Raw genomic sequence first — 57,671 nt, 5'->3', positions numbered from 1 at the left:
CGCCCCAGTCACAGATCAATCAGGTGCGGCGCAACGTCGGCATGGTGTTTCAGCAGTTCAACCTGTGGCCGCACATGACGGCGCTCGGCAACGTCTGCGAAGCGTTGCGCCGGGTGCGCAAACTGTCGGCCGACGAGGCGAACAAGCGCAGCATGGCAATGCTCGACAAGGTCGGGCTGGCGCACAAGGCCGACGCCTATCCGGCGCAGTTGTCCGGTGGGCAACAGCAACGGGTGGCGATTGCCCGGGCGCTGGCGATGGAGCCGCACATCATGCTGTTCGACGAACCGACTTCGGCGCTGGACCCGGAACTGGTGGGCGAAGTGTTGCAAGTGATGAAGACCCTCGCCAAAGAAGGCATGACCATGGTCGTAGTGACCCACGAAATGGGCTTTGCCGCGCAGGTGGCCGATTCGGTGATCTTCCTCGATCAGGGTGAAGTGGTGGCGCGCGGCACACCGCAGCAGATTTTCCACAACGCCCAACAGCCGCGCTTGCAGCAGTTTTTGCAGAATTATCTGGACCGCAATGCGTTCTGGCAGGACGGCAAGCAGTCAGCGCCGGTCTTGTAGGAGGTCATCAATGGACAAGACCGCTCCACAAGCGTTGTATCGCAAAGCCAAGGACTTCGTGCACGGCAAGTTGGTGTCCGGTGAATGGAAACCCGGTGACCTGATTCCGTCGGAAAACCGGCTGGTGCTGGAGCTGGGCATGTCGCGCATGACGGTCAATCGGGCGCTGCGTGAACTCACCGAAGAGGGCCGTCTGCTGCGGGTATCCGGCGTCGGGACGTTTGTCGCCGAGAGCAAGCCGCAATCGAACCTGCTGCACATTACCAATATCGCCGACGAGATCCTCGCTCGCGGCCATCGCTATCGTTGTCAGGTGCTGCACCTTGCCCGCGAAGCGGCGTCGATGCCCATTGCTTCCGCCCTTTCGTTGCCCACCGGCGCCTCGGTGTTCCATCTGCTGTGTGTGCATTACGAGGAAGAGGTGGCCGTGCAACTGGAAGACCGCTACGTCAATCCGCAGACTGCGCCGGAGTTTCTTCAACAACCCTTTGGCGATGACTTGCAATCGGCGCGTTACCTGCTGCAGATCATTCAGCCGGACGAAATGGAACACATCGTGGAAGCCAGCCACCCTTCCACCGACGAACTCAAGTACCTGCAGATCGAGGCAGGCGAGCCCTGCCTGGTGCTGATGCGCCGCACCTGGAACAGCGGCCGGGTGGTGACTTACGTGCGCCTGGTCCACCCCTCCTCGCGGTATCGCCTGGGCAGTCGTCTACCCGTCAGCGGGACGTATCGCGACAGCTGACAACCGGTCAGCAGATTCATCGAACGCCTGCCTTGCGTTGCCCTCGATATCTGTAAGTCCTGCCCACAGGACATGACAGAAGAGGTGCATATGGCTACCCAGGACAATCAGCAAACCACCGACCGCAACGACCCCGCCATCGACCCAGACACCCCGGACAACGGCATGGGTCATGACAAGGCCCCTGCGCAGAGCCAGGGCGACACCCAAAGCCAGGGCGGCTCACAAAGTCAGGGCGACGCCCAAGGCCAGAGCGGCTCTCAAAGTGAGGGCAATAACGGCGCCCAAAGCCAGGAAAACAACGGCAACCAATCGGGGGAGAACAGCTTCACGCCGGACTTCGAGCCTGAAGAACACACCTCACCGGACAAGACCAAGGAAGAAGGCCAGACCGGTGAGACCGACCGGGATATCGACACACCCGGGGGTTAGCGACTGACAGGCGGTTCTAAACCCCGACCAAAGTTGACTGCTTGACTGAACGGCGAATGTCCTTGTGGGCGCCGGCTTGCTGGCCCCCACAGGATTGCGCCAAGCAGGCTCCCCACAGGAGGTGCAAGGAACTGCCATCCCAAGCCCATTAAATATCGCCGCCGACCCACTCCATCCGCTCCGAATCAAGCCTTTGCCCATTGCATAGCCCCCTAACAAACCGGCACCATCACGCTTTCGTCTGCCCACGCAGACCTGCCTGCAGATTCCCCCCGGAGCGTTGTCGATAATGGTCCAGCCCGCCACTCAGGATTCCCCGCGCCTCAACGATAAGCTCACCCCTCGCGAATTCCGCGGCATGGTAGCGATTCTGCTGTCCATAGCCCTGGCGACACTCGACACGGCCATCGCCAATACTGCGCTGCCGACCATAGCCGCCGACCTCAACGCATCTCCCGCTGCGTCGGTATGGATTATCAACGCCTACCAGCTCGCCGCTGTCGCCACACTCTTGCCCCTCGCGGCGCTGGGCGGTGTGCTTGGTCAGCGCAAGGTTTACCTCGGCGGGCTGATGCTGTTCGTCCTGTCCTCAGCGCTGTGCACCTTCGCCTGGTCGCTGCCGACCCTGACCATCGCCCGCGTGCTCCAGGGCCTGGGCGCCAGCGCGATCATGAGCGTCAACGCCGGGCTGATCAGCTCGATCTTCCCCCGGGAACGGCTTGGCCGGGGTCTGGGCATGAACGCGCTGGTAGTCGGCGTCTCGTTCTCGGTCGGCCCCACCATCGCCTCGCTGGTGCTGTCGGTGGCGAACTGGCCGTGGCTGTTTGCGATCAACCTGCCCATCGGCGTCTTCGCGCTGGTCTTCGCCTGGAACTCATTACCGGTCACCCAACCCGGCAGCCTGACTTTTGACCGGGTGACGGCGGTCCTAAACGTCATCACCTTCGGCGCATTGATCTTCGCGCTGAGCCAGGCCTCGCAACTGGGTTCGATGAGCAGCGTGTTGATTGCGCTGGCGGTGTTTCTTGTCGGCGGCGCGGCGATGCTCAGGCGCGAGGCCGGGCACCCGGCGCCGATGTTCCCGCTGGACCTGCTCAAACGCCCGATGTTCGCGTTGTCGGCACTGACCGCATTCTGCTCGTTCGCCACTCAGGGGCTGGCGTTCGTGTCGCTGCCGTTCTTCTTCGAAACCACGCTGGGTCGCGACCCGGTGCAGACCGGCTTTCTGATGACGCCGTGGTCGGTGGTGGTGGCGATGATCGCGCCCCTTGCCGGGCGCATGTCCGACCGTTACGCGCCGGGCCTGCTCGGCGGTATCGGGTTGGCGATTCTCTGCGCGGGGATGATTTCGCTGGCGACAATGCCGGCCGACGCCAGCGTCATTTCCATCGGCGCGCGGATGATTCTGTGTGGCATCGGCTTCGGTTTTTTCCAGGCGCCGAACCAGAAAGCCCTGATGACCAGCGCCCCGAAAGAGCGCTCCAGCGGCGCCAGTGGCACCATTGCCACAGCCCGTTTGATCGGTCAGGCGACCGGCGCGGCGCTGGTGGCCTTGAGCTTCGGGATTTCCAGCGAGCATGGGCCGGTGCTGGCGTTGAGCATCGGTGCAGGGTTTGCGGCGGTGGGCAGCGTGGCGAGTGGATTGCGCCTGGTGACCCAGAACACGGCCAACCCCCGCGCCTGACGCTCAGTCCCGGCTCCTGTAGCAGTCCGGCCGGGCGGCTACAGGGGCCGTGTGGTCATGAAGGCTACGAAGCAGAATCAGGCAATCATTCCGGAGAACTGGTACAGCGTTCTTCGGCCCAAGGTTCCTAACATGGCGTGATCAAGCATCGACACCTGCCCCGTGAGGAAAACCCCATGAGTACGACAAAAACCCTGTTCATCACCGGCGTCAGCAGTGGCTTCGGCAAAGCGCTCGCCGCCCAGGCCCTGGCCGCCGGGCACACCGTCATCGGCACCCTGCGCACCCAGCAAGCGCTGGCCGAGTTCGAAGCTCAGGCCCAGGGCCGTGCCCATGGCGTGCTGCTGGACGTGACCGAGTTCGACGCCATCGACAGCGTGATCAATGACGTTGACACCGCCTTCGGCCCGGTGGATGTGCTGGTCAATAACGCAGGCTACGGCCACGAAGGCATTCTCGAAGAGTCGTCAATGGACGAACTGCGCCGTCAGTTCGACGTCAACGTGTTCGGCGCGGTGGCGGTCACCAAGGCGTTCGTACCGCTGTTCCGGCAGCGCCGCAAGGGCCACATTCTCAACATCACCTCCATGGGCGGCTTTATCACCATGCCGGGCATCGCCTACTACAACGGCAGCAAGTTCGCGCTGGAAGGCATTTCCGAAGCGTTGGGCAAGGAATTGAAGCCGTTCAACGTGCACGTCACAGCGGTGGCGCCGGGCGGATTTCGTACTGATTGGGCAGGACGCTCGATGCAACGCACAGCGCGGCAGATCGCCGATTACGACGAAAGCTTCAACCCGATTCGCAAGGCCCGCGAAGAGCGCAGCGGCAAGCAGATCGGCGATCCGGTGAAAGCCGCGAACGCGATGCTGAAGCTGATCGACAGCGAAAACCCGCCTGCGCATTTGTTGCTCGGGTCTGATGCGTTGAAGCTGGTGCGGGATAAACTGGCGCTGCTGGAGTCCGAGATTGCGGCGTGGGAAGAGGTGACGCGGTCTACGGATGGCTGATTTACCCTGTCTCGCGACGATCATCTGTAGCAGCACGGCTTGCCGGCGGTAGCGATCCCAAGCACGCCGCAGGCAAGCCGTGCTACAGGTTTCAGGCAGAAAGAACTCTCCATCACACCCCGCCCCGACTGAATATCCGGATCACTTCATCCAGGTGATCCGCCATCGCTTGCCGCGCCGCTTCGGGGTCGCGGCTTTCCAGCGCTTGCAGGATCAACCGATGCTCATGCTCCGAGCGAAACGGCATGTCATCCGACGTGTAGTGCGCTTGAAGACGCTGGAACATGCTGCCGTACTGATGCCCGAGCAAGTGCTGGATCATCAGCGCGTAGGCGGGATTGCCCGAGGCCTGGGCGATGCGAATGTGGAACAGCCGGTCACCAGGGTGGGTGTGGGAATGCTCGCGGTTGTCGTGGGTGTTGCGCTCGAACGCGGCGCGGATCGATTCGAGTTCATCCTCGCTGGCGTTCTGCGCGGCCAGCGCGGCGGTCTCCGGTTCGATCAGACGGCGCGCCTGCAACAGGGCAAACGGCGGAATTTCAGCGTTGAAATCCACGTCGATGCCCAGCTCGGGATCGAGGTCTTTCCACTGATCGCGAGTCGCCTGTTTCATCACCGGTTCATCGGACAGCAACTGCAGCGCAGGCTCGCAGACCAGCACCCCGTTGCCCACCCGCACATCCACAAGCCCGATCACTTCCAGCGCAATCATCGCCTCGCGCACCGAGGCGCGGCTCACGCCCAGCATCTTGGCCAGTTCACGCTCGGCTGGCAGACGGCTGCCGGGGGGAAATTCCCCGCTGTCGATCAAGGCTCGCAGCTGATCGGCGATCTGGCGGTAAAGCCTCTGGTTATCAATAGCTTGGATTGGCATCGGAACTCAGCTCGAAAATGAAAATTGCGGTCCTGCAGGAAAATGACCTTGTTGCGGTCGCAGACAAGTGCTAAAAACAGGACCAATGGCCTGACCATTGGATCGCTGCAATGAACGGATGATAGCAAACCTCTCGGGGTTGAGCGTGTGCCAAAACATCCCTCACTGCGCCTGCAATGGCCTGACCATTGGACCTGACACGCCCGTTTCTCACTATAAAAACAAGGGATTCATCATGGACCTCACCGGTAAGCGAGTGCTCATCACCGCCGCCGCCCAGGGCATCGGTCAAGCCAGTGTCGAGGCTTACCTGAATGCGGGCGCGGAAGTCTTCGCCGTCGATATCAACGGCGCCGCGCTGGACAGCCTGCAAGGCGTACACAAACACGTTCTGGACGTCACCGACCACGCCGCCATCGAGCGCCTGGCTGCCGAGATCGGCGCGCTGGACGTGCTGTTCAACTGCGCGGGTGTGGTGCACAGCGGCAACATTCTCGAATGCTCCGACAAGGACTGGAGCTCCGCCTTCGACCTCAACGTCACGGCCATGTACAAGATGATCCGCGCCTTCTTGCCGGCGATGCTCGCCAATGGCGGCGGCTCGATCATCAACATGTCGTCGGTGGCCTCGGCGATCAAGGGCGTCCCCAATCGTTTTGCCTACTGCGCCAGCAAGGCTGCGGTGATCGGCATCACCCGCTCGGTGGCTGCCGATTTCGTCGGGCAGAACATCCGCTGCAACTGCATCTGCCCCGGCACCGTGGAATCCCCGTCGCTGCGTCAGCGCGTGGCCGAACAGGCAGCCCGCGAACATCGCGATGAGGCGCAAGTCTATGCGGCGTTCGAGGCGCGTCAGCCCATGGGGCGTCTGGGAACGCCTGAAGAGATCGCGCAACTGGCGCTGTATCTCGGCTCGTCGGCCAGCGGCTTCACCACGGGTACGGCGCAGATCATCGACGGTGGGTGGAGTAACTGAATTCCCCCGCGCCGGCCTGCCCCCTGTAGGCGTGAGCTTGCTCGCGATGCGATATGCCTGTTTCGCAAGCAATGGCTGATACGACGCCATCGCGAGCAAGCACGCCTACACGGGCTGACACTCCATTCTGATTAATCATTCAAACGAGGACACCCCATGAAACTGCTGCGCTACGGTCAACCCGGCAAAGAACTCCCGGGCCTGCTGGACAAGGACGGTGGCATTCGCGACCTGTCGGAATTCATCGACGACGTTTCAGGCGCCGCGCTCAGCCCTGAAAGCATCGCAAAACTCAAAGCGCTCGACCCTGCGAGCCTGCCGCTGGTCAAGGGCAATCCACGCATTGGTGCCTGCGTCGGTCAGGTCGGCAAGTTCATCTGCATCGGCCTCAACTACGCCGACCACGCCGCGGAAACCGGCGCCGACATTCCCAAAGAGCCGATCATTTTCAACAAGTGGACCAGCGCCATTGTCGGCCCCAACGACAACGTGGAAATCCCGCGCAACTCGAAGAAAACCGACTGGGAAGTCGAACTCGGCGTGGTCATCGGCAAAGGCGGACGCTACATCGACGAAGCCAGCGCCATGGAGCACGTGGCGGGCTATTGCGTGATCAACGATGTGTCCGAGCGTGAATTCCAGATCGAGCGCGGCGGCACCTGGGACAAGGGTAAGGGTTGCGACACCTTCGGACCGATGGGGCCATGGCTGGTGACCCGGGACGAGATCGCCGACCCGCACCAGCTCAGTCTGTGGCTGGAAGTGGACGGCAAGCGTTACCAGAACGGCAGCACCCGCACCATGATTTTCCAGATCCCGAAACTGGTCAGCTACCTCAGCCAGTTCATGAGCCTGCAACCGGGCGACGTGATTTCCACCGGCACCCCGCCGGGCGTGGGTCTGGGCATCAAGCCGGAGCCGGTGTTCCTGCGCGCTGGTCAGCGCATGCGCCTGGGTATCGAAGGGTTGGGCGAGCAGGAACAACTGACTGTCGATGCTTGACCCGGCAGAAGACCTGCGGCGATCCGCAGGTCTTTCCCTGCCCCACAACCATTCCAAAGGGACCCGCCATGACCATCATCACCGCCCTGCGCGTTGAAGACATTCGCTTTCCCACCTCGGATTCGCTGGACGGCTCCGACGCAATGAACCCCGACCCGGATTACTCGGCGGCGTACGTCATTCTGGAAACCGATCACCCTACTCTCCAGGGCCACGGCCTGACCTTCACCATCGGGCGCGGCAACGAGATCTGCTGCGCGGCGATCAAGGCGCTGTCCGGGGTGATGGTCGGCCTGAAGCTGGAGTGGATCGCCGAAGACATGGGCCGTTTCTGGCGCCACGTCACCAGCGACAGCCAGTTGCGCTGGATCGGTCCGGACAAGGGCGCGATTCACTTGGCCACCGGTGCCGTGGTCAATGCTGCGTGGGACTTGTGGGCCAAGTCCGAAGGCAAACCGGTATGGCAACTGGTGGCCGACATGAGCCCCGAACAACTGGTGCGTTGCATCGATTTCCGCTACATCACCGACTGCATCACCCCGGACGAAGCACTGGCCCTGCTGCGTGATCGCGCCAAGGGCAAGGCCGAGCGTCTTCAGTCACTGAAAGCTGAGGGCTACCCCTGCTACACCACGTCCGCAGGCTGGCTTGGCTACCCCGACGACAAACTGCGTCGGCTGTGTCAGGAAGCGGTCGACGGCGGTTTCTCCCACATCAAACTCAAGGTCGGTCGCGACCTGCAAGACGACATCCGCCGCGTACGGATCGCCCGCGAAGTGCTGGGCCCGGACCGGCATCTGATGATCGATGCCAATCAGGTCTGGGAAGTCGATGCCGCCATCGACTGGGTGCGCGAGCTGTCGTTCGCCAAGCCGTGGTTCATCGAAGAACCCACCAGCCCTGACGACGTCGAGGGTCATCGCAAGATTCGCCTGGGCGTCTCGCCGGTGAAAGTGGCGACCGGCGAAATGTGCCAGAACCGCATCGTTTTCAAACAACTGATCATGCGCGAGGCCATCGATGTGGTGCAGATCGACGCCTGCCGCCTGGGCGGGGTCAACGAGGTGCTGGCGGTGATGCTGATGGCTGCCAAATACCATCTTCCGGTGTGCCCTCATGCCGGTGGCGTCGGGCTGTGCGAGTACGTGCAACACCTGTCGATGATCGATTACCTGTGCCTGGCCGGCACCCATGAGGGCCGGGTGGTGGAGTTCGTCGATCACCTGCACGAGCACTTCGAAGACCCATGCGTGATTCGCGATGCGGCGTACATGCCCCCAACCGCGCCGGGGTTTTCGATTCAGATGAAAGAGGCGTCGCGCAAGGCGTATGCGTATCGGGGCTGATCTGCTTTCCACCTGATCAACGCCGATCCCTTGTAGGAGTGAGCTTGCTCGCGATGACGGCGTATCAGGGGACCGGTTTGTCACAGGCGAATCGCATTCGCGGGCAAGCGCGCTCCTACAGAACGTCGCTCGTTGCAACGGACGGAGTACAACAACAATGTCGTCCCACAAAACTCGTCATTCAGCACCCGCATTGCGCGTGGATGCCCATCAGCATTTCTGGCGTTACCGCGCGCAGGACTACCCGTGGATCGATGATCGTCACGGCGCACTGCGGCGCGATTTTCTGCCCGAAGACCTCAAGCCGCTGCTCGATCAGCACGGCCTCGCGGGCTGTGTTGCAGTGCAGGCACGGCACAGTCCGCACGAGACCGAGACCCTGCTCGCGCTGGCCGATCAGCACCCGTGGATACTCGGCGTGGTCGGCTGGGTCGATCTGCGCGCACCCGATCTTGAACGGCAACTGGCACAGTCGAGCGAGTCGGGAAAGCTGGTGGGCCTGCGCCATCAGATCCAGGACGAACCCTCGCCTTCGCTGTTCATGCAAGACCCGGTATTCGCCCGAGGCATGCGTCTGCTGCAAGCCCGTGAACTGAGCTACGACCTGCTGATCAAGGACGCCGATCTGCATGCCGCTGCCGACTTCTGCAAACGCCACGACGAACATCACATCATCCTTGATCACCTCGGCAAACCTGACCTCTCTCAGGAAGACCCCATCGCCTGGGCCGACCGCATCACGCCGCTGGCCGCCCTGCCCCATGTCAGTTGCAAGCTCTCCGGTCTGATCACCGAGGCCGACTGGCAGCAGTGGCGTCCCGCGCAATTGCTGCCGTATTTCTACCTCGCGCTGGAGCTGTTCGGTCCGCAACGACTGATGTTCGGCTCCGACTGGCCGGTGTGCCAAGTGGCCGGCAGCTACAGCGAGGTTCATCAGCTGTTCGAAAGCGCCCTTCACGAACTGTCTGCCGATGAACAGGCGGCCATTCGCGGGGGCACCGCCATTGGCCTTTATGGCCTGCAAGGAAACTGCCCATGAATCTGCATCTGCAAGACAAAGTCATCATCGTCACTGGCGGCGGCTCCGGCATCGGCGCTGCCATCTCGCTGGGCCTGGCCGAGGAAGGCGCGATCCCGGTGATCTTCGCCAACCAGCCCTTGCCCGCCGAACTTGCCGCCGAGCTGGACAGGCGCCAGCCGCAAAGCCTGTTCGTACAGGTGGAGCTGCGTGACGAAGCCGGCTGTGCCGCAGCGGTCAGGAAGGTGATCGAGCGCTTCGGGCATCTCGACGGCCTGGTCAATAACGCCGGGGTCAACGACAACGTGGGGCTTGAGGCCGGGCGCAGCGCCTTCATCGAGTCGCTGGAAAAGAACCTGATCCACTATTACCTGATGACCCATTTGTGCGTCGATGCGTTGAAGGCGAGCAAGGGCGCCATCGTCAATATCGGTTCGAAAACCGCCCTCACCGGGCAAGGCGGCACCAGCGGCTACACCGCCTCCAAAGGCGCCCAGCTGTCGCTGACCCGCGAGTGGGCGGCGTCGTTGCTGGGCGACGGTGTTCGGGTCAACGCGGTGATTCCGGCAGAGGTGATGACGCCTTTGTATGAGCGCTGGATTGCGAGCTTTGACGAACCCGCGGCGAAGCTGGCGAAGATCGTCGAAAAGATCCCTTTAGGCCAGCGCATGACCACCCCCCAGGAGATCGCCGACAGCGTGCTGTTTCTGCTGTCGTCGCGGGCCTCGCACACCACCGGGCAATGGCTGGTGGTGGACGGTGGCTACACCCATCTGGACCGGGCGCTGACATGAGCACGCAACGGTTCTGCCTGGCGCTGGATCTGGTCGAAGACCCGGCGTTGATCGCCGAGTACCAGCGCCTGCACCAACGCATCTGGCCCGAGATCGCCCATCACCTGCGTCATGAGGGGGTGCTCGACATGCAGATCTGGCAGTTGGGTACGCGGCTGTTCATGGTCATGGAAACCGCGCCCGGTTTCAGTGCCGAGAAGATGGATAAAGCCAGCGCCGAACACCCCAAAGTGCAGGAATGGGAAGACCTGATGTGGGCGTTCCAGAAGCCGACGCCGTGGACCGAGCCGGGCAACAAATGGCAGCCGATGGAACGGATTTTCAGTTTGGCGGAACAGCCGCCTTGACCGGTTCAGCCCGGTCGGCACAGTTGCCCTTGATTCTGGCCGGAGGCCGTGGGAGTCAAGCTTGCTGACGATCTGCCGGGTACCGGCAGCAGAACCTGACCGCACCGTGCTCCTGACAGATCGAGGATACAGGATTTGCTGCCGGTACCCGGCAGATCGCTCGCAAGCAGAGCTCCCACGCCCTCCGGGCAGAATCAGATTCAACCGTCATTACGACAATGCCACCACTCTATAACGCGTCACGCCCCAACAAAAACAATAGGAGAGCGTCATGTTGACCAAAGACACGAAAGTCGAAACCCAGGTGTACCGTCACGCAGAGCCGTCGGTTCGCATGGCGCTGATGTTGGTGACCAGTCTGTTTTTCCTCTGGGGCCTGTCGTATGGCCTGCTGGATGTACTGAACAAACACTTCCAGGAAACCCTGCACGTCAGCAAGGCGCAGTCCGGGTTGTTGCAGGCCGCGTATTTCGGCGCGTATTTCATCATCGCGCTGCCCGCAGGCCTGCTGATGGATCGCTTCGGCTACAAGGCCGGGATTCTGCTGGGGCTGTGCCTGTATGCGGCGGGCGCGCTGCTGTTCATGCCTGCCGCCAATGCCGCGAGCTTCCCGTTCTTCCTCTTCGCGCTGTTCGTCATCGCGCTGGGCCTTGGCTGTCTGGAGACCGCAGCTAACCCCTACGCTACGGTGCTGGGCGACCCGAAAGGCGCCGAACGCCGCCTGAACCTGGCGCAGTCGTTCAACGGTCTCGGCCAGTTCGTCGGACCGTTGCTCGGCGGCGCGCTGTTCTTCGGTGGCGCGAATGCCGGAACCGATAACAGCTCATTGCAGACCACCTACGTGGTCATCGCGGTGATCGTGTTGCTGGTCGCTGCCCTCTTCGCCCGCACGCCAATGCCCGACCTGCGCGAACAGGAATCGAACATCCAGCGCAGCGACAGCAAGACCCTGTGGCAGCATCGCGAATTCGTCGGCGGCGTGGTGACGCAGTTTTTCTATGTGGCGGCGCAGGTGGGAGTGGGGGCGTTCTTCATCAACTACGTCACCGAACACTGGGCGAGCATGACCAGCCAGACGGCGGCGTATCTGCTGTCGGTGGCGATGATCTGCTTCATGTGCGGGCGCTTCTTCAGCACCTGGCTGATGGGCCGTATCCCCGCGCAGCGGCTGTTGATGGTCTATGCGTGGATTAACGTCGCGCTGTGTGCGGTGGTGGTCAGCGGGGTGGAAAGCGTGTCGGTGGTGGCGTTGATCGCGGTCTTTTTCTTCATGTCGATCATGTTCCCGACCATCTTCGCCATGGGCGTGAAAAACCTCGGTCCTCACACCAAACGCGGCAGTTCGTTTTTGATCATGGCCATCGTCGGCGGCGCACTGATGCCGTACTTCATGGGGTTGGTCGCCGACCACTTCTCGACAGCCGTAGCGTATTTGCTGCCGTTGGGGTGTTTTGTGGTGGTGGCGTTTTACGGGAAGAGCGGGTTGCGCGGTCAGGTGCTGTAGCGAATTGCAGGAGCGCGCTTGCCCGCGATTGGTTGTGTCAGGTTTGCATGTGCTGACTGACACAACACTATCGCGGGCAAGCGCGCTCCTACAGATCAAGCGTCTGACAGCGGCCGTACACCTTACGGCTTGGCAATGTCCGTACGACTCACCGCTGGCGACTCCTTGGGCAAGGTCGCCCGCAGTTTCGTCACTTCCTCGGCGTTCACTGCCGGCGCCTGATTGCCCCAACTGCTGCGAATGAAGGTCAGTAGCTGCGCCACTTCTTCATCCGACAGTCGCCAGGCGAATCCGGGCATGCCCAGCTCCGAAGGCGCGGTCGCGGTCGCCGGCAATTTGCTGCCCGCCAACACCAGCCGAATCATCGATACCGGGTCCTGGGACAGCACCGACGAGTTGCCCGCAATCTTCGGGAACACCCGCTCGTAGCCCTGACCGTTGGTGCGGTGGCAGGCTGCGCAGTTGTCGACGTACAGCTCGGCGCCGCGACTGCCTTCCTGCCCCGCCGCCAGCGCCTTGGCGGTTGCCGGATCGGCCTTGAAGCTGGCGACCTGGTCCTTGGTCGGCGGCAGGCTTTTCAGGTAAGCAGCGACGGCATGCAGGTCAGCGTCGTTGAGGTGCTGGGTGCTGTGAACCACCACATCACCCATCGCACCGCCCAGAACGGCATGAGTGGCACTGCGCGCGCTGCGAAGCGTGGCGACGATGTCGTCGTCGCTCCAGTTGCCCAGGCCATCGGCCGGGTTGCCACGCAGATTCACGGCCAGCCAGCCGTCAATCACCGGACCGCCCGACAGGAACGCCTCACCGGATTCATCCAGCGCCTTCTCTTGCAAGGTCAGCGCCCGCGGCGTGTGACAGCTGCCGCAGTGCCCCAGTCCCTGCACCAGATAGGCGCCGCGTGCGATCTGCGGGTCCTTGTAGCGACTCGCATCGAAAGCCACGGCTTGCGGCGCGGGTGCGAACACCTTGCGCCAGATCGCCAGCGGCCAGCGCATCGACAACGGCCACGGCACGTCATTGGCACGGTTCTGGGCAGAGACCGGCGCCACACCCTGCATGAAGTACGCGTACAGCGCGCGCATGTCGTCATCGCTGGTGCGCGCATAAGCCGGGTATGGCATGGCCGGGTACAGACTGGTGCCGTTGGCCGCGATGCCGTGGCGCACGGCGCGATCGAAGTCTTCCAGCGAGTAATTACCAATGCCGGAAGCCTTGTCGGGCGTGATGTTGCTGCTGTACAGCGTGCCGATAGGCGATGCGATCGGCAGGCCACCGGCGAAGGGTTTGCCACCCTTTGCGGTATGACACGCCGTGCAGTCGCCGGCATCGGCCAGGTAGCGACCCTTCTCGATCAACGCCGCCTGATCCGCGTCCTTGGCAGCCGCGAGCGTAGGCGTCGTGGTCGGCCAGAAGGCGAAGATCAGCAGCGCGACGAGTACCACCACCGCCAGGGAAATCAGGCTCAAGAGAAACTTTTTCATGGTCGTCTCTCCTTATGCCTGAACCAGCGGGCCGGGATTTTTCAGGTACTGCTCGCGAATGGCCTTGGCGGACCAGTACGCCAGCGCACCCACCATCCCGGTCGGGTTGTAGCCGTTGTTCTGCGGGAAGGCGTTGGCACCGATGGCGAACACATTGTGCACGTCCCACGATTGCAGATAACGGTTCAGCGCCGAGGTCTTCGGATCGCTGCCCATGATCGCGCCGCCGCAGGTGTGAGTGCTCTGGTACTTGGTGATGTTGTAGTGCTCGCCCGGCTTCTTGGCGTCACCGGCCAGGGCCGTCGGGTTGAGGATCTTCGACATCTCTACCGCCTTGCCCACCAGGAACTGCGAGGCCTTCACTTCGTTGTCGTGCCAGTCGAAGTTCATGCGCAGCAGCGGCCGACCGAAACCGTCCTTGTAAGTCGGATCGAGGCTCAGGTAATGCTGCTTGTACGACATGCAGGCGCCCTGCACTTCGAAATAGAACGAGTGACGGAACGCATCGCTGGCCGCCTGTTTCCAGGCTGTGCCCCAGTTCGGCGTGCCCGGCGGCACGTTGATTCCGCGCACGGGACCGGCGCCCGGCTGCCGCGCCCAGATGATGCCGCCGCCGACGAAACCGGCCTTGGCGTTGTCCAGCTGGTTGCCGTTGAGGTTGTCCATCGTGGTGCCGGCGCCGCCGATGCCGATGAACTGATTGGCCTGCACGTCCTTGTCGAAAAACAGCACCACACGGTTGAGGTTCTGGTACGAGTAGTTGCGTCCGATCGTGCCTTCACCGGTTTGCGGATCGTAGGGTTTGCCGATGCCGGACAACAGCATCAGGTGCACGTTGTACAGCGAGAACGCACACAGCAATACGAGGTCGGCCTGCTGCTCGACTTCGCGGCCCTGAGCGTCGAGGTACGTCACGCCAGTGGCCTTCTTGCCGTCGCTGTCCAGGTTGACCTTGAGCACTTGCGCGTGGGTGCGCAGCTCGAAGTTCTTGCGCTGACGCAACACCGGCAGAATGCTGATGTTGGGGCTGGCCTTGGAGTAGTTCAGGCAACCGTAGTCACTGCAGAAACCGCACGCGTTGCACGGGCCCATCTGGCAGCCGTACGGGTTGACGTACGGTGCCGACGCGTTGGACGCCGGAATCGGATACGGGTCCCAACCCATTTCCCGCGCCCCTTTGTAGAACATCTCGGCGCCGAGGTAATTGGGGTTCGGCCCCAACGGGAATTCCCGCGAGCGCGAGCCTTCGAACGGGTTGCCGCCGACCTGCTTCACGCCGCTGATCACACCGGCCTTGCCGGAGGTGCCACAGACGTATTCGAAGTGATCGAAATGCGGTTCCAGGTCCTCGTAGCTGACCGGGAAATCCTGAATGCTCATGTCCGAGGGAATGAATTTCGCGCCGTAACGCTGCTCGACATTGCTGCGTAACTTGAAGTCTTCCGGCAATGCACGGAAATGACAGCCGGACCAGTGACTGCCCGCACCGCCGACTCCCGTGCCCGGTTTGAACGAACCCATCTGGCGATAGGGCACGGCGGTCGACGTCAGGTTATGCCGTACCGTGACCGTCTCTTGCGACAGGCTTTGCAGGTAGCGACGGTGCACCGAACCTTCCAGTTCATCGACCACTTTCGGGTAGGCGAAGTCGGGCTGGGTGTCGCGATCGGCGCCGCGCTCCAGCACCACCACATGCAGACCGGCATCGGTCAGTTCCTTGGCCAGAATCGCGCCGGTCCAGCCCATGCCGACGATCACGGCATCCACTTTCGGTTTTGCGTTCGCCATGCTCAACCCCTCCGTCCGGCCAGATCGACCGGTGGCAACGGGTACGGTTTGTCGCGCACCGTGACCCAATCCATGTAATCAGCGCGCATGCCGGGATAGCCGATCATTTTCCACGCGCCCATGTTCTTGTTGCCGCCGTGGGACGGGTCGGCGAAATAGCCGTTGCGCACCTCGTTCAGCAGATTGGTGAAGAACAGCTTCGATGAGATGTCCTCCAGTGCCAGCTTGCCGCCCTCGGCCGCCTTGAGCAGTTCTTCCTGCTGGGGGTGCGACAGCTCGGCGAAGGCCTTGCCGGAAAAGGTCTTCTTGCAGCTGGCGTCCATGGCCTTGATGCCGATGCGCAGGGTTTCGCGCAGGTTCAAGCGGCCCTGATAACCGAATTCAGGCGCGGCTTCGAGAAACGGCCCCTGCATGTACCAGATGCCCCCGTTGGCGTAGGGCGTCTGCATGTGACGATCCAGAAACTCGGGAACGCCCAGCTCGACGGCGCCGGGCCCGACATGGTCGGAAGGGATCAAACGATCACAGGCGGCGATCACGAACGCCCATTCTTCGGGGGTGAAGAAGGTCGGTTTGTAGTCACCAGCGGATACGGCGGGCACAGCGGAGCCACTTTGCCTGGCGTCGCTGGCCGGGGTCTGCGCGAATGAACTGGAAGGAAGGCCGGCACTGGCCAGGGTTACCACGGGGATGAGCGTCAGCGACTTGCGTAGAAAATCGCGACGCGCCGGGGAGGTGTCGTCATCGAACATCGTTCACTTCTCCTGAGACTGAACACGGGTGTGCTTCGTTTTTCTTGTGTTTTCTTCTTATGGATCACCCGGCGCTTCGAGCATTGAACGTCGCGCACCGAGGATTCGATTGCCAGCTAATCATTACCTTGCTAAGCATTCGGGCGTTACTTAACCAGCTATTGCCGTCCTGTACCACCAGGACGGCCGGGTTAAACGATTCATCAAATCTTGAATTGACCCACCAGCGCGCTGAGGTTGCTGCCCAGGCTAGACACGTCGCGCATGGTGCGGGCGCTCTGCTCAGTTTCTTCGGCAAGGTTCTCCACGGCGCCAGCGATCTGGTGCACGCTGCGGTTGATCTCTTCGGCGACCGAAGTCTGTTCTTCCGCCGCACTGGCGATCTGCGCGTTCATCGCGTTGATGGTGCCGATCAGGCCGGAAATGGAATCCAGCGAGACGCCCACTTCGTTGGTCCGCTGATTGGCGCCCTCGCCCGCTTCAGTGGAACGACGCATGGCTTCGACCGAGGCATGGGTGCCTGTTTCAAGGCGCGTGATCATGCCCTGGATTTCCTGGGTGCTCTGCTGCGTACGACTGGCCAAGGCGCGGACTTCGTCGGCAACGACAGCAAAACCACGTCCGGCTTCACCAGCGCGAGCGGCTTCGATGGCAGCATTGAGCGCCAGCAGGTTGGTCTGCTCGGCAATCGAGCGAATCACGTCCAGCACCGAAACGATGGAGCGCACGTCCTGTTGCAGGCTGTCGAGGCTGGTGCCGCTCAGACGAATGTCGTCCACCAGCGAGCTCATGCCGGTGATGCTATTGCCCACCACCTTGCGCGCGGCCTGACCTTGTTGATCGGTTTCCGAGGCCGCTTCAGCGGCGCGTTGCGCACTGAGGGCGACTTCCTGCGCGGCGGCGGACATTTCGTGAATGGCCGTGGCGACCTGATCGGTTTCTTCACGCTGACGCTGCATGGCCTGCTCGGAGCGCAGGGTCTGCTGCGTGGCCTGATCCACCAGCCCGGCGAGGTCGGTGGTCATCTGCGCAATCTGTCGGACCATGGCGTGGATCTTGTCGACGAACAGGTTGAACGAGATCGCCAGATCACCCAGCTCATCGCGACTGGTGACCACCAGCCGATGGGTCAGGTCACCGTCACCGGCCGCGATGTCATCCAGGTTGGACTTGAGCACGCGCAACGGACGGACGATGCCGTTGGCCGTCCAGATACCGGCAGCGGCGGTCACCAGCAAGAGGATCAGCGTCACGACGAAGACGCTGGCGAGAATACTGCGGGTGCGGCTGGTGACGGTCTGCTGTTCCAGCGCCATGGCGGCGTCGATGTCGTCCATGTTGATCGCGCTGCCCAGTACCATGTCCCATTTGTCCAGGTACACGGTGTAACCGAGCTTGGGCACTTGCACCGCTTCATCGCCCGGCTTGGGTGCGGCGTAGTCGATGTAGTGTTTGCCGTTCTTCGCCACTTCCACGAAGGTCTGGTAATGGTAGGAGCCGTCGGGGTCCCGAGTGTCCCAGAAACTTTTGCCGACACCGGCGGCGCTGTCGCCGCGGAAGACCCGCACGCCCTTGGTGTCGTAACCGAAGAAATAACCGTCCTCGCCGTATTTCATCGGCTTGAGCAGTTCCAGCGCCTTGTCCCGCGCAGCCATGTCACCGGCCGCGGATGCGTCATGCAGCGGCTTGATCGTCGTCAGCGCCACGTCCACGTAATTCTTCAACACCTGGCGATTGCGCTCCACCAGTTGCTCGCGGGTTTCCTTCATTTCCTGATCGGCGCTGCGCTGCAACATCCACGAAGCCACGCCACTGAGAATCAGGGCGAACAGCAACGCGGGAATGATGGCAAGACAGAGCAGCTTGCTCTTGACGGTAAGCTTCATGAGACAAATCACCTCCTGGTCGTGTGGTCTTCCACTATCGGCCGGAGATCGTACAACTTGAAATGTTTCTGATGGCAAATTGACGTCAAATTCTCAGCGTCGATTTGAAAGCGGTGTTTCTCAGAGGGTTTGAACCCGGTATCAAACGCGAAACTTCCCCCCTAAACAACCCGGCACGCCGGCAGTGACGTACATAAGACCGCTGCCGCCGACAAACGGAACGCCGCCCGGCCGTACTGCTACAGATACGGTGTTCGCCGTTGCCGTTGATCTTGATCTTGATCTTGATACGCAATGGTCCAGACGACACAAAACGCGACTTGGGTGCAGGCCGAACGCAGGCGGCGCTCCGTGGGCCGAGCGGCATGGATGCCGCGAGAGCCGCCCCCCGCCATGGATGGCGGATGGCGGCGGGCCCACGGAGCGTCGCCGGAGTGAGGGAACGCTGACGAAGGAAGCGCCCAACCGGGAGCCAGGACACTTGGTTACTTGGTGTCTTTTCAAGTAACTCGCCGAAGGCGAAACAGCCCTGGCGTTAGCCAGAGCCCTACAGCCCTAGAGCCTTAGAGCCCCAGAGCCCCAGACCCCCAGACCCCCAGACCCCAACCATCACCAGCGAAACGCAACCGTCCCCAGCACCGTCCGCTCCTCACCCCAATAACAGCGACCCGCGTTATTGCACCCGCTCACATACTCCTTATCGAACAGATTCTTCGCGTTCACATCCACCGACCAATGCTTATCGATGTCATACCCCACCAACGCATCCACCAGCGTCACGTCACCCGTCTTCAACTTCCCGTACAGCGTCGGCGCCGTGTACGCGAACGTGTTATCGAAGTAACGCACCCCACCGCCCACACGGAAACCGCTCAACGGCCCCTCGAGGAAACGATACGTCGCCCACGCCGACGCCTGGTTACGCGGAATACCCGTCAACTGATGATCCTTGAACAACGAACCCGGCGTGTCTTTGGTCACCCGCGCATCGGTGTAAGTGTAAGACGCCGTCAGACTCAGGTTCTCAGTCACGTCGCTGTTGACCTCAAGCTCCACGCCCTTGGACTCGCTCTTGCCCACCTGCCGACTGAAACCGCTGGTGTCCGGCACCACGTCGTCTTTCTTGGTCAGGTCGAATACCGCCGCGCTGAACGTCGTGTTCCAGCCTTTAGGCTCGTACTTCAAGCCCACTTCGTACTGCTCGCTGAGGATCGGGTCGAACAGACCGCCGCCCGGCTGCGAGGACTGCTGCACCGGGGTGAACGCCGTCGAGTAGCTGACATAAGGCGAGAGACCGTTTTCGAACTGATACATCAGGCCGGTCTGCCAGCTGAAACGGTGATCCCAACCATCCAGATCCGTGGCCGCTGTCGTGCCCCTGGCCCGGTTGCGATACTCGCTGTGGACCCAGTCCTGGCGCCCGCCGAGCAGGAAGATCCAGTTGTCGTACTTGCTTTGCAACTGCCCGTAAGCGCCGTACATGTGCTGATCGAGCTGAGAGTTCTGCACGTACAACGGGGTGGTCGGCTGCACCGGCGAGAACACCGGGTTGAACACGTTGTAAGTACCGCCCAGGCCCGCGTTCCAGTCCTGGTTGAAGGAGGTGCGGTCGTAGCTGGCGCCCAGCAACACCGTGTTTTCCAGCGCACCGGTTTCGAAGTGGCCTTCGAACTGGTTATCCACCGAATAGGTCACCGACTTGTTGTCGCGGTCGTAGGCGGTGCTGCTCAGGGTCGAGCCAAAGCCGCCCTGGTTCAGGTTGTTCGGCCAGGTTTCATGGCGGTTCAGGCGCGACTCCATGTAGCGCGAGTTCTGGCGGAACTGCCAGGTCTCGTTGAGCTGATGGCTGAACTCGTACCCCAGGGTCCAGGTTTCACGCTCGAAGTCGTCCCAGTTGGGGTTGCCGTTGAACTGGTCCTTGCCGATCTTGCCATTGACGTTGTTGAGCAATGTACCCGCTGCCGGATAGCCCAGCAGCAGTTTGGTGCGGTCGCGCTGATAGGTCGACAGCAGGGTCAGCGCGGTGTCTTCGTCGAAGTTGAAGGTCATCGACGGCGCGATGTAGAGGCGGTCGTCCGGCACCGAATCGACTTGCGTATCGGCATTACGACCCAGCATGACCACACGACCCAGAACGCTGTTGTCGTCGCTCAGCGGACCGGAAACATCGAGCGCCAGTTGCCGACGGTTGTTGCTGCCGTAGGTCAGACGGGCCTCACCCTGGGCCGTCTCGGTCGGGCGCTTGCTGACCAGATTGACCAGGCCGCCCGGCGCATTTTCACCGTACAGGATCGAGCTCGGGCCGCGGAACACTTCAGTGCGTTCCAGCCCATAGGGTTCGGTGGTGGTGTCGTAACGGTTGCCTTGCAGGCGCAGGCCATCCTTGAGCAGGCCGTAGCCATAGTCGGTGGCGTTGTAACCGCGAATGGAGAACAGGTCCCCGGCGATGCCGTCGCCGACCGCGAACGGCGGCGCGAAGATACCGGGCACGTAACCCAGGATATCGGCGAGGGTTTGCGAGGCCTGATCCTGCATGCGCTGTCGGGTGACGACCGAAACGGAGCGTGGCGTTTCCGATAATGGAGTACTGGTCTTGGTCCCCGCCGTGCTGTTTCTCGCCTGATAACCGACGTCCTGCACGGCTTCCGGCGCTTGCCCCGTCACCACCGAATTCTGCAGCTGCACCGAGCCTTTGACCGGCTTGGCCGGCGCCTCGTCGGCCCAGGCGAAGCCGTGCCACGCAACCGTGGCCACGACCAGTGCCACGGCGTTCATCCTGAATTCCATCGTCGTCTTGCGAACCATCCCGTCCCCTCCCTCTGTCGCCTGAATAGGCAATGGCGCAGTCATGTACTGCGGCCGATACAAAACCGGACGAGAATGTAACAGGAAGTATTCGCATTTACAGTAGCGTTTGTGAAAATTTTGTCGAATCGCCCCCAGCCCCCATTCGGCGGGGTTCTAACCCTCTGCACTGGCCCTTTACTGAACCTTCTATCGCCTCGGGGCTCACTTGTTGAGGATTGACCGTCGACCACCCGCACAGGATCTTCCATGGGCCGTTACGCCGCCACGACCACCCCCGCCCTGCGCGTCGAACGTGAATTGAGCCCGCGAGCGGTGCTCACCGGGGCAGTGCTGGGCATCCTGCTGACGCCATCAAATGTCTACGCGGGACTGAAGATCGGCTGGTCGTTCAACATGTCGATCATCGCACTGCTGGTGGGGTTCGGCGTGTGGCAGGCAGCGGTCAGACGCTTCAAGGGTCAGCCTTCATGGACGCTGCACGAGAGCAACATCAACCAGACGGTCGCATCGGCAGCGGCGTCGATCATCTCCGGCGGTCTGGTCGCACCGATCCCGGCCTTTACCTTGCTCACCGGGCGTCAGCTGGACGCCATTCCGATGATGGCCTGGGTCTTTTCGGTCAGCTTTCTGGGCATCTGGATCGCCTGGTATCTGCGTCCCGCATTGCTCAACGACAAAGCGCTGAAGTTTCCCGAAGGCACGGCAACGCTGGAAACCCTTCAGCACATCTACAACCATGGTCACGAGGCCGTGGCGCGCATCAGGGTGCTATTCAGTGCCGCGTTGCTGTCGGGCGGGGTCAAATGGGTCGACGAATTTCTGTGGAGCATTCCGCGCTGGGCCCCGACGGCGCAACTGGAACGCCTCACGTTCACCGCCGACCCCTCATTACTGCTGATCGGCTTCGGCGGCATCATCGGCATTCGCGTGGGGCTGAGCCTGTTGTTCGGCGCGGTACTGGCGTGGGGTTGTCTGGCACCGTGGCTGCTGGCGCATGGTCTGGTGCAAACGCCTGCGGGCAGCAGCGGTCCGCAATTCGCCAGTCTGGTGGAATGGTTACTTTGGCCGGGCGTCAGCCTGATGGTGTGCTCGACACTCGCCTCACTGTCGATTCAATTTGTAAAAGCTCCTGATTTCAAAGCCCCTGAAAGGTCATCAGTGCACACCGCATTCGATCGCTCGACATTGGCCTTGGCCCCCGCTGTTGGTCTGGTCCTGTCGATCGTTCTGGTGGTGTTTCTGCAAGCCGCGCTGTTCGGCATCGATGTGTGGATGGCGCTGTTGTCGATCCCACTGGCGGTCTGTCTGGCCGTGGTGGCCGCGCGCGTGGTCGGTGCCACCGGGATCGCCCCCATCGGCGCGATCGGCAAACTGTCGCAGCTGAGCTTTGGCTTGATCGCCCCGGGCCAGGTGCCGATCAACCTGATGAGCGCCAACACCGCCGGCGGCGCCGCTGGACAGAGCACCGACCTGATGAACGACTTCAAGGTCGGGCTGGCCATCGGCGCGACCCCGAAAAAGCAGGTCATCGCGCAATGCATCGGCATCTTCATCGGCAGCATCGTCGGTGTGATCGTGTACATGGCGTTGATACCCGACCCCAAAGCCATGTTGCTCACCGAACAATGGCCGGCGCCCGCCGTCGCCACCTGGAAAGCCGTGGCAGAAACGCTGACTCACGGTCTCGGTTCGCTGTCGCCAACCGTGCGCTGGGCCATCCTCATCGGTGGGCTGGCAGGCATCGCACTCGGCCTGGCCGACAGTCTGCTGCCCAAACGTCTGAGCCGGTACCTGCCAAGCGCGGCGGCGCTGGGGCTGGCATTCGTGCTGCCCGCCTCCACCTCGGTGATGATGTCCCTCGGTGCCATACTGACCTGGCTGATCGGCCAGCGCTGGCCCCAGGTCAGCGAACGATTCGCAATCACCGCCGCCGCAGGCTTGATCGCCGGGGAAAGCATTACCGGCGTCGGCGCGTCTTTCTGGGCGATGTTAAGCAACCTGTGACCGGCCAGACGAGATGATATGCATTTGCCATAACGCCCTGTTCGACCTACCCATTGAGAGGTAGAATGCCGGCAACCAGGACGAGTCAATGCACAGACCCCATTTCTCAGAAACGCCAGATGACATCACCGACGCCGCCGCGCATTGGTGCATGCGTTTGCACGAGTTGGACTGCACCGACGCCGAGCGCGATCAATTCGCGCAGTGGCTCGCCGCCGACCCGATGCACGCCATCGAGTACGAGGCGATGCTGGAGATCTGGGACGTCGCCGATCAACTCCCTCGACCGCCGGTTTCTCAGGCTCCCCCCACTGTTATCCCGATGCCCGCTCAGCCCCCGCGCCGTTCATGGGCCAGCTATGGCGTGGCAGCGGCGATCAGCCTGCTGGCGATTCCTGCGGCGGGATTCATTGGCTGGAACATGGGCTGGCTGCCAAGCAGTTATCAGAGCTACGAAAGCACCGGCCAGATTCGTCAGTTCGTCCTGGCCGATGGCAGCCGGGTCCAGTTGAATCTGGGCACTGAACTGACCTACGCCGACTACAAGGACCAGCGCCGCGTTACCCTGAAAAAGGGCGAGGCGTTCTTCGAGGTCACGCATTCCACCGAACACCCGTTCGTGGTCAAGGCAGCCGAGGGGCAGGTGCGCGTGACCGGCACCAAATTCAACGTCTGGATGTACCAGGATCAGGTGCGCGTGACCCTCATGGAGGGTTCGGTGATCGTCACTACGGGGCGTGCCAACGAGGGGTATCGTCTGGATCCGGGCATGCAGGCGAGCTACAAGGCGGGCGATTACGAACCGCAGATCAAACAGACCTACAGCAACGACTCAACCCTCGCCTGGCGCAACGGCAAGCTGGTCATCGACAACCTCGCGCTGGTCGATGCGCTGCCGCTGATCAATCGCTATCTGGAAAACCCGGTGCGGCTCGCCGATGCTACGACCGGAAAGCTGCGCCTGGGGGGCATCTACAACACCTCGGCGATCAAGGACATGGTGACGTCCCTGCCCAAAGTGCTGCCGGTGACTCTGAGCAAAAGCAAGGACGGCAACCCGGTGATCAACCCCAAACCAACGGTCAACCTGAACCTGTAAACCGTCGCATCCCTTGAGCTCGAACTGCACGTCCAGTTTGCAGAGAGGCAGACACGTCGTAATGACCGTCCCTGCCCTGTGGCGTGCTTACCGTTTGCCGTCCGCCAGGTTCGCGCTTTTGGAAACCGACGAATCCGACTCGCGAATGACCTGCGACCGATAGTCGGCATCGGCCTTGATCTGGGCCTCGGTGAACGGCAGCAACGCCCATTGCTTGCGAGAAAACGCCTCGGTCTGGTCCCTTGAATGCGCCGACGCCGGATCGCTGGACAGGGAAAACGCCAGCAGCCCCTGAGCACGCGGCCCGTTCTCGTCGAACGTCACCACTTGCAGGTAGCTGCTGCCACTGACGACTTCGCGCTTGCCCCCGTCGACCGGCACGCTCTGGATGGCGTTGTAGACGCCCAGTGACGCCGGCCCGCCATGGATCGGCGTGCGCTTGCCGCCGACGTCGAATGCCTGAATATCACCCCAATGAGTGCCGTCCTCCAGGCCAAGTTTCGTCACGCCGGACGCCGAGGCCAGCATGGCCTTGCGAACATTGTCGGCCACCTGCGGCTGATCGATGTTCAGGCCACGAGGGGTGTGCTGTGGATCGGCAGGGTCGAACGCCACGCGCCACACCCCCTCCTCCTGCAACAGCGCGCCCATCACATTCTGAAAATGCACCAGACCCAATCCCGCTTGCAGGTTCGCGCTGCGATCCCAAGCCTTGAGACTGGCGCACAACGCGGCCAGTCTGGCGGCGTCCGCGCCCAGGTCCCCGGCGCAGAACTGCAGCAGATCCGGCATCGTCTGGCTGGCCATGTACACCTGATCGTCCATGACCATGTGCTGCAGGTCCTGCGCCTGCAGCTTTCCGGTTTCGTGCAGTTTATCCAGACGACTCAGCGCAAAGCGCGCACGTGGCCCCAACGGCAGACCCTCGCGGCTGATCACCGGGGAGTAACCGGTCAGCGGCGCTGCGGGGTTGACCATCCAGGCCGAGTCGTTGGAGTTCTGCACGAAATCGCTGCGGCGCAGTTGCGGCAGCTGGTCCGCCGGGAAGATGCCCTTCTGCGCACTGTTGGCCGCAACGTTCCACGCACAGGCGCTGCGTGAACCGTCGAGCAAAACCATTTCCAGCCCGGCCCGTGGATCGCTGCATTGCTTGAGCTTGGCAGCATCCACATAGGGCACCACCGACTGGTTCATGTACAAGGTCTGCCCCTGATCGTCCGCGGCCAGGGTGTTGACCCACGGAATGCCTTGAATCGTGTGGACCGAGGCCTCGAACGCCTTCAGCGAATCGGCCTGGTTCATTGCGTACCACTGTTGCAGCACGCGGGTGTTGTCCTGATTGGCATCCTTGATGCTGAACGCCACCTGACGGTTCCAGTCCAGCTTGCCCGGCCACTGCACCACCGGCCCGAACTGCGAACTGTAAACAGCGCGGGTCAGTGTCGTGAGGCTGCCATCGGGTTGTTTCACCTGTACCGCAATGTCGTTTTTGGTCATCGCCACCGACTTGCCGTCCAGCAGGTAACGGGTCGGATCCTTGGGGTCCAGTTGCAGACGGTACAGCGTGAAGTGTCTGGAGGTGTCGACGGTGTGGGTCCAGGCCAGGTGTTGGCTGAAACCGATATTGATCACCGGCAACCCCGGCAGTGCCGCCCCCATGACGTCGAGCTGGCCGGGAATGGTCAGGTGCATCTGATAGAACCGCATGCCGCCCACCCACGGAAAATGCGGGTTGGCGAGCAGCATCCCGCGACCGTTGAACGAGCGGTCACGACCGATGGCGACGCCATTGCTGCCACGGTCCAGAGCGAAGCGTCGCAGGCGTCCGTCCGCCAGCTGGAACTGCGCCTTGGGCGCTTCGACCTGGCTGATGTCGTGCGGCGGTGTCGCGCCCGCCAGCGCCTCGGCGAACTGCCCCACGCCACCTTCGGCCAACAGGCGACGGGTCAGCTTGACCAGATCCTGTGGCGTGACGGGACGCACCCACGCCGCCTGGCATTGCTGCGGCAAACCCGAGGCCTGGCGCTCTTGCAACAGGCGGTTATACCCCGCCGCGTAACCTTCGAGCCTCTGCTGCATTTCTGGCGATTGCGCCTTCCAGAATGCCGCGACCGCCTCGGGCGTGTTGAGCCAGTTGAAGAAGATGTCGCTGGTCAGGTTGGCCTGTTGTTCAACGGTCAACGCATCGGGCCCGAAGTATTTCGAACGCTCACCGTTGACCGTCACGATCTCATTGGCAAGCAAGCACAGGTTGTCCTGCGCATACGCGTAGCCGATGCCATAACCCAGGCTGCGCTCATCGGCGGCCAGAATGTGCGGGACGCCATAGGTGGTGCGACGAATGTCGGCACTCGCCTCTCCCGGTAGATGTCTGGCCTCAGCCGCCAGACTGACGCCAATACACACCGCCGTCAGGCAAAAACGCGTTAAAGGGCGGGACATATTCACGCTGACTCCTGGAGGGTTGATCCACGCATGACCACGCTGTCGAGCGCCCTCAACTCGCGGTCGCCAGCAGCACGTCGAGCACGCTGCGGTTGCGCTCGCCGCCTTTGGTGTGGCTGTACAGAGAGGCGGCGATCTCGTCGGCCCGAATCGGCAGGATCGACAGCAGCGTATCGCTCAAACCATGGCTCGCCTGACAGAAACCCTGCATGTAGATACCGGCCTTGCAGCGGTCATCGGTGATCAGCCGGTAATCGCGGTCGACGTTGTAATCGCCGAGGTACTCAGCCAGTGGCGCCAACAACTGACGATGCATTTGCCGTTCGTAACCGGTGGCGAGAATCACCGCATCGTATTGGCGGACGAGGATGTCGCCGCTGGCGGTATTGCGCAGCGCCAGATCGATGCCATCCGCGCCGGCAACCGCCTGCTCCACGCAGGTCAGGCTGCGAAACGCGTGGCGCGGAATCCCGGAGACTTTCTGCCGGTAAAAGATGCCGTAGATGCGTTCGATCAGATCAATGTCCACCACCGAGTAGTTGGTGCTCTGGTACTCCACGATCATCCGCTCGCGCTCGGCGGTGTTCTGGCTGTACATCAGATCCGTGAACTCGGGGGAGAACACTTCGTTGACGAAGGGGCTGTCGTCGGCCGGTTTCAGCGCCGAGCCGCGCAGGATCAGATCGACCTGCACCGATGGGTAGCTGTCATTGAGGTCGATGAACGCTTCGGCCGCGCTTTGCCCGCCTCCGATGATCGCCACGCGCATGGGCTTGCCGCTGACGCAGGGCTGGCGTGACATGCGCTCCAGATACTGGGAATGATGAAACACCCGGCTGTCGCCCTTGAGCGCCTTGAACGCCTCGGGAATGCGGGGTGTGCCGCCGGCGCTGACCACCGCCGAACGCGTCGTGCGCACGGTTTCCTGCCCTTGTGCGCTGCGCGAAATCACTCGCAGCGCCTCGACCTTATGCTGGTGCAGCACCGGCTCGATCGCCAGGACTTCTTCACCGTAGCGACTCTGGTCCTGGAAATGCCCGGCGACCCAGCGCAGGTAGTCGTTGAACTCCATGCGGCAGGGATAGAACGTGCCCAGGTTGATGAAGTCCACCAACCGGCCGTGGGTTTTCAGGTAATTGACGAAAGAGTACGGGCTGGTCGGGTTGCGCAGCGTGACCAGATCCTTGAGGAAGGAGATCTGCAGCTCGCTCTGCGTCACCAGCGTATTGCCGTGCCAGCGATAGTCCGCCTGCTTGTCGAGAAACAGCACGTCCAGCGGCCCCTGCGACTCTGCCCGCTCTTGCAGCGCGATGGCCAGTGCCAGATTGGAGGGGCCAAAACCGATACCGATCACATCGTGAACGATGGTCGATGCAATTGCCTGTGTCATTCCAGTGTCCTCTGGATAAACCCCTCAACGCGGGGAAAGTGCTGCCCTGACCCGATCAGCCGATGGCAATCGCTGCAGGCCGCCTGTTGAGTAAGAACGAGGACAATGAAAAAAAATTTACAGAGAACGCGTTACTGGGCATCCCAATCACGAAGGCGCACGCGGCAGTGCTTCATGGCGTTGACGATGTGTTTTTCCACCAGACTGCGGGAAATGCCCAGTCGCTCGGCGATTTCCGGATGAGACAGTCCTTCGAGCTTGCGCAGCATGAAACTGTCGCGGCACAGCGGCGAGAGTTCGGCCAGGGCGCGCTTGAGCATGTCCAGACGCTGCCCCTGGTCGAGGCACATCTGGGGTGAAGGGCTGAAGAAATTTTCGTCGGTGTCCAGCACCTCCAGCGGTTCAACCTGGCGCAGGGCATTGCGCCGATGGCCGTCGATTACCAGGTTCAGCGCGGTACGGTAGAGAAACGCACGGGGTTGCTCGATGGGCGTGTCGCTGGAGCGCTCAAGCACGCGAAGATAAGCGTCATGCACCACATCCTCGGCCACCTGAAGGTTGCCCAGTCTGGCGCTGAGGAAACACACCAGTTCCCGATAGTAGTTTTCCAACATGACTCCCGGCCACCGTGATGGCGGCTTCTGTCCTTGATCCACAATCCGGCCCTCGTTTTCATGGCCAAACGAGGGGTGATGGCATTTTGCACACGCAATTTAAAACAATTCTCATATAGATTTGAAGCAGCGGCCACCCTGGTAACAATTTTTCGCCCCGATTTCGGCGTATTCCCGGCGATCCGGCTTAAATTCGCCGTCCCTTGCCTCGTCTACCTGTCAGCTTCCCGTGTCTGTCGCTCCAGCGACAGGGTCCAGTTGCGTCCGAGTCTTCGGCAACCGGTCACCTCGCGGGCCGACATTCATTGGCCGGAACCCTGCATGAAACGTCCTCGACACACCCGCCGCGCCCTGCTGATCACCCTGTGTCTGATTCCCGTGATCGCCGTCGCAGCCTGGCAGATCCTGCCACCGGGCCGCGACGCCTTCGCCACGGTTCAGGTGAGCCGCGGCAACATCGAAAGCAGCGTGACGGCGCTGGGCACCTTGCAGCCGCGCCGTTATGTGGATGTCGGCGCACAAGCCTCCGGTCAGATCCGCAAGATCCACGTCGAGGCCGGCGATCAGATCCAGGAGGGCCAGTTGCTGGTGGAGATCGATCCGTCCACGCAACAGGCCAAGCTCGACGCCAGCCGGTTTTCCATCGAAAACCTGCAGGCTCAGCTTCAGGAGCAGCGCGCGCAGAACGAACTGGCGCGGCAGAAGTACAAGCGTCAGCAGAACCTCGCCGCGGGCGGCGCCACCCGTGAAGAGGACGTGCAGACTGCCCTGGCCGAACTCAAGGCGACCCAGGCGCGCATCGACATGTTTCAGGCCCGGATCCGTCAGGCCCAGGCGAGCCTGCGCAGCGATCAGGCNCGCCGTGGACGCCCGCGAAGGCCAGACCCTCAACGCGCAACAACAGACGCCGCTGATCCTGCGCATCGCAAAACTGTCGCCGATGACCGTCTGGGCCGAGGTGTCGGAGGCCGATATCGGCCACGTCAAACCGGGCATGACCGCGTATTTCACCACCCTGAGCGGCGGCACCCGGCGCTGGAGCAGCACCGTGCGGCAGATCCTGCCGGTACCGCCCAAACCCCTTTACGAAGTCAGTCAGGGTGGCGGCAGCCCTAACGGCGGAAAAAGCGGCAGTGGTCGCGTGGTGCTCTACACCGTTCTGCTGGACGTGAACAACGATGACAACGCGCTGATGGCGGACATGACCGCGCAGGTATTTTTTGTTTCGAGCCGGGCGCAGGACGTGCTGACCGCGCCGGTCGCGGCCCTGCAAGCGACCGCTGAAGCCAACCGGCAGATCGCTCGCGTGGTGGCCGCCAACGGGGCGATCAGTGAACGCCAGGTGCACGTCGGCATCAGCGACCGGTTGCGGGTGCAGATCGTCGATGGCCTGGCCGAAGGGGATCACTTGCTGGTCGGGCCCGCCAATAGCGATGGGGGTTGAGGTGCAGACCCCGCTGATCGACCTCAAGGGCATCCGCAAATCCTACGGCGGCGGGGACAAGCCGCCAGTCGACGTATTGCGCGGCATCGATCTGGCGATCCATGCCGGCGAGTTCGTCGCCATCGTCGGGGCGTCCGGTTCGGGCAAATCGACGCTGATGAATATTCTCGGTTGCCTGGACCGTCCGACGTCGGGGCAATACCTGTTCGCCGGGGAAAACGTCGCGGGTCTGGACAGCGACGCGTTGGCCTGGCTGCGCCGCGAGGCCTTCGGTTTCGTGTTTCAGGGCTACCACTTGATCCCGTCGGGCTCAGCCCAGGAGAACGTCGAGATGCCGGCGATCTATGCCGGTACGCCCGCCGCCGAGCGCCATGCGCGCGCCGCTGCCCTGCTCGACCGGCTGGGCCTTGCCAGCCGCACCGCCAACCGTCCGCATCAGTTGTCCGGGGGTCAGCAACAGCGGGTTTCGATTGCCCGGGCACTGATGAACGGCGGCCATATCATCCTCGCCGACGAACCCACCGGCGCGCTCGATACCCACAGCGGCGCTGAAGTCATGACCCTGCTCGATGAACTGGCGAGCCAGGGCCATGTGGTGATTCTGATCACCCATGATCGCCAGGTCGCCGCGCGGGCCAAACGCGTCATCGAAATCAGCGACGGCGAAATCGTCAGCGATACCGCCGCCGCTGACGATTGGCCACAACCCCAAGGGGGCAATGCTTTGCAGGCCGTGGACCTGCGGCAACGTCTGGCCGACCGCATCGAACACAATGGCGCCTGGAAAGGCGAAATGATCGACGCGATTCATGCGGCCTGGCGGGTCATGTGGATCAACCGGTTCCGCACGGCGCTGACCTTGCTCGGGATCGTCATCGGCGTGGCCTCAGTGGTGGTGATGCTGGCGGTAGGCGAAGGCAGCAAGCGTCAGGTCATGGCGCAGATGGGCGCGTTTGGCTCGAACATTCTTTACCTCAACGGGCATGCGCCGAACCCGCGCACCCCGCCGGGCATCATCACCCTCGAAGACGTGGCGGCGCTGGCCGCGCTGCCGCAGGTCAAACGGATCATGCCGGTGAACGGCTCCGACGCCGGGATTCGTTTCGGCAATGTCGATCACAAGAGCTACGTCGGGGGTAACGACACCCACTTTCCGGCGATCTTCAACTGGCCGGTGGTCGAGGGCAGTTACTTCACCGAAGCGGATGAGCGCTCGGCCGCCGCAGTGGCTGTCATCGGCAAGAAAGTGCGTGACACATTGCTCAAGGACGTCGCCAATCCCATCGGGCAGTACATCCTGATCGAGAACGTGCCATTTCAAGTGGTCGGCGTGCTGGCCGAGAAAGGCGCCAGTTCAGGCGATCAGGACAGTGACGACCGGATCGCCGTGCCCTACTCCGCCGCCAGCATTCGTCTGTTCGGCAACCGCAATCCCGAATACGTGGCGATTGCCGCCAGTGACGCGCGCAAGGTCAAGGAGGCCGAGCAGGCCATCGATCAGTTGATGATGAGCCTGCATGGCAACAAGCGCGATTTCGAGCTGACCAACAACGCGGCCATGATTCAGGCCGAAGCGCGAACCCAGAACACCCTGTCGCTGATGCTCGGTGCGATTGCCGCGATCTCGTTGCTGGTGGGCGGTATCGGGGTGATGAACATCATGCTCATGACCGTGCGCGAACGCACCCGCGAGATCGGCATCCGCATGGCCACCGGCGCCCGACAGCGCGACATTCTGCGTCAGTTCCTGACCGAAGCGGTGATGCTGTCGGTGGTGGGCGGCCTGACCGGTATCGCCCTGGCCCTGCTGATCGGCGGCGTGTTGATCGTCAGCAAGGTGGCGGTCGCCTTTTCGTTGGCTGCGGTGTTCGGTGCCTTCACCTGCGCCCTGATCACCGGTGTCGTCTTCGGCTTTATGCCTGCCCGTAAAGCGGCGCGACTCGACCCTGTCGCCGCCCTCACCAGTGTGTGACTGAACGATATGACTGAGCTATGAACCTGCGCCTCACCCTCATCGCCGCCAGCCTTCTGATGGCCGCGTGCAGCAGCACGACGCCCCGCCCCGACAGCGGCATTCAAGCCCCCGCCGCCTGGCATTCGCTGAACCGCGCTGACGCAGTGCGCGACAACCGTCAGTGGTGGACGCGTTTCGGCAGTCCGGACCTGGATCGCCTGATCGAACAGGCACGGCTGGGCAGTCACGACCTGGCCGCTGCGATGGCGCGGGTGCGTCAGGCGCAGGCCAACGCGGTGATTGCCGGCGCCCCGCTGCTCCCCGAGCTTCAAGGACAACTCAACGCCAACCGGCAGAAGCTGATTCACGGGCCGGGCTACAGCCAGCTCGACGTCTACAGCGACGACCGGGTGGTGGACTACTTCGATGCCAGCCTCACCGCCAGCTATGAAATCGACTTCTGGGGTGGCCGTCACGCCGCGCGGGACAGTGCCGCCCAGAGCCTGCGCGCCAGCGAGTTCGATCAGGCGACGGTGGAACTGACGCTGCTGAGCGGCGTCGCCAACAGCTACACCCAGGCGCTCTCCCTTCGCGAACAGGAGCGCATCGCGGAGCTGAACCTGGCCAATGCGCAGAGCGTCCTGCAACTGGTGCAGACTCGCTATGACGCCGGTTCCGCCACCGCCCTGGAACTGGCGCAACAGAAGAGCTTGGTGGCCGCTCAGCAGCGTCAGGTGCCACGGGTGCAACAACAGGCGCAAGACGCACGGATCACCCTCGCCGCATTGCTCGGGCAACCGGTGCAGACCCTCGATCTGGGGCAACGGTCGGTCGATCAGCTTCAATGGCCGGGCATCGATGCCGGTCTGCCGAGCGAGTTGATCAGTCGACGCCCGGACATCGCCAGCGCCGAGGCGCAGCTGGCGGCGGCTCAGGCCGACGTCACAGTGGCGCGCGCGGCGATGCTGCCCAAGGTGACGTTGTCGGCAACCCTGGGAACCGGGGCCAATACCGCCTCGGACATCCTGCGCAGCCCGTTCTACAACCTCACCAGCGGGTTGCTGGCGCCCATCTTCAACAATGGCCGTCTTAGCGCCGAGCGAGACAAGGCGCGAGCTCGCGAAGAAGAGCTGCTGCAGACTTACCGCGGGGCGATCATCAACGGTTTTGCCGACGTCGAAAAAGCGCTCAACGCGATTCGTGGACTGGACCGTCAACGGCACTGGCAAAGCGAAGAATTACAGCAGGCGCAAACCGCGTTCAATGTCGCACAGAGCCGCTACCGGGCCGGCGCCGAGGACCTGCTGACCGTGCTCGAAACCCAGCGCACGCTGTACGCCGCGCAAGACCAGAACGTGCAATTGCGCCTGGCGCGATTGCAGGCCAGCGTGTCGCTGTACAAGGCCCTGGGTGGCGGTTGGCAGGTGCCTTCGGACATGGCGGCGAATCCGGTGCGATAACTTCGTGTATCCGTCACCGCGGATTGCATTGAACCGGCCTGTGACCGCTGCGCGCTCAATCGTCAGCAAGCTGGCCTCCCACGGCCTTCGGCCAGAAGCGACAGCTACACCTCCTGCCAGCCAGACCACAGGCAGCCAGCCAGGAACAAAAGCGAGGCTGGCGACGGGTGGACCTTGTCATTTCTGGTCGGCTGCCGACACGGCATGCGAACTCGGCGTTCAGCCAGAATCAGAACTCAGAGCCATCCTGCTTCTGCCCGGAGGGCGTGGGAGCGAGGCTTGCCCGCGATCTGCCGGGAACCGGCAGCACATCCTGTGCGTACGGCGCTAAAGCAGACGCTCGGTGACTTTCAGGTGCCGCGCATACCACGGCCTCTGCGGCACCTTGCGGAACAGGTTAGCGATCTTGTCTTGGTCGCCGAAGGTGATGCGCAGCGCCAGCTTCATGATCTCGGGGTCCATCTCCATCGTGCGTCCCGCCTGCAAGCCCGGTGTGGTACTGCAGCCATGGGTGTCCGGCCCCAGCCACGGATCATCGACCTCGACCCAGCGTCCTGGCGCGAACCACGGCACACCGTTGACCTCCATTCGACCGACCTCCCCCGGGTGAAAGCGCTCATGCGCCCGGAACCAGTCTTCGAGTCGGTCGTCGATCCAGCCATGGAAATGCCAGAACACCGGGTTCACGTGGGAAGAAAACGGATCGCCGAGAAAGTCGTTCTCGGCCGAGAACCAGCGTCCGGCGAAATCCGCAGGATCGCGGGCGAATGGCACGGCCGAACCGTTGGAGGGGTCGCGAGGCACCGACGCCCAGCGCATGTGCAGCCAGTCGTGCAGCCCCAGTTCCACCTCCGAACCGAATTACCCCAGGGTCAGACGTGACAGGTAGCGCGGGTCACGGTACTGCGACTCCCAGACCTCGAAGTTGCTGTGGTAGGTCTCGGCGGTCTTGATGTCGCTGACCCATCGGGTGTACGTGTCATCGCCCGATGCCAGCCAGGTCGGCGGCAGGGCGAAGCCGTCGTGATTGTCGAAATACCGGGCGAACCCCACACGATCGCGAACCAGCTCAGGCTGGGGCATGGGGAAGCGCTGCCATGACGGCAGATCCTGAATCGAACGGGCCTTGCCCAGCATGTGGCGGTGCATGAAAAAGAAGTCGACGCCCGAACCGTTGCGGTCCTTGCGCTTACCCCTGGCATCGCGCTCGGTGCCACGCGGGCCGGGTTGCCAGCCCAAACCCCGCAGTGCTTCGCGCTTGTCTTCGGGCAGGGTGTGCCACTTGTCTCGCGAGGCATGCCAGAGCTGGTGGAACAAGCGGTGTTCGGGGGAGATCAGCCGCGCCAGCAGGTCCGGGTGCAGACCGATGCGTTGGCGCGCTTCGGGAAACAGCCGCTTGGTGGCGACGAAGCGGCTGTCGAGTTCAAGTTGGCCCAGCGGTCGATCCAGTGGCAGGAATCGCCCGCTCAGGGTCCCGCTGCCGGCGTTGCCGAAATCGGCCCAGACCTCATCGAGCACGCACTCACATTCATGGGTCGGCGCGCTGTCGCTGGCGTCGCTGGGGATCAGTCGCCAGTACAGCCTGGCGCTGTCATCTTTGACGAGGTCGCCGATCACTTGATAGCGCGGCACGTCGGCGCTGCGCAGGCGTTCGGCGGTGTCCAGGTACCCCCTCAAGCCACGACCGCGCTGGGCGATGTCGAGGAACAGTTCGAGGTCTTCGCTGGGCAAACCGGGCAGGTTCGAGTCCTTGCCTTCGAGCCGCACGCGCCAGACGCCACGCAGTTTGTCGGCCAGGCGTTGGCCCGCTGTATCTGCCAGATCGACGGTGGCTTCGTCCGGGGTGATCGGAAACGGTTCACGGGTCAACTCGCGATGGGCGTAGTAGACCGCCGGTACGGCTGCGCCTGTCAGTGCCAGCCCCGCTATGAAGCCTCGTCGAGAAATGCTCATTGCCCTACCTGTGTCAGCCATGAAGCAGGCTTTATCCAAGCTAGAACGATCCGTTGAGGGGGAAATTTAGAAGCGGGGGTTGAGATGAGCTTGGCCTAACGGCCAACTGTTTCGCCTTCGGCGAGTTACTTGAAAGGACACCAAGTAACCAAGTGTCCTGGCTCCCGGTTTGGCGCTTCCTTCGTCAGCGTACCCTCACTCCGGCGACGCTCCGTGGGCCCGCGCCGAACGGACATCCATGTCCTGACGGCGCTCTCGCGGCATCCATGCCGCTCGGCCCACTCCACGTCGCCTGCGTTCGGCCTGCACCCAAGTCGCGTTGTGTGTCGTCTGGACTTTCGCGCATGAAAAGCAAAAGCAACGGCCGAATCGTGTTGATCGTACCCACGTTCCGCGTGGGCATGAATCCTGTGACGCTCTGCGTCACCCACACCGGACGCAGAGCGTCTGGGGCGGCGTTACCGCGCGGAGCGTGATCAAAGCTTGGCCTAACGGCCAACTGTTTCGCCTTCGGCGAGTTACTTGAAAGGACACCAAGTAACCAAGTGTCCTGGCTCCCGGTTTGGCGCTTCCTTCGTCAGCGTTCCCTCACTCCGGCAACGCTCCGTGGGCCGAGCGGCATGGATGCCGCGAGAGCCGCCCCCCGCCATGGATGGCGGATGGCGGCGAGCCCACGCAGCGTCGCCGGAGTGAGGGAACCCGACGAAGTCGGGCCAAACCAGGAGCAAGCACCCTTGGTTACTTGGGGTGCTTTTCCAAGTAACTCGCCGAAGGCGAAACAGCCCTGGCGTTAGCCAGAGCCCCATAACGCCACCCACAAAGCCACCCACAAAGCCACCCGCACTACACCCCCTAAATTTATCCCCCCATCACTCGTTCTTCCCAGATAGCAACGGCCCCTGACGCCTGCTCCCTGACGGCGAATCCGACTGAGATGGCAATGACAAAACCACGTTCGAAAAAGGCTCTCTACATTGGCCTGCCACTGGCCCTGGCCATTGGCGCCGGCGCAGGCTTCCTGGCATGGGATCACGGGTTCTGGGACAACCCCGGCTACCCCGCCAAGGTCATGAAACAGGCCACCGACCTCCAGGAACGGATCATCTCCTTCGACAGCCACATCACCCTGCCCCTTGAATTCGGCACCCACAACCACGAAGCGGACAAGGACGGCGCCGACCAGTTCGACCTGGTCAAGGCCAACCGCGGCCGTCTCTCCGGTGCCGCACTGACCGTCTTCGGCTGGCCGGAAATCTGGAATGGCCCCAACGCCCCCCACAGACCGACCGCCGGCTTCATCGACGAAGCGCGCAACCAGCAGGAAGTCCGCTACAAAGCCATCTCCGGCATGGTCCGCGACTTCCCCAATCAGGTCGCCATCGCCTACACCCCCGACGACATGCGCCGCCTCCACGGAGAAGGCAAATTCGCGATCTTCATCAGCATGCTCAACGCCTACCCGCTGGGCAACGACCTCAATCAGCTCGACCTGTGGGCCGCGCGCGGCATGCGCATGTTCGGTTTCAGCTACATCGGCAACAACGACTGGGCCGACTCCTCGCGGCCGCTGCCCTTTTTCAACGACACCCCCGACGCCCTCGACGGTCTTTCAGACATCGGCAAACAGGCCGTCCACCGACTGAACGACCTGGGCGTGATCATCGATGTTTCGCAGATGTCGGCCAAAGCCCTGCAACAGGTCGCCCAACTCAGCCGCACTCCGCTGGTGGCGTCGCACTCGGCACCTCGGGCGTCGGTGGACATCCCGCGCAACCTCAGCGACAAGGACATGCAACTGATCAAGGACACCGGCGGCGTGGTTCAGGTGGTCGGGTTTTCTCAGTACCTGCGCCCGTTGAGCCAGCCGACGCAAGACAAGCTCAACGCCCTGCGCGCCCGCTTCGATTTGCCGCCCCTGCCCAATCTGGCCATGGCGCTGATGCCGGGTGATCCGATCATCACCGCCTGGTCCGAGCAGAAGTTCGGGCAGTACGCCAGCGGCCTCTACGCCATTCTCGAAGGCGAACCCAAGGCCACGCTCAAGGACCTGGGCGATGCCATCGATTACACCGTACGCAAGATCGGCATCGACCACGTGGGCATCGCGTCGGACTTCAACGAAGGGGGCGGGGTAAAAGGCTGGGACAACGTCGGCGAAGCCCGCAACGTCACCGCCGAACTGATCTCGCGAGGCTACTCAGAAGCTGACATCGCCAAACTGTGGGGCGGCAACTTCCTGCGGGTCTGGGAACAGACCCAGAAAGCCGCCAGGCCCGTCGCCAGCCGTTGAGCCCCTTGGCCATTACCGACAAGTGAACCCCGCCATGACCGATCGCCGCACATTCCTCAAACAGGCAGGCCTTCTCGCCGCCAGCCTTCCGCTGGGCAGCGCTGCCCTCAGTCACAGCGCGCTGGCCAGCCCTTCACCCGCGCCCCTGGCAGCGGACGACAATACCCAGGACAAATGGGCGCAACTGCGACAGCTGTTCAGTCAGGACCCGAGCTACATTCACTTGTCCAATTTCCTGATCACTTCCCACCCCAAACCGGTGCAGGTCGCCATCGACATGCACCGCGCGCACATCGACCGTAATCCGGGGCTGGCGATGGACTGGGACCTGGAAGAAGCCTGGAAACGCGAGGCAGAGGTGCGTGACTGGGCCGGCCGCTATCTACAGGCCAGGCCCGGCCAGATCGCCCTGACCGGCAGCACAACCGAAGGGCTGTCGATGATCTACGGCGGCATTCATGTGCGCCCCGACCAGGAAATCCTGACCACTGTCCATGAGCATTACTCCACCGAATACACCCTCGATTACCGGGTAAAAAAGGAAGGCACTCAGGTTCGCAAGATCAAACTGTTCGAGAACGCCCACACGATGTCGGTGGACGAAGTGCTGGGCGCGATCAAAAGCAACATCCGCCCCAACACCCGCGTGCTGGGCATGACCTGGGTGCAATCGGGCAGCGGTGTGAAGCTGCCCATCGGCGAGATCGGCAAGCTGGTGGAAGAGCTCAACCGCAACCGCGACGACAAGGACCGCATCCTGTATGTGGTCGATGGCGTACATGGCTTCGGCGTGGAGGACCTGAGTTTCCCCGACATGCACTGCGACTTCTTCATCGCCGGGACTCACAAATGGATGTTCGGCCCGCGCGGGACGGGCATCATCTGCGCCCGCTCGGAGGAGTTGAAAGACGTCACGCCCACGGTGCCGACGTTCTCGCAAGACACCAACTTCGCCACCACCATGTCGCCAGGCGGCTATCACGCCTTCGAGCACCGCTGGGCCTTGAACGAGGCGTTCAAACTGCATCTGCAACTGGGCAAGGCACACGTGCAGGCGCGCATTCACGGGCTCAACGATTACCTGAAAACGCGGTTGCAGGAGCACCCGCAGATCGAACTGGTGACGCCGACGAGCCCCGCCCTTTCGGCCGGATTCACCTTCTTCAGGATCAAGGACCAGAACAGCGACAAGGTCGCCGCGTACCTGATGAAGAACCGCGTGGTGAGCGACGCGGTGTACCGCGATGCCGGCCCGGTGATCCGCACCGCGCCTGGCCTGCTCAACACCGAAGCGCAAATCGACCAGGTGATGAACCTGCTCGCCAAAACCCTTTGACGCCCTGTTTTCCCATTACCGAGAAGCCCCATGACCGCGCCTGTCATCACCCCCTCACGCACGTTGAAAACCCTCGCCACGCTGACGCTGCTCGGCGCCTTGAGCAGCCTGCTGCCGACCCTCGCGCACGCCGCGGACACCCCGCAACCGGGCCAGGTTTTCAAGGATTGCAAGGACTGCCCGGAAATGGTCGTGCTGCCCGCCGGCACCTTCACCATGGGGACGCCCGACGATGAAGTCGGCCGCCAGCCCGATGAAGGCCCGATGCATCAGGTGACCTTCGCCAGACCTTTCGCCGTTAGCCGTTTCCAGGTCCTGGCCGGTGAATTCGACACCTACATGCGCGAGACCGGGATCACGCTCGAAGATTTCGACGTACGTCCGGGCCGTCATTGCAGCAACGGCAAACCCACCTACCCGCAAAAGCCGGATCAACCGGCAGTGTGCATGAACCTGGCCGATGCTCAGGCCTACATCGCGTGGCTGTCGAAGAAGACCGGCAAGCCGTATCGACTGATGAGCGAAGCCGTGCGCGAGTATGCCGCGCGCGGCGGCAGCACCGGCCCGTTCCCCTTCCCGTTCGACGAAGGCGAGCACTATCAGATATCCCGCCACGCCAACACCTACGGCCCGAAAGACGGCTACACCTACACCAATCCGGCCAAGGCCTACCCGCCCAACGCTTTCGGTGTCTACAACATGCACGGCAACGTCTCCGAATGGGTGGCCGACTGCGCGCACAAGGATTACGTCGGCGCACCGACCGACGGCAGCGCGTGGGTGGAGAAGGACTGCAAGCTGCAAGGCATTCGCGGCAACGACTACATCGAAGCGCCGGTGTTCTCGCGCTCGGGCAACCGCAACGACATGTACCCCAACGAACGCGGCGACTGGTTGAGCTTTCGCGTCGAACGTGACCTCTGACGTCCCTCGTCATCGCCATCCCCCCCTCAAGCCCGCTCTCAGGACCGCAGCCCGTCTGCGGTTCTCGCCGATGACCTAAATCGGCCGCCCCATCATTCGTCTTCGTTCAGTAGCAGCCCTTCTTTCCTTTTCCGCCAGGAAACCTCCATGACCAAGCCAAAGCGCGGGGCAATCAAAGAATTGCTCGTCCTGCTCAAGCCCTTCCGACTGACCGTGTGCACCTCCGTCGTGCTCGGCATGATCGGTGGCCTGAGCGTCACCATCCTGCTGGCCACCATCAACAACGCCCTGCACGCCCCCGACGGGCTGACCCGCAGCGTGGTCATGGTGTTCGCCGGGCTGTGCCTGCTGGCCTTGCTCAGCTCGATCCTGTCAGACATCGGCACCAACTACGTGGGGCAACACATCATCGCCAGGCTGCGCAAGGAACTGGGGGAAAAAGTGTTGTCCGCGCCGATCGAGCAGATCGAACGTTATCGCAGCCATCGACTGATTCCGGTGCTGACCCATGACGTCGACACCATCAGCGATTTCGCCTTTGCCTTCGCGCCACTGGCCATTTCCATGACCGTGACCCTGGGCTGCTTGGGTTATCTGGCGATGCTGTCGTGGCCGATGTTTCTGATGATGCTCGTGGCGATCGCCATCGGCACCGTCGTGCAGTCGATAGCCCGAGCGCGCGGCATCAAAGGCTTCATGGCCGCGCGCGAGGCCGAAGACGAATTGCAGAAGCATTACAACGCGATTGCCGAAGGCGCCAAGGAGCTGCGCATTCACCGACCACGCCGTCAACGCATGTTCACCCTGGGTATCCAGCGCACCGCCGACGCCATTCGCGACACTCAGATCAGCTCGATCAACACCTTCATCATCGCCAAGAGCTTCGGCTCGATGCTGTTCTTCGTGGTGATCGGTCTCGCGCTGGCCTCCCAGTCGGTATGGCCCAGTCCGGACGCGGCGGTGATGAGCGGCTTCGTGCTGGTGCTGCTGTACATGAAGGGGCCGCTGGAACACTTGATCGGCACGCTGCCTATCATCAGCCGTGCGCAGATCGCCTTGCGCCGCATCGCTGAACTGGGCGAGCAGTTTTCCTCCCCTGAACCGCACCTGCTGCTTGATGACACCGGCACCCGGCGCACGACCGTCCAGCGTCTGCAACTCAACGATGTCAGCTACGCCTTCCCCGCCGTCGAGGGCAGCGCGCCCTTTCGCCTGGGGCCGGTGAATCTGAAGATCAACCACGGCGACATCACCTTTATCGTCGGTGAAAACGGCTGCGGCAAAACCACGCTGATCAAGCTGTTGCTGGGACTGTATGCACCGCAGCAGGGTGAGATCACCCTCAACGGCACCCCCGTCGACGCCGTCAACCGCGATGATTATCGCCAGCTATTCACCACAATCTTTGCCGACTACTACCTGTTCGATGATGTGGTGCAGGCTGACCAGCACATTCCCGATGACGCCAATCGCTACCTCGAGCGTCTGGAGATCGCCCACAAGGTGAGCGTGCGCAACGGCCTATTCACCACCACCGACCTGTCCACCGGACAGCGCAAACGCCTGGCGCTGATCAATGCCTGGATGGAAGACCGGCCGGTGCTGGTGTTCGACGAATGGGCCGCCGATCAGGACCCCACGTTCCGCCGGGTCTTCTACACCGAGCTGCTGCCGGACCTCAAGCGACTGGGCAAGACCATCATCGTGATCTCCCACGACGACCGCTATTTCGATGTCGCCGACCAATTGGTGCGCATGGAATCGGGTCGTGTGGTGAGCGAAACCGTACCCGCATGACAACAAAACTCAATAAAGTTCATTGAAGCCTTCCGGTTTTTTGCAGTCCCGGCGTCTTATGAATACAAATAATTCTCAATCCCTCTCCAACGGTTAACACATGACGATCCCCGCACTGCATCGATTGAACCCTTACGCCAAAGCGCTTGTGATGACTCACTCCATGTCTCGTCGGTTCAGTCGCACGGCCTTGAGCCTGGCCATCGCGATGCCCGCCGTCGCCTACGCCCAGGATCAGGCTGTGGACTTCAACATTCCGGCGCAGCCTCTGGCCAGCGCGCTACAAACGTTCGGTCAGCAATCGGATGTGCAGGTGCTCTACAGCCCTGAGGATATTCAGGGGGTACGCAGTACCGCGGTCAGCGGCAGGCTGAGCCCCCGCGACGGCCTGATCAAGCTGCTGCAGAACACCGGTGCCAGTTATGGCTTCGACGGCAAATCGGCCACGGTCAGTCGCACCTCCGACCCTGGCGCCATGGAGCTCTCGCCCACCAACATCAATGACATCTACGGTCTGGGCGAAAACACCGAAAACACGCGTTCATACACCACGGGCGCCGCGACGATCGGCAAGGCCCCGCGACCGCTCAAGGAAATCCCGCAGACCATCTCGGTACTGACGGCCCAGCGCATCAAGGACCAGAACATCACCACCCTGAACGACGTCTACAACAACGTTCCGGGCGTGATCACCTACGGCGCACTCAATGGCGACAACCAGCCCTACGCCCGTGGTTTCGAGATCGACAACTTCCAGATCAACGGCATCCCTATCCCGGCCGGCACCAACACCGGCATCACGTCGCTGAACTGGTCGGACCTGGTCGCCTACGAGCGCGTGGAAGTGCTCAAGGGGTCTGCCGGTCTGTTTCAGGGCGCGGGCTCGCCGGGCGGTGCGATCAACCTTGTGCGCAAACGCGCCAGTTCCGACTTCAAGGTCAGCACCGTCACGCAGGCCGGTTCCTGGGACAACTACCGTCAGGAGTTCGACGTTCAGGGCGCACTGAACGAAGACAAGACCATCCGTGGCCGCCTGGCGACCTCCTATAACACGCGTCACTATTTCTATGACGGCGGCAAGAGCGAACGCGCTTCGACCTTCGGCCTGGTGGAATTCGATGTCACGCCGGACACGCTGGTCAGCGCAGGTTTCACTTACCTGAACGCCAACAACCGTTCGACCATGGACTGGGGCCTGCCCAGCTACAGCGACGGCTCGAAGATCGATTTCAAGCGCTCCACCAACCTCAGTTCGCCTTCAGACTACAACGATGTCGAATCGACGCAGTACTTCGTCGACGTCAAGCATCAGCTCAACGATGACTGGAAAATCACCCTGGCCAGCAACTACACCCGTTTCAACCTGGACGCGCTGTACAGCAACACCGGCGGTTTGATCAGTCCGATCGACAACTCCGGCGGCTACAACTGGGCTGAAGGTCGCGGCGAGAACAACTACCAGTACAACAACGACCTGTTCCTGAACGGCAACTTCGACATGTTCGGGCGCCGCAGTGAAGTCGTCCTGGGGGCCAACGTCTCCCACAGCAAACGTGTCGCCGGGCGCTATGACGTGACCGCCAACAACGTCGATTTCATTCCCGACATCCTGACCTTCGATCCCCCTGAATACGGGCGGACCGACAAATACCGCACCACCACCTCCACCCTCGATCAGGAAGGCGTGTACGGTTCAATGAGAGTCAATGTGTTCGATCCGCTGGACGTGATCGTCGGCGCTCGCGTCAGTTGGTGGGACTACCATCAGGATCAGAAGAACGAGTCCACAGGCGTTCACACCAAGACCACCCAGGAAACCAACGCCAAGGTGCTGCCGTTCTATGGCCTGGTCTATGCGCTGAACCCGGACTGGTCCGCCTACGCGAGCTACGCCGAGATCTTCACGCCACAGCTCAACTACGAGTCGGCATCTGGCAGCACCCTGACGCCTCGCTCCGGTGAAACCTACGAGCTGGGTCTCAAGGGCGAACTGCTCGATGGCACCCTCAACACCAACTTCGCGATCTACCGCACCAACTATTCAGGCCGCGCCCAGACCGACCAGTCGCAGCCGCCGTCCTGCCGCTGCTACGTCGCCGGCGGCAAAGTGCGAGCCGAAGGCTTCGAAGCCGAGGTCACCGGCAAGGTAGCGACCGGCCTGGAACTGACCGCCGGTTATACCTACAACCGCAGCAAGTACATCAAGAACCCGGACAACACCGATCTGGAAGGCACCTCATTCCTGACCACCATGCCAGAGCACATGCTGCGTCTGTGGGCCAACTATCAACTGCCGGGCGAACTCTCCAAATGGCAAGTGGGTGCCGGCAGCAACATTCAAAGCGGCACCTATGGTCGCTACGTCGGCACCGCACCCAGCACCGGCGTGAAGAACGAGAACGGCGGGTTCGCCATCTACAACGCGCGTGTCGGGTATGACGTGACCAAGAACGTGAACCTTTCGGTCAACGTGGAAAACATCTTCGACCGCTTCTACTACTCGCAGATCGGTACCGTCGAAAACAACACGTACTACGGCAACCCGCGTAACGTGATGTTTACCATGCGCACCAACTTCTAAGCTGCATCCGAGGCCGGGCAGGTCCCCACCTGTCCGGCCTCCGGCTTTCACGCTCTCCTTCCTGCCAGGCAATGCGTATCAGACCTTCGCGAAGGCGGTGCGCAGCGAGTCTGCGATCCAGTCCAGCGCCTCGTCGGCTTCCTCGACGATAGCGCCCATGCGCATGAAATCGTGAGTCATGCCGGGCCAGACCTTCAGGTCCACGTCCACGCCCGCTTCCCTCAAGTGCGCCGCATACGCCAACCCTTCATCGTGCAGGGGATCGCACTCGGCCACGGCCAGCAGGACCGGTGCCGTGTTGGCCGGAACGTCCGCGAGCAACGGCGAGAAACGTGGGTCCAGGCGATCAATCGCCTCGGGGGCGTAATGCCGGTAGAACCAGTTCAGCGTGTCTTTTTCCAGCAGGTAGCCGCTGGCATAACGCTCCAGTGATGAGGTGGATCGACTGGCATCGGTGACCGGATAGATCAACACCTGCAAACGTGGCTGAACCTGCGCCGCCTGCGCTGCAAGCTCACGACTCAGGACCGTCGCCAGACTGCCGCCGACACTGTCCCCGGCCACCGCCAGGCGCGTCGTATCGATGCCCAGCCTCTGCGCATGATCGAGCAGCCAGCACCAGGCATCCAGCGCGTCGTTTGCTGCGGTCGGGAAGGTCCATTCCGGGGCCAGTCGATAGCTGACGGAAATCACCACACTGCCCGTTCTGCTCGCCAGCGAGCGACACAATGCATCGTGAGAATCCAGACTGCCGACCACATAGCCGCCGCCATGGAAATACAGAACGGCGCTGCAAGTCTGCTCCCCGGCTGCAGTCGGGCCATACAACCGTGCGGCCAGTTGGGTACCGTCGCGCACCGGCAGGCGCAGGTTCTCAACCCGTGGCAATTCCTCGCTATCGGCCATCATCAATTGCGACGACTGATCGAACTGGTCACGGGCTTCCTGGACCGAGAATTCATGCATGGCGGTACGCTTGCCGCTGTCACGACCCGCGCCCACCAGTTCCAGAAATGCAGCAATATCAGGGTTCAACGACATCGAAAAAAACTCCTGGCCAGCCGGGCGACTGCCCGGCCGGATTCACATTCAGGCACCGAGCGGAGTCAGTACACCGCTGAGCGCTTCGTCAAGGCTTGCAAGAAACTGTGCGCTGCGCGGCACATCGAAATGGCTGCACGGCAACACCGGACCGACGGCGACCTGGCCGATCTGCCGAGCCAGCGCGCGCGCAGCTTCCTCATGACCCGCCGCCCACCAGCAATGGGGAACGGTCTGAATCGGCCCACAGCGTGGCAGTTGCAGCGACAGTCGCTTGAGATGGCGCGCAACGCCAAAGATTCGGGCCAGTTCCTCGCCCCCAAGATCTCGCGCCATCGCGCCCTCGCCTGCCGCCAGTGTCTGGCTGGCGAGAAGCCCCGAGAACATCCTTGTGAGACTGGCAATGTCCTCTGCAAGGTCTGACGGCAGTACAACGGGCACGCCCGGCATCATCACCTCGATGAACGAGCGCAGATCCGCCACGAGGCCATCGACATCGTCAGCATCCGCTTCGGCGCCGGGGACGAAGCTGTCCATCAATCCGAGAAACTCGACCTGCTGCCCCTGCCGCTCAAGCTCGGCGGTCATCAGTACTGCCAGCGTTGCGCCCAACGACCAACCCAACAGGTGATACGGCCCCTGAGGCTGCTGCTCGCGAAGATAGCCGACGTAGTCAACGGCCATACTTTCCAGCGACTGATCCTGCCAGTCGGGGTCGAGCAACATACGGCACTGGATGGCCCGGACCGGACGACGACCGGCCAGCCGCCGCGCCACCGGTTCATAGTCGAACACGGTGCCGAAACCGGCGTGAACACAGAACAGCGCCGGGAGATCGCCACTGGCCTGATTCAGTGCCAGCATCGGCGCAGGTCGGGTTGGCCGTTCAGCCAGCTCGGTATTCCCGGTGAGTTCGCCAATGGTCGGTTTCTGCATCAGGTCGCGCAGCTTGAGACTGAAGCCATAGGCCTTGAGGGCACGCGCCTTGGCCATCACCTGCAAGCTGAGGATCGAGTCGCCACCCAGCTCGAAGAAGTTATCCGTCAACCCAACACGCTCGACCTTGAGCACCTTCTGCCAGATCAGCGCCAGGGCTTTTTCCAGCTCGCTGCGCGGGGCGACGTAACGCGCTTGCAGCGGACCCGCGTCAGGTGCCGGCAGCGCCTTGCGGTCCAGCTTGCCGTTGGGTGTCAACGGCATGGCGGGCAACAGCATCAGATGCGTGGGCACCATGTAGTCCGGCAGATCGACGCGCAGTCGATCACGCAGCACCTCGCACAGATCACTGCTGGCGGCGTTATCGGCCACCACGTAGGCGGCCAGTTGCTTGCCGCTGCCACCGTCGCGAGCGACCACGACGGCATCGCGTACCCCGACGCAGTTTTTCAGGCGGGCCTCAATTTCGCCCAGTTCGATGCGGAAGCCGCGAATCTTGACCTGATTGTCGATCCGGCCCAAATAGTCGAATACGCCGTCCTCACGCTCACGTACCAGATCGCCGGTGCGATACAACCGGCCACCGTCCCGGCTGAACGGGTCCGGCACAAAGCGCTCGGCGGTCAGCCCCGGACGATCCAGATAGCCGCGTGCCATGCCGAAACCGCCCAGATAGAGCTCGCCGGCGCAGCCTCTGGGCAACGGGTTTTGGTGTTTGTCGAGTGCGTGGGTGGTGCGTGCGCCGACCCTGCTGCCGATCGGCGCATACGCCGCGCCGCAGGTGTCCTGAGGGCCGGCTTTCCAGATCAAGGGCGTGACCACGGTTTCCGTCGGACCGTAGCCATTGATGATGAACTGCGGTTGCAGTGCCCGCTGGGCCAGTGCCAGGCTGGCCTGCGGTACGGCGTCGCCCCCGAAGCAATAGATCCGCACGCCAGGCGGGTGGCCTTCGCGCTCGGCATGCTCGGCCAGTTGTTGCAGGTAAACCGGGGGAAACGCGGCGACGGTCACACCGTAATGGTGCAGCGCGTCGAAGGTCTGCTCCGGTGTCCACAGGTTGTCGTCGCGAATCAGCAGGCGTGCGCCGTGGGTCAGCGTGGTCAACCAGCGTTCATGGGCGCCATCGAAGGCGAAGGACATGAACAGCAATTCACAATCGTCGGCGCTCATGCTGTAGCGCTCGCCGATGGCCTGGCAGTGCATGGCCAGCGCCCCGTGAGCGACCGCCACCCCCTTGGGCAATCCGGTCGAGCCCGAGGTGTAGATCACGTACGCCAGGTTGTGCGGGTGCAGCTGCACCTGGGGTGCAACCACCGGCGGATGGGTCGGGTCGTGGCGATCAAGGCCCAGTCCATCGAGTTCCAGAACCCTCAGATGAGCAACCGTCGGCAACAGCTCGCGCAGCGATGAATCGGTGAGCAGCAACGCGATGCCCGAATCCTCCATCAGGTAGGTCAGGCGGTCTTTCGGATAACCCGTGTTCAGTGGCACGTAAGCACCGCCGGCCTTGAACACCGCAAGCAACGCCAGGATCAGCGCCTGCCCCCTTGGCATGGCGACCCCGACGCGCACTTCAGGCCCCACGCCCTCGGCGATCAACACATGAGCCAGACGGTTGGCCGCCGAATCGAGCCAGGCGTAGCTGTAACGATTGTCACCGAACAACACGGCCGGCTGGTCCGGCGCGGTGGCAGCATGCAGGGCAATACGCTGATGCACGTACACACCGTCGAAGCTCTGACCCGGCAGTTGTTCCTGATCGACGACTGCGGCTTGCGGTAGACCGATATTGCCCAGTCGCTGAGCCGGGTCACGGATCAACTGGCCGAGCATCCCTTCCATGTCGCGACGAATGCACCGCACCGCCGCCTCGTCGAAGTGCGCCTGCAGGTACATGTATTCGATCACCAGTCCGTCTTCGAGCGTCACCATCAGGTCCATCGGAATGTCGGTGCGGCCGTGGCTGCCGGTCTCGCCGAAGCGCAGCAGGGGGTCGGCGACTTCATTCAGCGCCTGATCCACCGGATGGTTTTCGAAGACGATGATGCTGTCGAACAGCGCCTGGCCACTGCGTCCCGCCCAGCGCTGGACATCCGCCAGCGGGGTGTATTCACGCTCGCGCAGTTGCAGGTTGTAGTCTTGAATATCGCGCAACCAGTCACCCAACGCTTGCGACGGTTCCAGGGTCTGAATCACCGGCAGCGTGTTGATGAACAAACCCAGCATCCGGTCTGAATCGCTCAACCCCGCCGGACGGCCCGCCACGGTCGCGCCAAACGCCACGCTGTCCTGCCCGCTGTAGCGGCTGAGCAGCAGCAGCCAGGCGGCCTGAACCAGCGTGTTGAGCGTGACGTTCTGCGCTTGGGCAAAGGCTTTCAGTGCGTCGGTCACGGTCTCGCCCAGACGGCTGTACAACGCGTGATGCCCCCGCGCTGGCTGCCTGAGGGCAAAGGCATTTGCCAGATAGGTGGGCTCGTCCAGGCGTGCCAGTTGCGCGGTCCAGAATGCCTGACTGCGCTGCTGATCCTGACGCTGCAACCAGGCGATGTAGCGACTGTAACTCGCGGGCGGCGGCAGCGACGCACCCGAGTATTGCTTGAGAATTTCGCCCAGCAACCGCGATACGCTCCAGCCATCGATCAACAGGTGGTGGTAGGTCCAGATCATCTGGTAACTGTCCACACCCAGCCGAACGAGGACGATTCGCTGCAAGGGCGGCTGCTCGAGGTTGAAGCCACGCTGGCGCTCGTCGCTGGCCAGTTGTTCCAGACGCTGTCGCGGGTCGCTCACGCCTTGCAGATCGAGTTCGACCAGCGGCAGATCGAGCTGCTTCATTACGAATTGCAGCGGCTGGTCCAGCCCCTGCCAGACGAAGCCCGTGCGCAGGATTGCGTGACGCTGGCAGGCATCGAACCAGGCCTGCTTGAAGCGCGCGGCATCGAGGCCCCGGATCGGGATGCTCAACTGGTTGATATAGAGTTCGGTGTCCGGCGCATTCAGACCCAGAAACAGCATGCCCTGCTGCATGGGCGACAGTGGGTACAGTTGCTCGACGTGTTCCAGCGGCAATCCGAGGCCCTGCAACTGTTCATCGTTCAGAAGGTGCAGCGGCGCATCGCCAGACTGTGTTTCATTGAAGTCGGCCGGTGTTGCGGATTGAACATGGCGGGCAATGGCCTGAACGGTACGGTGCTGGAAAATGTCCCTCGGGCTCAGTTCCAGCCCCACATGACGAGCACGGCTGACCACCTGGATCGAGGTGATGGAATCGCCGCCCAGGGCAAAGAAGTTATCGGTGACGCCAATCGTCTGCACCCCCAGCAGGTTTTGCCAGATATCCACCAGAACCTTTTCGGTCTCGTTGCCCGGCGCAATGTAGGTCTGCTGCGCCAATAACTGCCCGGGTTCCGGCAACGCCTTTCGATCAAGCTTGCCGTTGGGCGTCAGCGGCATGCGCTCGAGAACCGACAGCGATGAAGGCACCATGTAATCGGCCAGACTGGCGCTCAAGCGATCGGTCAGATAACGGGTGAAGTCGACCTGACGCTGCGCATCGGTCAGGATCGAGCCGTCCTGCGGCACCACATAGCCGGCCAACCGAGGCCCGACGGGCCCGGCAACGGCCACCACCACAGCTTCGAGCACTGCATCCAGCTCCAGCAACCGCGCTTCGATTTCGCCCAGCTCGATGCGGAAACCACGGATTTTTACCTGATGGTCGATCCGGCTGATGTAATCGATCACGCCATCGGCGCGATACCGCGCCAGGTCGCCGGTGCGATAGAAACGCCCGCCCGGCTCGCCATAGGGGTTGGGCAAAAAGCGTTCAGCGGTCAGCGATGGACGCTGGAAGTAACCCCGCGCCAGACCGTCGCCGCCGATAAGCAGTTCGCCTGCAACGCCAACTGGGTTGGCCGACAGGTCTTCACCGAGGATGTACAGCGAAGTATTGGCAATGGGTCTGCCCAGATGCGGACGGCTGCTTTCGACGTTCAACGGTTGCAGTGCCGACCAGATGGTGGTTTCGGTCGGGCCGTAGAGGTTCCAGGTTTGCGCGCCGAACGCCGTCATGCGCATGGCCAGTTCATCGGCCAGCGCCTCGCCGCCGCAGAGCAAACGACGACCGGCGAGCAGCCCCGCGTTCGGGCTTTCCAGCAGCATGCGCCAGGTCGACGGCGTGGCTTGCAGCACGCTGATGCCCTGAGCCTGCACCTGTTGGAGGATCCGTTCCGGGTCGCGCTGGGTGTCCTTGTCGGCCAACACCACGCGGCCGCCGACCGTCAACGGCGTGTACAGCTCAAGGCCGAAGATGTCGAAGGAGAACGTGGTCAGCGACAGCAGACGGTCGTCTGCGCAGATCCCCGGTGCGGACGCCATGCTGACGATGAAGTTGGTCAGTGCGCCGTGGCGGACCATCACGCCCTTGGGTTTGCCGGTGGAGCCGGAGGTGTAGATCGCGTAGGCGAGGTTTTCCGGGCTCAAGTTGGCTTGCGGGTTGGCCTCGCTGTAGCCGCTCAATGGCTGATCGAGGTCCAGCGCTTGCACCTGATCCGGAATCGGCAAACCAGGCAGCAAATGCCCTTGCGTCAGCAGCAGTTTCAAGCCGCTGTCTTCGATCATGTAGCGCAGACGGTCCTGCGGATAATCCGGGTCCAGCGGCACGTAGGCGCCCCCGGCTTTGAGCACCGCCAACAGAGCGATCACCATTTCCAGCGAACGATCCAGCGACACGCCCACCAGCCCATCAGGACCCACGCCCAGCTCGATCAAGCGATGGGCCCACTGGTTAGCTCGGGCGTTCAGCTCGGCATAGGTCAGTCGGGTTTCTGCGAACACCAGCGCCACGGAGTCCGGCGTGCGCGCGGCCTGCTCCTCGATCAGTTGCTGAACGCATGCGTCAGCCGGGTAATCGGCCTGGCTGCGGTTCCAGTCGTGCAGCATTTGTTGCTGGCTGGTGACGAACAGCTTGAGTTCGCCGATCACCCGGTCAGCCGGCGCATCGAGCATCTGCTCGAGCAGCGCCATCAGCTCTTCGCCCAATTGAGCGACCGTCGCCGCCGAAAAATGCGCGCTCTGATAGCTGAAGTTGAACTTGAGGGTTTGCCCCACACCGATCATCAGGGTCAGCGGATAGTTGGTGCGCTCGAAATAGCTGACGTCCTTGAACACCAGTTCCTGCGGTGACTCCTGCTCCAGCACCTCGGACACCGGGTAGTTTTCGAAAACCAGCAAGGTGTCGAACAGGTCTCCTGCATTCCGAGCGGCCCAGCGCTGAATATCGAACAGCGGCGTGTATTCGTATTCGCGCAGTTGCAGGTTCAACTGCTGAACCGAGTGCAGCCAGTCTTCCAGCGATTGCTCGACCTTCGGCGTGGCAATCACCGGCAGCGTATTGATGAACAGGCCAAGTTGGCGTTCGACACCTTTCAAGTCAGTCGGGCGTCCGGAAACCGTGGCGCCGAAGGCCACGCCGGCCTGGCCGGTGTAACGCTTCAACAGCAACAGCCAGGCGGCCTGTACCACGGTGTTCAGCGTCACCTTGCGATCCTGCGCCAGCGTTCGCAGGCGCTGGGTCATCTCCACGTCAAGCACCTGGCGTCGCTCGCCATAAACCGCCGGGTCGTCGGCATCCGGGGTGTACGGGATGGCACGGGCCAGACGGGTCGGCTCGTCGAGGTGCTGTAACCGCTCCTTCCAGAACCGCTCGCTCGCTTCGCTGTCCTGCCGCTGCAACCACTGAATGTAATCGCGGTAGCGGCCTGCCGAAAATTCCGGTTGTTCGCCGCTGTAGCGCTGCAACACCTCGCCCATCAGTTGCGAGGCACTCCAGCCGTCCATGAGGATGTGATGGTGGGTGTAAATCAGGTGATAACGCTCTGCCCCCGTGCGCACCAGCAGCAGTCGCAACAACGGCGCACGGGTCAGATCGAAACCTTGCTCCAGTTCCGTCAGCGCAAGCCCTTCGAGCGCCTGGAACCAGTCCTTTCGATCCTGCCAGTCCAGAACGCTGAACGGCAGCGTGACCCGCCGATGAACCACTTGAACCGGCTGATCGAGGCTGCCCTGCCAGACAAACGAACTGCGCAAGACATCGTGGGCATCGACCGTCGCTTGCCACGCGGCCCTGAAACGCTGCGGGTCAAGCCCTTCGACATCGAGCCTGACCTGATTGGTGTAACTGCGTCCCTGAGGTTCGTACACGGTATGAAACAGCATGCCGCGCTGCATGGGCGACAGCACATAGAGGTCTTCGACGTCCGGGGACGCCACGGGCATCCCGTCCAGCTGCGCCTGAGTCAGCATTGCCAGCGGGAAGTCGGACGGCGTGAAGCCACCGTGCTGCGGGTTGCAGCAATGCTCGATCAACTGCTCGAGTTCGCGGAAATAGTCGTCGGCCAGACCCTGAATGGTCGATTCATTGAACATTCGCTCACTGAACGTCCAGCCCAGCGTCAGCTCGCCGCCGTAGACCTGACCATTGACGCAAAGCCAGTTGCCCAGCGAAGCCTGTTCGCTGTGCTCGGCACCCTTGCGCTCCTGAACCGGAACGAACAACGCACCGTCCTGAGCATCGAAACTGCCGTCGAACTGGCCCAGATAGTTAAACGTAATGCGCGGAACCGGCACTTGCTCAAGTGCGCGTCGATTCGACTCGTTGCTCAGATAGCGCAACAGACCATAGCCCAGTCCCTTATCGGGAACGGCGCGAATCTGCTCCTTGATCTGCTTGATCGATCCGGCGATATCTGCCGCGGGGATCAACGCGAGCGGGAACATGCTGGTAAACCAGCCCACGGTGCGTGTCAGGTCCAGGTCTTCGAACAACGCTTCGCGACCATGGCCCTCAAGCTGAATCAGCGCGGAAGGCTGCTCGCTCCAGCGGCAGATCACCCGAGCCAGCGCCGTGAGCAACAGGTCGTTGATCTGCGTGCGATAGGCGCCGGCGGTGTCGTGCAGCAGACGTCGAGTCAGGCGGGCATCAAGGCGGGTGTAAACCGTCGCCGCATGCCGGTTTTCCAGCGAGCCCAGCGGATTGTCACACGGCAGTTGCGCACCCTCTGACTGTTCGCCCTGTGCCTGCCAATAAGGCAGTTGACCTTGCAGTTCGGCGCTCTGGCCATACGTTTGCAGAGCATCGATCCACTCTTTGAACGACGCCGATCTGGCCGGCAACACGAGCGGCTGACCGTGCTGCACGTGTTTATAGGCGCTTTGCAGGTCTTCCAGCAGAATGCGCCAGGACACGCCGTCCACCACCAGGTGATGAACCACCAGCAACAGGCGCTGCTCGCCGCTCGGAAGATCGAACAATACCGCTCGCAGCAATGGCCCCCCTCTAAGATCGAGGCTGCCCTGCGCCTCGTCGGCGAGGCGTTCAAGTTCGGCTAGATCGGCTGCGGTCTGCCGCCAGAGTGGGGACGCAAGCTGTCGTTGCTGGTCAGTCGAGCGGTAACTGGCACTCGACATCAACGGGTCGAAGCTCAGGCGCAGGCTGTCGTGATGATCGACCAGCGCGAGCAGTGCCTGTTCGAGCGCTTGAGCATTCATCGACATCAGTGGCTTGAGCAGAATCGACTGGTTCCAGCGCTGGCGCTCGGGAATGTCCTGCTCGAAGAACCATTGTTGAACCGGCAACAGCGCAGTGCTGCCGGTGACCGGCCCTTGCTCGCCCGGCGCTTGCGGCTCGCCGAGTTCGGCCACGGTCGCCAGCCCTTGAATGGTCTGTTGCTGAAACAGGTCCTTGGGCGTGAAACGGATCCCGGCCTGACGCGCGCGGCTGACCAACTGGATCGAAATGATCGAGTCACCGCCCAGGCTGAAGAAGTTGTCGGTGACGCCGATTCGCGCAAGCTTGAGAACGTCCTGCCAGATATCGACCAGTTGACGCTCAAGGTCGTTATTGGGGGCCACGTAAGCCTTGAGATTTTCGGTCGGGTCCGGCGCTGGCAACGCCTTGCGGTCCAGTTTGCCGTTGGGTGTCAGCGGCAGACGCTCCAGAAAAATCAATTGCGCCGGCACCATGTAGTCCGGCAGGTACGCCTTCAGGCGCGCCTTGATGTCTTCGCTCAGGTCCGCCCGACTCTCGGGGGCGATGTCAGCGTGAGCGACCACATAGGCCACCAGTTGCTGACCGCTGGTGCCGTCCACTGCCAGCACCACGCCCTCACGCACAGACTCCAGCGCCAGCAGACGTGCTTCGATTTCACCGAGTTCGATACGGAAGCCCCGCACCTTGACCTGATGATCGATACGGCCGACGTACTCGATTACGCCGTCGGCGCGGTAGCGGGTCAGGTCTGCGGTCCGGTAAAGGCGCCCGCCCGTGGCCGAGAACGGATCGGGCACGAAACGCTCTGCGGTCAACCCCGGACGGAACAGATAGCCACGGGCGATCCCCTCGCCTGCCAGGTACAGTTCGGCCGCCGCGCCGACCGGAACCGGCTGCAACTGCGCGTCCAGCACGTAGCTGGCGGTATTGATCAACGGCCTCCCGATGCTGGCCTTTTCGCCCACGGCACGCCGGGTCCAGGTCGAATAGGTGGTGTCTTCCGAGGGGCCATACAGGTCGTAGACATGCTCGACGGTCGGCAGGCTATAGAGGCTTTCCACCAGAGACTGTTTCAGCGGTTCGCCCGCCAGGTTGATGATGCGCACGCTGGCCGGAATCTGCCCTGCACGGTGCAATGCGGCGATGGCCGACGGCACCGTGTTGATCAATCGCACGCTGTCACGCGCCGGCAGATCGGCAAGCTCCAGCGCGTTGCGGGCCAGGACGATGGAGCCGCCGCTGGCCAGCGTGACGAAAATCTCCCACACCGACAGATCGAAACACACCGACGTTGAGGCCAGTACCCCCTGCATTTCCTCCTGCGAATACACCTGTTGCGACCAATGAATCAGCGCCAGCACGTTGCGGTGGGCAATGGCTACGCCTTTCGGCTTGCCCGTGGAGCCCGAGGTGTAGATCACGTACGCCAGGTTCGAGGACTGCCCGCGCGGGCCGGGATTGCTGTCCGGATAGTCCGCGTAGTCGAGGCCTCCAGCCTCCAGCAATACCGTCCGCGCCTCGCTGTGCGGCAACTGTGCCAACAGCGCGGTGTTGGTGATCATCACCCGCGCCTGGCTGTCTTCGAGCATGTAGGCCACGCGGTCCTGCGGATAGTCAGGGTCGAGCGGCACATAAGCCCCGCCTGCCTTGAACACCGCCAGCAAGGCAACGATCAACTCGCTGTTGCGCGGCATTGCCACACCCACACGGACCTCGGGACCGACACCCAGCTCGATCAGCCGGTGGGCCAACTGATTGGCGCGGGCATTGAGCTGGGTGTAACTCAGCGTCTGTTCACCGGCCACCAGCGCGCTGGCGAGCGGCTGCCGCTGGGCCCGATGCTCGATCAGGTGATGAACGCCGGCGTGATCCTCGAAGGTGGATCGACGATCGTTCCAGTCGACGGTGATCGTTTGGAATTCGTGGCTGGGCAACAACGGCAGTTCGGCGACGGGCCTGTGCACCGCGTCGACGATGCCTTGCAGCAGGGTCAGCCAGTGGGTGGCCAGACGCTCGATGGTCGCCGCCTCGAACAGGTCAGTGGCGTAGACCAACGAGGCCCAGACACCGTTTTCAGACTCGAAGGTATTCAGGGTCAGGTCGAACTGTGCGGTGTCGCTGTCCCAGCTCAGACTCTGAACCTGAAGATGCGGCAAGCGGGCAAAGCTGTCCGCGCGCGCGTGACCGGCTTGCTGCGGCTCGTCGCTCTGATGATTGAACATCGCCTGGAACAGCGGGTTATGGCTCAGGCTACGCTCGGGTTGCAGGCGGTCCACCAGTTGTTCGAACGGCAGATCCTGCCAGGTCTGCCCGGCCAGCGAGGCGTTTCGCGCCTGATCGAGCAGATCGCGGAACGACATGCCGTCGACGAACTGGGCCTTGAGCACTTGGGTATTCACGAAGAAACCGATCAGGCGTTCCGTCTCGATGCGATTACGGTTAGCCACCGGCACACCGACCCGAATGTCGGACTGGCCGCTGTAGCGGTGCAGCAGGGCCTGGAACGACGCCAGCAACAGCATGAACACCGTCACCTGCTCACGCTGCGCCACGTGTTTGAGCGCCATCCCCAGCTCGGGGCTCACCGGCACGTCGAGTCGGGCGCCGCGATAGCTCTGCTGCGCAGGACGGGGATGATCGATGGGCAACTCCAGCACCGGCTGCTCATCACCCAGTTGTTCCAGCCAGTACGCCAACTGACGTTCGCGCTCACCGCCCTCCATCCATTGGCGTTGCCAATGGGCATAGTCGGCGTACTGAACCGGCAGCGCAGGCAGTTGCACATCCAGCCCCTGACTGAAACCGGCATAGAGCTCGATCAGCTCGTCCACGGTGACTTTCATTGACCAGCGATCGGAGATGATGTGGTGTTGGGTCAGTACCAGCACGTGATCGTCCGCCGCCAGTTGGAGCAATTTCACCCTGAGCAACGGACCTTCGCGCAAATCGAACAGACGGTTGATTTCGTCCTCGATGCAGGCCTTCAGTTGCTCATCGAAACGCTGTTCGTCGAACGCTCGATCATCGGAATTCATCGCAAAGGGTTCGGCGGACAAGGTCAGCGTCAACGCAGGCTGAATCCGTTGCACGGTGCGACCCTGGTCATCAATGAACTGCGTGCGCAGGCTGTCATGGCGGGCCAGCAGTGCATTGAAACTGCGCTCCAGCGCAGTGACGTCCAGCGTTCCTCGCAACCGCAAGGCAGCAGGTATGTGGTACGCCGCGCTGTCCGGGTCCAACTGCCAGAGGAACCACTGACGCTCCTGCGCATACGACAGACGCATTGCCTGATCCCTCGCCACCGGCAACAGCGGCGGCGCCATGGGCGCAGAGGTTTCAGAGCAAAGCGCCTGTACGAAAGCTTCGAGGGTGCTGTGCTCGAACAGCGTGCGCAACGCGACCTCGGCATCGAGCAACTGTCGCACCCTCGACATCACCTGGGTCGCCAGCAACGAGTGACCGCCCAACTCAAAGAAGTTGTCGCTCAGGCCGACCTGCTCCAGTTTCAATACGTCCTGCCAGATCTGCGCGATGTTTCGTTGCAGCTCGGTGGTCGGCGCGACGTAGCTTTTCTGGACCTGGCTGGCATCGGCTTTCGGCAGTGCCTTGCGGTCCAGCTTGCCGTTCGGGGTCAGCGGCAGACGCGGCAGGAACAGCCAGTGCTGCGGCACCATGTAGTCCGGCAGTTGCTGAAGCAGTTGGGCTTTCAGCTCTTGATGCAGCAATTCTTCATGCAGCAGATCGCCGTTCGTTTGATTGGCGACGACGTAGCCCACCAGCATCGGACCTTGGGCGCCTTCCTGAGCGATGACCACCGCTTCGCGCACCC

General features: G+C 62.3%; 33 protein-coding genes and 3 pseudogenes (1 of these 36 running past the window's edge). 23 read left to right on the top strand and 13 right to left on the bottom strand.

From position 1 onward, the window contains the following. The 5 genes from D3M70_RS01115 to D3M70_RS01095 form a co-directional block, all read left to right on the top strand. Nucleotides 1–572, top strand: the 3' portion of a protein-coding gene (locus D3M70_RS01115; RefSeq protein WP_165869718.1) for an amino acid ABC transporter ATP-binding protein. 268 nt of this gene lie to the left of the window's left edge; 572 of the gene's 840 nt are visible here — the last part of the coding sequence; its start codon lies off the left edge, out of view; it ends in the stop codon at nucleotides 570–572. A 10-nt stretch (nucleotides 573–582) separates the two neighbouring features. Continuing rightward, nucleotides 583–1,320 carry a histidine utilization repressor gene (gene hutC / locus D3M70_RS01110; RefSeq protein WP_120123639.1) on the top strand — a complete coding sequence of 246 codons (738 nt, stop codon included), beginning with the start codon at nucleotides 583–585 and terminating at the stop codon, nucleotides 1,318–1,320. 90 nt (nucleotides 1,321–1,410) lie between these two features. Further along, complete coding sequence (locus tag D3M70_RS01105; protein ID WP_120123637.1) at nucleotides 1,411–1,752, top strand: hypothetical protein; 342 nt, start codon at nucleotides 1,411–1,413, stop codon at nucleotides 1,750–1,752. A 358-nt stretch (nucleotides 1,753–2,110) separates the two neighbouring features. Beyond that, the gene (locus D3M70_RS01100) at nucleotides 2,111–3,436 is read left to right on the top strand and encodes an MFS transporter (RefSeq protein ID WP_120123891.1); all 1,326 of its coding nucleotides are present in this window, start codon (nucleotides 2,111–2,113) and stop codon (nucleotides 3,434–3,436) included. 176 nt (nucleotides 3,437–3,612) lie between these two features. Next, the gene (locus tag D3M70_RS01095) at nucleotides 3,613–4,446 is read left to right on the top strand and encodes an oxidoreductase (RefSeq protein WP_120123635.1); all 834 of its coding nucleotides are present in this window, start codon (nucleotides 3,613–3,615) and stop codon (nucleotides 4,444–4,446) included. 112 nt (nucleotides 4,447–4,558) lie between these two features. On the opposite strand, the gene D3M70_RS01090 is transcribed toward D3M70_RS01095, so the two are convergent. Beyond that, nucleotides 4,559–5,320 (bottom strand): FadR/GntR family transcriptional regulator, encoded by a 762-nt coding sequence (locus tag D3M70_RS01090; protein ID WP_120123634.1) that lies wholly within the window; start codon nucleotides 5,318–5,320, stop codon nucleotides 4,559–4,561. A gap of 235 nt (nucleotides 5,321–5,555) precedes the next feature. Here D3M70_RS01090 and D3M70_RS01085 point away from each other — a divergent pair, with 235 nt between their 5' ends. The 7 genes from D3M70_RS01085 (at nucleotide 5,556) to D3M70_RS01055 (ending at nucleotide 12,307) form a co-directional block, all read left to right on the top strand. Continuing rightward, nucleotides 5,556–6,296: an SDR family oxidoreductase gene (locus tag D3M70_RS01085; RefSeq protein ID WP_120123632.1), complete on the top strand. Its 741-nt coding sequence runs from the start codon at nucleotides 5,556–5,558 to the stop codon at nucleotides 6,294–6,296. Nucleotides 6,297–6,452: 156 nt separating this feature from the next. Beyond that, on the top strand, nucleotides 6,453–7,298 hold the full coding sequence (locus D3M70_RS01080) for an ureidoglycolate lyase (protein WP_120123630.1): 846 nt from the start codon (nucleotides 6,453–6,455) through the stop codon (nucleotides 7,296–7,298). Nucleotides 7,299–7,366: 68 nt separating this feature from the next. Then, nucleotides 7,367–8,644, top strand: a complete 1,278-nt coding sequence (locus D3M70_RS01075) for an L-fuconate dehydratase (RefSeq protein ID WP_120123629.1) — start codon at nucleotides 7,367–7,369, stop codon at nucleotides 8,642–8,644. A gap of 157 nt (nucleotides 8,645–8,801) precedes the next feature. After that, nucleotides 8,802–9,683, top strand: coding sequence for an amidohydrolase (locus D3M70_RS01070; RefSeq protein ID WP_120123627.1), 882 nt, complete (start codon nucleotides 8,802–8,804; stop codon nucleotides 9,681–9,683). Continuing rightward, nucleotides 9,680–10,456 (top strand): SDR family oxidoreductase, encoded by a 777-nt coding sequence (locus D3M70_RS01065; protein WP_120123625.1) that lies wholly within the window; start codon nucleotides 9,680–9,682, stop codon nucleotides 10,454–10,456. The genes D3M70_RS01070 and D3M70_RS01065 overlap by 4 nt, the downstream gene beginning before the upstream one ends. Further along, nucleotides 10,453–10,803 carry an L-rhamnose mutarotase gene (locus D3M70_RS01060; RefSeq protein ID WP_120123624.1) on the top strand — a complete coding sequence of 117 codons (351 nt, stop codon included), beginning with the start codon at nucleotides 10,453–10,455 and terminating at the stop codon, nucleotides 10,801–10,803. Before D3M70_RS01065 ends, D3M70_RS01060 begins: the two co-directional genes overlap by 4 nt. Before the next feature lie 271 nt (nucleotides 10,804–11,074). Continuing rightward, nucleotides 11,075–12,307: a sugar MFS transporter gene (locus D3M70_RS01055; RefSeq protein WP_120123622.1), complete on the top strand. Its 1,233-nt coding sequence runs from the start codon at nucleotides 11,075–11,077 to the stop codon at nucleotides 12,305–12,307. A 122-nt stretch (nucleotides 12,308–12,429) separates the two neighbouring features. Here the strand turns inward: D3M70_RS01055 and D3M70_RS01050 are convergent, their stop codons facing one another. From D3M70_RS01050 to D3M70_RS01030, 6 genes and pseudogenes are all read right to left on the bottom strand, one after another. Then, entirely contained in the window at nucleotides 12,430–13,791 is a 1,362-nt protein-coding gene (locus D3M70_RS01050; RefSeq protein ID WP_120123621.1) for a cytochrome c, read from the bottom strand. Between the two features lie 12 nt (nucleotides 13,792–13,803). Continuing rightward, nucleotides 13,804–15,579: a GMC family oxidoreductase gene (locus D3M70_RS01045; RefSeq protein ID WP_120123619.1), complete on the bottom strand. Its 1,776-nt coding sequence runs from the start codon at nucleotides 15,577–15,579 to the stop codon at nucleotides 13,804–13,806. 2 nt (nucleotides 15,580–15,581) lie between these two features. Further along, complete coding sequence (locus tag D3M70_RS01040) at nucleotides 15,582–16,331, bottom strand: gluconate 2-dehydrogenase subunit 3 family protein (protein WP_120123617.1); 750 nt, start codon at nucleotides 16,329–16,331, stop codon at nucleotides 15,582–15,584. A gap of 203 nt (nucleotides 16,332–16,534) precedes the next feature. Beyond that, nucleotides 16,535–17,290, bottom strand: coding sequence for a methyl-accepting chemotaxis protein (locus D3M70_RS34020; protein WP_375232908.1), 756 nt, complete (start codon nucleotides 17,288–17,290; stop codon nucleotides 16,535–16,537). A gap of 102 nt (nucleotides 17,291–17,392) precedes the next feature. Further along, nucleotides 17,393–18,100 (bottom strand): annotated as a pseudogene (locus D3M70_RS34015) (cache domain-containing protein); the annotation flags it as partial. 726 nt (nucleotides 18,101–18,826) lie between these two features. Further along, nucleotides 18,827–20,992 carry a TonB-dependent siderophore receptor gene (locus tag D3M70_RS01030; protein ID WP_256659654.1) on the bottom strand — a complete coding sequence of 722 codons (2,166 nt, stop codon included), beginning with the start codon at nucleotides 20,990–20,992 and terminating at the stop codon, nucleotides 18,827–18,829. A gap of 279 nt (nucleotides 20,993–21,271) precedes the next feature. Here D3M70_RS01030 and D3M70_RS01025 point away from each other — a divergent pair, with 279 nt between their 5' ends. Next, nucleotides 21,272–23,029: an OPT family oligopeptide transporter gene (locus D3M70_RS01025; protein ID WP_120123612.1), complete on the top strand. Its 1,758-nt coding sequence runs from the start codon at nucleotides 21,272–21,274 to the stop codon at nucleotides 23,027–23,029. Nucleotides 23,030–23,117: 88 nt separating this feature from the next. Next, complete coding sequence (locus D3M70_RS01020) at nucleotides 23,118–24,128, top strand: FecR family protein (RefSeq protein ID WP_120123611.1); 1,011 nt, start codon at nucleotides 23,118–23,120, stop codon at nucleotides 24,126–24,128. Nucleotides 24,129–24,215: 87 nt separating this feature from the next. On the opposite strand, the gene D3M70_RS01015 is transcribed toward D3M70_RS01020, so the two are convergent. From D3M70_RS01015 to D3M70_RS01005, 3 genes are all read right to left on the bottom strand, one after another. Then, a complete protein-coding gene (locus D3M70_RS01015; RefSeq protein ID WP_375232906.1) occupies nucleotides 24,216–26,570 on the bottom strand; it encodes an acylase in 2,355 nt (784 codons plus the stop codon). 55 nt (nucleotides 26,571–26,625) lie between these two features. Further along, the gene (locus tag D3M70_RS01010; protein WP_120123608.1) at nucleotides 26,626–27,963 is read right to left on the bottom strand and encodes a lysine N(6)-hydroxylase/L-ornithine N(5)-oxygenase family protein; all 1,338 of its coding nucleotides are present in this window, start codon (nucleotides 27,961–27,963) and stop codon (nucleotides 26,626–26,628) included. A gap of 131 nt (nucleotides 27,964–28,094) precedes the next feature. Then, nucleotides 28,095–28,574 carry a sigma-70 family RNA polymerase sigma factor gene (locus D3M70_RS01005; protein ID WP_120123889.1) on the bottom strand — a complete coding sequence of 160 codons (480 nt, stop codon included), beginning with the start codon at nucleotides 28,572–28,574 and terminating at the stop codon, nucleotides 28,095–28,097. A 324-nt stretch (nucleotides 28,575–28,898) separates the two neighbouring features. Between D3M70_RS01005 and D3M70_RS32505 the strand changes: the two are divergent. The 4 genes and pseudogenes from D3M70_RS32505 to D3M70_RS00990 form a co-directional block, all read left to right on the top strand. After that, nucleotides 28,899–29,434, top strand: a pseudogene (locus D3M70_RS32505) (biotin/lipoyl-binding protein); the annotation flags it as partial. A 1-nt stretch (nucleotide 29,435) separates the two neighbouring features. Then, the coding region (locus D3M70_RS32500) for an HlyD family efflux transporter periplasmic adaptor subunit (RefSeq protein ID WP_256659653.1) at nucleotides 29,436–30,021 on the top strand (586 nt) is incomplete at its 5' end. Beyond that, nucleotides 30,011–31,993, top strand: coding sequence for a MacB family efflux pump subunit (locus tag D3M70_RS00995; RefSeq protein ID WP_165869717.1), 1,983 nt, complete (start codon nucleotides 30,011–30,013; stop codon nucleotides 31,991–31,993). The genes D3M70_RS32500 and D3M70_RS00995, both read left to right, overlap by 11 nt. 20 nt (nucleotides 31,994–32,013) lie before the next feature. After that, a complete protein-coding gene (locus D3M70_RS00990; RefSeq protein ID WP_120123606.1) occupies nucleotides 32,014–33,435 on the top strand; it encodes an efflux transporter outer membrane subunit in 1,422 nt (473 codons plus the stop codon). A gap of 327 nt (nucleotides 33,436–33,762) precedes the next feature. Here the strand turns inward: D3M70_RS00990 and D3M70_RS00985 are convergent. Then, nucleotides 33,763–35,388: pseudogene (locus D3M70_RS00985) on the bottom strand (PvdJ/PvdD/PvdP-like protein). Between the two features lie 940 nt (nucleotides 35,389–36,328). On the opposite strand from D3M70_RS00985, the gene pvdM reads away from it, so the two are divergent. The 5 genes from pvdM to D3M70_RS00955 all read left to right on the top strand — a co-directional run bounded on the left by pvdM (nucleotide 36,329) and on the right by D3M70_RS00955 (nucleotide 44,316). Further along, nucleotides 36,329–37,678, top strand: coding sequence for a pyoverdine-tailoring dipeptidase-like protein PvdM (gene pvdM / locus D3M70_RS00975; RefSeq protein WP_120123603.1), 1,350 nt, complete (start codon nucleotides 36,329–36,331; stop codon nucleotides 37,676–37,678). A gap of 34 nt (nucleotides 37,679–37,712) precedes the next feature. After that, nucleotides 37,713–39,014 (top strand): aminotransferase class V-fold PLP-dependent enzyme, encoded by a 1,302-nt coding sequence (locus D3M70_RS00970; protein ID WP_120123601.1) that lies wholly within the window; start codon nucleotides 37,713–37,715, stop codon nucleotides 39,012–39,014. Between the two features lie 30 nt (nucleotides 39,015–39,044). Beyond that, entirely contained in the window at nucleotides 39,045–39,938 is an 894-nt protein-coding gene (locus D3M70_RS00965) for a formylglycine-generating enzyme family protein (protein WP_120123599.1), read from the top strand. Nucleotides 39,939–40,085: 147 nt separating this feature from the next. Beyond that, complete coding sequence (locus D3M70_RS00960; RefSeq protein ID WP_120123597.1) at nucleotides 40,086–41,735, top strand: cyclic peptide export ABC transporter; 1,650 nt, start codon at nucleotides 40,086–40,088, stop codon at nucleotides 41,733–41,735. Between the two features lie 163 nt (nucleotides 41,736–41,898). Continuing rightward, entirely contained in the window at nucleotides 41,899–44,316 is a 2,418-nt protein-coding gene (locus D3M70_RS00955) for a TonB-dependent siderophore receptor (protein WP_165869709.1), read from the top strand. A gap of 78 nt (nucleotides 44,317–44,394) precedes the next feature. On the opposite strand, the gene D3M70_RS00950 is transcribed toward D3M70_RS00955, so the two are convergent. Both D3M70_RS00950 and D3M70_RS00945 read right to left on the bottom strand, forming a co-directional pair. Beyond that, entirely contained in the window at nucleotides 44,395–45,357 is a 963-nt protein-coding gene (locus D3M70_RS00950) for an alpha/beta hydrolase (protein ID WP_120123594.1), read from the bottom strand. Between the two features lie 48 nt (nucleotides 45,358–45,405). Continuing rightward, nucleotides 45,406–57,657 carry a non-ribosomal peptide synthetase gene (locus tag D3M70_RS00945; RefSeq protein WP_256659652.1) on the bottom strand — a complete coding sequence of 4,084 codons (12,252 nt, stop codon included), beginning with the start codon at nucleotides 57,655–57,657 and terminating at the stop codon, nucleotides 45,406–45,408. Nucleotides 57,658–57,671: the final 14 nt, after the last annotated feature.

Source organism: Pseudomonas sp. LS-2, assembly GCF_003605735.1.
GTDB lineage: Bacteria > Pseudomonadota > Gammaproteobacteria > Pseudomonadales > Pseudomonadaceae > Aquipseudomonas.
The sequence above is the reverse complement of the archived record's forward strand: the minus strand, read 5'-3'. Positions and strand labels throughout refer to the sequence as shown.

Coding starts and splice junctions, on each gene's coding strand:
- D3M70_RS01075 (WP_120123629.1), top strand. CDS start 7,367: ATGACCATCATCACCGCCCTGCGCGTTGAAGACATTCGCTTTCCCACC.
- D3M70_RS01040 (WP_120123617.1), bottom strand. CDS start 16,331: ATGTTCGATGACGACACCTCCCCGGCGCGTCGCGATTTTCTACGCAAG.
- D3M70_RS01050 (WP_120123621.1), bottom strand. CDS start 13,791: ATGAAAAAGTTTCTCTTGAGCCTGATTTCCCTGGCGGTGGTGGTACTC.
- hutC (WP_120123639.1), top strand. CDS start 583: ATGGACAAGACCGCTCCACAAGCGTTGTATCGCAAAGCCAAGGACTTC.
- D3M70_RS01105 (WP_120123637.1), top strand. CDS start 1,411: ATGGCTACCCAGGACAATCAGCAAACCACCGACCGCAACGACCCCGCC.
- D3M70_RS00965 (WP_120123599.1), top strand. CDS start 39,045: ATGACCGCGCCTGTCATCACCCCCTCACGCACGTTGAAAACCCTCGCC.
- D3M70_RS01090 (WP_120123634.1), bottom strand. CDS start 5,320: ATGCCAATCCAAGCTATTGATAACCAGAGGCTTTACCGCCAGATCGCC.
- D3M70_RS01020 (WP_120123611.1), top strand. CDS start 23,118: ATGCACAGACCCCATTTCTCAGAAACGCCAGATGACATCACCGACGCC.
- D3M70_RS01010 (WP_120123608.1), bottom strand. CDS start 27,963: ATGACACAGGCAATTGCATCGACCATCGTTCACGATGTGATCGGTATC.
- D3M70_RS34020 (WP_375232908.1), bottom strand. CDS start 17,290: ATGCAGCGTCAGCGTGAAGAAACCGATCAGGTCGCCACGGCCATTCAC.
- D3M70_RS01015 (WP_375232906.1), bottom strand. CDS start 26,570: ATGTCCCGCCCTTTAACGCGTTTTTGCCTGACGGCGGTGTGTATTGGC.
- D3M70_RS01055 (WP_120123622.1), top strand. CDS start 11,075: ATGTTGACCAAAGACACGAAAGTCGAAACCCAGGTGTACCGTCACGCA.
- D3M70_RS00955 (WP_165869709.1), top strand. CDS start 41,899: ATGTCTCGTCGGTTCAGTCGCACGGCCTTGAGCCTGGCCATCGCGATG.
- pvdM (WP_120123603.1), top strand. CDS start 36,329: ATGACAAAACCACGTTCGAAAAAGGCTCTCTACATTGGCCTGCCACTG.
- D3M70_RS01070 (WP_120123627.1), top strand. CDS start 8,802: ATGTCGTCCCACAAAACTCGTCATTCAGCACCCGCATTGCGCGTGGAT.
- D3M70_RS00960 (WP_120123597.1), top strand. CDS start 40,086: ATGACCAAGCCAAAGCGCGGGGCAATCAAAGAATTGCTCGTCCTGCTC.
- D3M70_RS00995 (WP_165869717.1), top strand. CDS start 30,011: ATGGGGGTTGAGGTGCAGACCCCGCTGATCGACCTCAAGGGCATCCGC.
- D3M70_RS01030 (WP_256659654.1), bottom strand. CDS start 20,992: ATGAACGCCGTGGCACTGGTCGTGGCCACGGTTGCGTGGCACGGCTTC.
- D3M70_RS01095 (WP_120123635.1), top strand. CDS start 3,613: ATGAGTACGACAAAAACCCTGTTCATCACCGGCGTCAGCAGTGGCTTC.
- D3M70_RS01100 (WP_120123891.1), top strand. CDS start 2,111: ATGGTAGCGATTCTGCTGTCCATAGCCCTGGCGACACTCGACACGGCC.
- D3M70_RS01065 (WP_120123625.1), top strand. CDS start 9,680: ATGAATCTGCATCTGCAAGACAAAGTCATCATCGTCACTGGCGGCGGC.
- D3M70_RS01025 (WP_120123612.1), top strand. CDS start 21,272: ATGGGCCGTTACGCCGCCACGACCACCCCCGCCCTGCGCGTCGAACGT.
- D3M70_RS01060 (WP_120123624.1), top strand. CDS start 10,453: ATGAGCACGCAACGGTTCTGCCTGGCGCTGGATCTGGTCGAAGACCCG.
- D3M70_RS00970 (WP_120123601.1), top strand. CDS start 37,713: ATGACCGATCGCCGCACATTCCTCAAACAGGCAGGCCTTCTCGCCGCC.
- D3M70_RS00950 (WP_120123594.1), bottom strand. CDS start 45,357: ATGTCGTTGAACCCTGATATTGCTGCATTTCTGGAACTGGTGGGCGCG.
- D3M70_RS01080 (WP_120123630.1), top strand. CDS start 6,453: ATGAAACTGCTGCGCTACGGTCAACCCGGCAAAGAACTCCCGGGCCTG.
- D3M70_RS01045 (WP_120123619.1), bottom strand. CDS start 15,579: ATGGCGAACGCAAAACCGAAAGTGGATGCCGTGATCGTCGGCATGGGC.
- D3M70_RS00990 (WP_120123606.1), top strand. CDS start 32,014: ATGAACCTGCGCCTCACCCTCATCGCCGCCAGCCTTCTGATGGCCGCG.
- D3M70_RS01085 (WP_120123632.1), top strand. CDS start 5,556: ATGGACCTCACCGGTAAGCGAGTGCTCATCACCGCCGCCGCCCAGGGC.